Source organism: Polynucleobacter sp. es-MAR-4, assembly GCF_018882055.1.
Classification (GTDB): Bacteria; Pseudomonadota; Gammaproteobacteria; order Burkholderiales; family Burkholderiaceae; genus Polynucleobacter.
The window spans coordinates 171,090-228,760 of record NZ_JACVPF010000002.1 but is presented as its reverse complement, the minus strand read 5'-3'; the positions used below and the strand labels follow the sequence as shown (position 1 = coordinate 228,760).

48 protein-coding genes, 1 other RNA gene, 1 pseudogene and 1 riboswitch (2 of these 51 cut by a window edge) are annotated in these 57,671 nt (G+C 47.0%); of the genes and pseudogenes, 25 read left to right on the top strand and 25 right to left on the bottom strand.

The features are described from left to right. The 4 genes from ICN16_RS07215 to lptF all read right to left on the bottom strand — a co-directional run. A protein-coding gene (locus tag ICN16_RS07215; protein WP_216136122.1) for a tripartite tricarboxylate transporter substrate binding protein crosses the window boundary here: on the bottom strand, positions 1–773 show its 5' portion. 157 nt of this gene lie to the left of the window's left edge; 773 of the gene's 930 nt are visible here — the first part of the coding sequence; it begins with the start codon at positions 771–773; the stop codon falls past the left edge of the window. A 126-nt stretch (positions 774–899) separates the two neighbouring features. Further along, positions 900–1,841: a CysB family HTH-type transcriptional regulator gene (locus ICN16_RS07210; RefSeq protein ID WP_216136120.1), complete on the bottom strand. Its 942-nt coding sequence runs from the start codon at positions 1,839–1,841 to the stop codon at positions 900–902. Between the two features lie 62 nt (positions 1,842–1,903). Next, positions 1,904–3,058: an LPS export ABC transporter permease LptG gene (gene lptG, locus ICN16_RS07205; protein ID WP_216136117.1), complete on the bottom strand. Its 1,155-nt coding sequence runs from the start codon at positions 3,056–3,058 to the stop codon at positions 1,904–1,906. Next, positions 3,055–4,170, bottom strand: coding sequence for an LPS export ABC transporter permease LptF (lptF, locus tag ICN16_RS07200; RefSeq protein ID WP_216136114.1), 1,116 nt, complete (start codon positions 4,168–4,170; stop codon positions 3,055–3,057). The genes lptG and lptF overlap by 4 nt, the downstream gene beginning before the upstream one ends. A gap of 124 nt (positions 4,171–4,294) precedes the next feature. Between lptF and ICN16_RS07195 the strand changes: the two genes are divergently transcribed. From ICN16_RS07195 to ICN16_RS07170, 6 genes are all read left to right on the top strand, one after another. Then, positions 4,295–5,890 (top strand): leucyl aminopeptidase, encoded by a 1,596-nt coding sequence (locus ICN16_RS07195; protein WP_370625632.1) that lies wholly within the window; start codon positions 4,295–4,297, stop codon positions 5,888–5,890. A 16-nt stretch (positions 5,891–5,906) separates the two neighbouring features. Then, positions 5,907–6,371 (top strand): DNA polymerase III subunit chi, encoded by a 465-nt coding sequence (locus tag ICN16_RS07190; protein WP_216136108.1) that lies wholly within the window; start codon positions 5,907–5,909, stop codon positions 6,369–6,371. Positions 6,372–6,390: 19 nt separating this feature from the next. Next, entirely contained in the window at positions 6,391–7,188 is a 798-nt protein-coding gene (gene lgt / locus ICN16_RS07185) for a prolipoprotein diacylglyceryl transferase (RefSeq protein ID WP_216136105.1), read from the top strand. A gap of 129 nt (positions 7,189–7,317) precedes the next feature. Next, positions 7,318–8,622, top strand: coding sequence for a malonyl-CoA decarboxylase (locus ICN16_RS07180; RefSeq protein WP_216136103.1), 1,305 nt, complete (start codon positions 7,318–7,320; stop codon positions 8,620–8,622). A 106-nt stretch (positions 8,623–8,728) separates the two neighbouring features. Beyond that, positions 8,729–9,727: a tripartite tricarboxylate transporter substrate binding protein gene (locus ICN16_RS07175; protein WP_216136101.1), complete on the top strand. Its 999-nt coding sequence runs from the start codon at positions 8,729–8,731 to the stop codon at positions 9,725–9,727. 34 nt (positions 9,728–9,761) lie between these two features. Then, the gene (locus ICN16_RS07170) at positions 9,762–11,285 is read left to right on the top strand and encodes a malonyl-CoA synthase (protein WP_216136098.1); all 1,524 of its coding nucleotides are present in this window, start codon (positions 9,762–9,764) and stop codon (positions 11,283–11,285) included. A gap of 18 nt (positions 11,286–11,303) precedes the next feature. Here the strand turns inward: ICN16_RS07170 and ICN16_RS07165 are convergent, their stop codons facing one another. The 8 genes and pseudogenes from ICN16_RS07165 to ICN16_RS07130 all read right to left on the bottom strand — a co-directional run bounded on the left by ICN16_RS07165 (position 11,304) and on the right by ICN16_RS07130 (position 17,736). Next, entirely contained in the window at positions 11,304–12,122 is an 819-nt protein-coding gene (locus ICN16_RS07165) for a sulfite exporter TauE/SafE family protein (RefSeq protein WP_216136095.1), read from the bottom strand. After that, a non-coding RNA gene (ssrS, locus tag ICN16_RS07160) (6S RNA) lies at positions 12,123–12,341 on the bottom strand. Between the two features lie 99 nt (positions 12,342–12,440). Further along, positions 12,441–12,665, bottom strand: a pseudogene (locus tag ICN16_RS09935) (cell division protein ZapA); the annotation flags it as partial. Then, the gene (locus ICN16_RS07150) at positions 12,646–12,930 is read right to left on the bottom strand and encodes a hypothetical protein (RefSeq protein ID WP_216136092.1); all 285 of its coding nucleotides are present in this window, start codon (positions 12,928–12,930) and stop codon (positions 12,646–12,648) included. The gene ICN16_RS07150 and the pseudogene ICN16_RS09935, both read right to left, overlap by 20 nt. 51 nt (positions 12,931–12,981) lie before the next feature. Continuing rightward, a complete protein-coding gene (locus ICN16_RS07145; protein ID WP_216136089.1) occupies positions 12,982–13,743 on the bottom strand; it encodes an ABC transporter ATP-binding protein in 762 nt (253 codons plus the stop codon). Further along, on the bottom strand, positions 13,740–14,750 hold the full coding sequence (locus tag ICN16_RS07140; protein WP_255533675.1) for an iron ABC transporter permease: 1,011 nt from the start codon (positions 14,748–14,750) through the stop codon (positions 13,740–13,742). Before ICN16_RS07140 ends, ICN16_RS07145 begins: the two co-directional genes overlap by 4 nt. Then, the gene (locus ICN16_RS07135; protein ID WP_255533674.1) at positions 14,717–15,544 is read right to left on the bottom strand and encodes an ABC transporter substrate-binding protein; all 828 of its coding nucleotides are present in this window, start codon (positions 15,542–15,544) and stop codon (positions 14,717–14,719) included. Before ICN16_RS07135 ends, ICN16_RS07140 begins: the two co-directional genes overlap by 34 nt. 80 nt (positions 15,545–15,624) lie before the next feature. Continuing rightward, a complete protein-coding gene (locus ICN16_RS07130; protein ID WP_216136085.1) occupies positions 15,625–17,736 on the bottom strand; it encodes a TonB-dependent receptor in 2,112 nt (703 codons plus the stop codon). Between the two features lie 147 nt (positions 17,737–17,883). Next, positions 17,884–18,099: riboswitch (cobalamin riboswitch) on the bottom strand. Between the two features lie 70 nt (positions 18,100–18,169). On the opposite strand from ICN16_RS07130, the gene ICN16_RS07125 reads away from it, so the two are divergent. The 6 genes from ICN16_RS07125 (at position 18,170) to ICN16_RS07100 (ending at position 24,870) form a co-directional block, all read left to right on the top strand. Beyond that, entirely contained in the window at positions 18,170–18,787 is a 618-nt protein-coding gene (locus ICN16_RS07125; RefSeq protein ID WP_216136082.1) for a Crp/Fnr family transcriptional regulator, read from the top strand. A gap of 211 nt (positions 18,788–18,998) precedes the next feature. Next, complete coding sequence (gene oxc / locus ICN16_RS07120) at positions 18,999–20,708, top strand: oxalyl-CoA decarboxylase (protein ID WP_216136080.1); 1,710 nt, start codon at positions 18,999–19,001, stop codon at positions 20,706–20,708. A gap of 76 nt (positions 20,709–20,784) precedes the next feature. Next, on the top strand, positions 20,785–22,035 hold the full coding sequence (gene frc, locus ICN16_RS07115; RefSeq protein ID WP_216136079.1) for a formyl-CoA transferase: 1,251 nt from the start codon (positions 20,785–20,787) through the stop codon (positions 22,033–22,035). Between the two features lie 95 nt (positions 22,036–22,130). Continuing rightward, on the top strand, positions 22,131–22,553 hold the full coding sequence (locus ICN16_RS07110; RefSeq protein ID WP_216136076.1) for a PAS domain S-box protein: 423 nt from the start codon (positions 22,131–22,133) through the stop codon (positions 22,551–22,553). A gap of 135 nt (positions 22,554–22,688) precedes the next feature. Continuing rightward, positions 22,689–23,936, top strand: coding sequence for a formyl-CoA transferase (frc, locus tag ICN16_RS07105; RefSeq protein WP_216136074.1), 1,248 nt, complete (start codon positions 22,689–22,691; stop codon positions 23,934–23,936). Position 23,937: 1 nt separating this feature from the next. Beyond that, positions 23,938–24,870: a methionyl-tRNA formyltransferase gene (locus ICN16_RS07100; RefSeq protein ID WP_216136071.1), complete on the top strand. Its 933-nt coding sequence runs from the start codon at positions 23,938–23,940 to the stop codon at positions 24,868–24,870. A 17-nt stretch (positions 24,871–24,887) separates the two neighbouring features. Here the strand turns inward: ICN16_RS07100 and panC are convergent, their stop codons facing one another. The 4 genes from panC to metG form a co-directional block, all read right to left on the bottom strand. Continuing rightward, a complete protein-coding gene (gene panC, locus ICN16_RS07095; protein ID WP_216136068.1) occupies positions 24,888–25,739 on the bottom strand; it encodes a pantoate--beta-alanine ligase in 852 nt (283 codons plus the stop codon). Next, complete coding sequence (locus tag ICN16_RS07090; RefSeq protein WP_216136066.1) at positions 25,736–26,617, bottom strand: ScpA family protein; 882 nt, start codon at positions 26,615–26,617, stop codon at positions 25,736–25,738. Before ICN16_RS07090 ends, panC begins: the two co-directional genes overlap by 4 nt. Beyond that, the gene (locus tag ICN16_RS07085) at positions 26,610–26,798 is read right to left on the bottom strand and encodes a DUF3460 family protein (protein ID WP_215299638.1); all 189 of its coding nucleotides are present in this window, start codon (positions 26,796–26,798) and stop codon (positions 26,610–26,612) included. Before ICN16_RS07085 ends, ICN16_RS07090 begins: the two co-directional genes overlap by 8 nt. 150 nt (positions 26,799–26,948) lie before the next feature. Beyond that, positions 26,949–28,619 carry a methionine--tRNA ligase gene (gene metG, locus ICN16_RS07080; protein WP_216136064.1) on the bottom strand — a complete coding sequence of 557 codons (1,671 nt, stop codon included), beginning with the start codon at positions 28,617–28,619 and terminating at the stop codon, positions 26,949–26,951. Positions 28,620–28,754: 135 nt separating this feature from the next. Here metG and ICN16_RS07075 point away from each other — a divergent pair, with 135 nt between their 5' ends. From ICN16_RS07075 to ICN16_RS07065, 3 genes are read left to right on the top strand one after another with little or no spacing between them, the layout of a single operon-like run. Beyond that, a complete protein-coding gene (locus ICN16_RS07075; RefSeq protein WP_216136850.1) occupies positions 28,755–29,597 on the top strand; it encodes a formate dehydrogenase accessory sulfurtransferase FdhD in 843 nt (280 codons plus the stop codon). 41 nt (positions 29,598–29,638) lie between these two features. Next, on the top strand, positions 29,639–30,205 hold the full coding sequence (gene dcd, locus ICN16_RS07070) for a dCTP deaminase (protein WP_041484826.1): 567 nt from the start codon (positions 29,639–29,641) through the stop codon (positions 30,203–30,205). A gap of 39 nt (positions 30,206–30,244) precedes the next feature. Beyond that, on the top strand, positions 30,245–32,512 hold the full coding sequence (locus ICN16_RS07065; protein WP_216136062.1) for an arginine/lysine/ornithine decarboxylase: 2,268 nt from the start codon (positions 30,245–30,247) through the stop codon (positions 32,510–32,512). 40 nt (positions 32,513–32,552) lie between these two features. Here ICN16_RS07065 and ICN16_RS07060 read toward each other — a convergent pair whose 3' ends face one another. From ICN16_RS07060 to argH, 3 genes are read right to left on the bottom strand one after another with little or no spacing between them, the layout of a single operon-like run. Beyond that, positions 32,553–34,085: a TRAP transporter large permease subunit gene (locus tag ICN16_RS07060; RefSeq protein WP_216136061.1), complete on the bottom strand. Its 1,533-nt coding sequence runs from the start codon at positions 34,083–34,085 to the stop codon at positions 32,553–32,555. After that, positions 34,082–34,633, bottom strand: a complete 552-nt coding sequence (locus ICN16_RS07055; protein WP_216136060.1) for a TRAP transporter small permease subunit — start codon at positions 34,631–34,633, stop codon at positions 34,082–34,084. The genes ICN16_RS07060 and ICN16_RS07055 overlap by 4 nt, the downstream gene beginning before the upstream one ends. Before the next feature lie 5 nt (positions 34,634–34,638). Then, on the bottom strand, positions 34,639–36,057 hold the full coding sequence (gene argH, locus ICN16_RS07050) for an argininosuccinate lyase (RefSeq protein WP_216136058.1): 1,419 nt from the start codon (positions 36,055–36,057) through the stop codon (positions 34,639–34,641). 43 nt (positions 36,058–36,100) lie between these two features. On the opposite strand from argH, the gene hemC reads away from it, so the two are divergent. Beyond that, positions 36,101–37,081 (top strand): hydroxymethylbilane synthase, encoded by a 981-nt coding sequence (hemC, locus tag ICN16_RS07045; RefSeq protein WP_216136056.1) that lies wholly within the window; start codon positions 36,101–36,103, stop codon positions 37,079–37,081. Between the two features lie 22 nt (positions 37,082–37,103). Then, entirely contained in the window at positions 37,104–37,913 is an 810-nt protein-coding gene (locus ICN16_RS07040) for a uroporphyrinogen-III synthase (protein WP_216136055.1), read from the top strand. On the opposite strand, the gene ICN16_RS07035 is transcribed toward ICN16_RS07040, so the two are convergent. The 3 genes from ICN16_RS07035 to ICN16_RS07025 form a co-directional block, all read right to left on the bottom strand. Further along, a complete protein-coding gene (locus tag ICN16_RS07035) occupies positions 37,910–38,482 on the bottom strand; it encodes a chorismate lyase (RefSeq protein WP_216136054.1) in 573 nt (190 codons plus the stop codon). The genes ICN16_RS07040 and ICN16_RS07035 overlap by 4 nt on opposite strands. A gap of 2 nt (positions 38,483–38,484) precedes the next feature. After that, positions 38,485–40,029: a DEAD/DEAH box helicase gene (locus tag ICN16_RS07030; protein ID WP_216136053.1), complete on the bottom strand. Its 1,545-nt coding sequence runs from the start codon at positions 40,027–40,029 to the stop codon at positions 38,485–38,487. 251 nt (positions 40,030–40,280) lie between these two features. Continuing rightward, complete coding sequence (locus ICN16_RS07025) at positions 40,281–41,681, bottom strand: coniferyl aldehyde dehydrogenase (RefSeq protein ID WP_216861905.1); 1,401 nt, start codon at positions 41,679–41,681, stop codon at positions 40,281–40,283. 51 nt (positions 41,682–41,732) lie between these two features. Here ICN16_RS07025 and msrA point away from each other — a divergent pair, with 51 nt between their 5' ends. Next, positions 41,733–42,305 (top strand): peptide-methionine (S)-S-oxide reductase MsrA, encoded by a 573-nt coding sequence (gene msrA / locus ICN16_RS07020; protein WP_216136052.1) that lies wholly within the window; start codon positions 41,733–41,735, stop codon positions 42,303–42,305. A gap of 2 nt (positions 42,306–42,307) precedes the next feature. Here the strand turns inward: msrA and pdxH are convergent, their stop codons facing one another. Further along, positions 42,308–42,943, bottom strand: a complete 636-nt coding sequence (gene pdxH / locus ICN16_RS07015) for a pyridoxamine 5'-phosphate oxidase (RefSeq protein ID WP_216136051.1) — start codon at positions 42,941–42,943, stop codon at positions 42,308–42,310. Between the two features lie 22 nt (positions 42,944–42,965). Here pdxH and ICN16_RS07010 point away from each other — a divergent pair, with 22 nt between their 5' ends. From ICN16_RS07010 to ICN16_RS06985, 6 genes are all read left to right on the top strand, one after another. Then, a complete protein-coding gene (locus tag ICN16_RS07010) occupies positions 42,966–43,715 on the top strand; it encodes a ThiF family adenylyltransferase (RefSeq protein ID WP_216136050.1) in 750 nt (249 codons plus the stop codon). 302 nt (positions 43,716–44,017) lie between these two features. Beyond that, positions 44,018–45,343, top strand: a complete 1,326-nt coding sequence (locus ICN16_RS07005; protein ID WP_304608906.1) for an amino acid permease — start codon at positions 44,018–44,020, stop codon at positions 45,341–45,343. 10 nt (positions 45,344–45,353) lie between these two features. Next, positions 45,354–46,472 carry an alanine dehydrogenase gene (gene ald / locus ICN16_RS07000; protein WP_216136046.1) on the top strand — a complete coding sequence of 373 codons (1,119 nt, stop codon included), beginning with the start codon at positions 45,354–45,356 and terminating at the stop codon, positions 46,470–46,472. A 73-nt stretch (positions 46,473–46,545) separates the two neighbouring features. Next, entirely contained in the window at positions 46,546–47,121 is a 576-nt protein-coding gene (locus tag ICN16_RS06995) for a TMEM165/GDT1 family protein (RefSeq protein ID WP_216136044.1), read from the top strand. A 33-nt stretch (positions 47,122–47,154) separates the two neighbouring features. After that, positions 47,155–49,773 (top strand): aminopeptidase N, encoded by a 2,619-nt coding sequence (gene pepN, locus ICN16_RS06990; protein ID WP_216136041.1) that lies wholly within the window; start codon positions 47,155–47,157, stop codon positions 49,771–49,773. 54 nt (positions 49,774–49,827) lie between these two features. Then, the gene (locus tag ICN16_RS06985) at positions 49,828–50,838 is read left to right on the top strand and encodes a class 1 fructose-bisphosphatase (protein WP_216136036.1); all 1,011 of its coding nucleotides are present in this window, start codon (positions 49,828–49,830) and stop codon (positions 50,836–50,838) included. Between the two features lie 99 nt (positions 50,839–50,937). Here the strand turns inward: ICN16_RS06985 and cphA (ICN16_RS06980) are convergent, their stop codons facing one another. Together cphA (ICN16_RS06980) and cphA (ICN16_RS06975) are read right to left on the bottom strand one after the other, a co-directional pair. Further along, positions 50,938–53,508: a cyanophycin synthetase gene (gene cphA, locus ICN16_RS06980; RefSeq protein WP_216136035.1), complete on the bottom strand. Its 2,571-nt coding sequence runs from the start codon at positions 53,506–53,508 to the stop codon at positions 50,938–50,940. Continuing rightward, positions 53,509–55,701 (bottom strand): cyanophycin synthetase, encoded by a 2,193-nt coding sequence (gene cphA / locus ICN16_RS06975; protein ID WP_216136032.1) that lies wholly within the window; start codon positions 55,699–55,701, stop codon positions 53,509–53,511. It abuts the gene before it with no gap. A gap of 210 nt (positions 55,702–55,911) precedes the next feature. On the opposite strand from cphA (ICN16_RS06975), the gene ICN16_RS06970 reads away from it, so the two are divergent. Beyond that, positions 55,912–57,671, top strand: the 5' portion of a protein-coding gene (locus ICN16_RS06970) for an ABC transporter ATP-binding protein (protein ID WP_216136029.1). The gene runs 583 nt beyond the window's last position; only the first 1,760 of its 2,343 coding nucleotides appear in the window; the start codon lies at positions 55,912–55,914; its stop codon lies beyond the right edge, outside the window.

The following is a 57,671-nucleotide window of genomic DNA, read 5'->3' as shown; positions in this document are numbered from 1 at the left end:
ATACTATTCTGCAATTTCATAGCAATATCTGCTGGCAAACCTTTTGGTGCAGCGATTCCAAAGTAAGCTGAAACCTGAAAGTTAGGAAAGCCTGCTTCTTGCATTGTTGGAACCTGTGGAAGTGCAGGATTTCTGGTGGTGCTGGTTACGGCAAGCGCTTTCAACTTGCCACTTTTAATCAAGCCAAGTGCAGGCGGAAGATTGTCAAACATAAAGTCTATGTCTTTGGATACTAGAGCCACATTCGCTAAGGATGAGCCTCTGTATGGGATGTGAACTACAAAAATACCGGCTTGGCTTTTCAGCATCTCGGCACTCAGGTTCAGTGAGGTGCCATTGCCATTGGAGCCATAGTTCATCTTGCCTGGTGACTCTTTTGCACGTTTTACTAATTCGGCTACTGAATTAATCCCAGAGTCGGGATTTACTAACAGTACATTCGGTAGCTGCCCAAAAATAGCAATTGGCTCAATGTTGCTGGGATTGTAAGGAAGTGTTTTATAGATTGCTGGGCTAATAGAGAGGGGCGGGGAGGCCATGAGAAGTGTGTATCCATCTGGATTTGCTTTTGCAACTTCTGCTGCACCTAAATTACCGCCTGCGCCGGGCTTGTTGTCTACAACAATAGCCTGCCCAAGATCGGTTGACAGTGCTGGAGTAATGAGGCGGGCCACGTTATCGATTAGGCCACCGGGGGGGAATGGCACCACTAACTTAATAGGCTTATTTGGATAAGGGGTTTGCGCAAATCCAATGCCTGAGCTCGCAAGCATCAGAAAAACTGCACATTTTTTAAATATGGATATCAGGTGATTTTTCATAAAAACTCGATCAATTGTTTAAGGGTGCACATATGTCAAGCCAAAGGTTAGCACGAAGTTGGGAGCTCGGTTTGTGGCTTAAATCTCGTAAGTCTCCGATTCGCTATTCATTGCTTGCTCAACAATTTTCTTGGTGAGGGTTGGTGAGAATAGCTCAATGAAGGTATACACAAAAGAGCGCAAATAAGCTCCTTGCTTCACGCCTAAATGCGTCACGTTGTTACCAAATAAGTGGCCAACTGGGATCACTCGAAGATTGCGATCTCGCTCAGCGTCGTATGCTAATCCAGCCACAATTCCCACCCCCATCCCTGTTTCGACATAGGTCTTGATCACGTCCGCATCAATCGCCTCCAAAATGATATCGGGGCTCAGATTGCGTTGTGCAAATGCGGCGTCAATCTTGCTGCGACCCGCAAATGCCCTGTCATAAGTAATGAGCGGGTACTTGGCAATTTCTTCTAAGGTGATGGTTGACTGATTCAGGAGTGGGTGGCTCAGCGGAACCATCACGACGTGCTGCCATTGGTAGCCTGGCAGTGCCAGTACGCCAGGGGTGTTGGCAATACCTTCGGTTGCAATCGCGATATCCGCCCGATCATGAATGAGTAGCTCTGCAATTTGACCTGGGCTCCCCTGTTGAATACTGACTCGAACCTTTGGAAAGCGCTTAGTAAATTCGGTAAGCACTTTAGGTAAGGCGTAGCGGGCTTGCGTGTGTGTGGTGGCAATTACAAAATTACCCTGATCTTGGCTGGCAAAGTCTTTGCCTACTCTTCTCAATGTCTCCACTTCATCCAGAATGCGCTCAATCGAGGCGAGGATACGCTTGCCTGGTTCAGTCAGTGAACGAATTCGTTTGCCATGGCGACGAAAGATTTCTACGCCTAGCTCATCCTCCAACTCAATGATGGCTTTGGATACTCCAGGTTGAGAGGTAAAAAGTGCTTTCGCTGCAGAAGTCAGATTGAAGTTCTGTCTTACAGCTTCACGAACAAAACGAAATTGGTGCAAATTCATATGGATTCCATTCTTTATATCAACTGCGATATATGAATGTAATTTTATATGATTTTTAGGTATTAAGCTCTAGATACCCAGCGCAAGCCCACGATCGCCAATATGAAATAGAGCAAGGGCGGAATGAGGGCGGTAAGAAGTGCAGGCCACGATCCTAGAAGCCCCACATTCGAGAAGAGGGAGTTAAAGAGTTGAAAGCTCATGCCTAGCATGATGCCGCCGAATACTTTAATGCCGACGCTGCCTGCTCGAACCTTGAGATAGGCAAATGGTAGTGCCAATGTCAGCATGACAAAGATCGTAAATGGGTAGATTACTTTTTTCCAGAACGCGATGGAATGCCGCTGTGCATCTTGTTTGTTATCCCTCAAATGGGAGATAAATCGGCCCAAACTAAAGATCGACATTTTTTCTGGGCTCACTAAAAGTACGCTCAAAATTTGGGGCGTGACTTCGGAGTTCAGACTGACAATTGGATGTACAAAAGTTTGCGCCGAATAGACTGGGTTGAGTGGATCAGTCTGTTTGGTTTCTTTGAAGCGAGTTTCGGTAACGTCATCCAGGATCCATGTACCCGTCTGATCAAAGCGTCCAGAGACAGCGCTTCGAATAGAGAGTAAGCGGTATGCATCGTCAAACTCATACATACGGATATTTTTAATCTCGTTGTCTTGCTCAATTTTGCCAACGTTGACATAACGAACCCCTGGCCTAATTGGCCCACTGCCATCATCATCGCGCAAACGATCTTTTACCCACACCCCAGTTTTGAATTGTGAGCTATAGGATGAACCCAAAGCTTTCATGCGAATTTGGTCGGATAGGTTTTCGGTGTAAGGCCCGAGCCATTCGCTCATCACAAGCGTAACAATCACTAAGGGTAGTGAAATTTTGGCCAGGGTAGTTAAGCCTCTGCGCATATCTAATCCGGCGATGCGTAAGATTGTGAACTCGGATTGACTGGCCAACATTGCAAATACATAAATGCTTCCAATCAAACCAGCGATTGGAATGATCTCGGAAATGCGACTTGGTGCTTTCAATAAAACATGCAAGAGGGCTAAAGGTAGGGTGTACTGACCTTTTACAGAGCCCAGCTCGCTCAGGATGTCAAAAAATAAAAATAGTGCCACCAAAGCAAACAGAATGAAGCCAAAGGCAGCATATATCTGCCTAGCTAAATAGCGCTCAAATATATACGGGAATAGATATTTCATCTATTAGCCAAGAACGAGGGGAGTTGACGGCGCCACCATTTCAACGATGGGTTAATACGGTTACGAATCAGTAAAAAAGCAATGCCAAATGCTAGGGCATGTATAGGCCAAGCCGCTACATAAACATTCACCTTTCCTTGGGAAACAAAGTTTTGAGTGAGGTTCAGGAGGTTGCTGTAAATCAAGTAAATCAGCACGGCATAAAACATGGCAGTGTAGTTGCCCAGTCTGGGATTGACATAAGCCAAAGGGATGGCAATGAGTACCAAGCCTAAAGCCATTAATGGCAAGCCAATACGCCAAAGTAATTCGGCGTAATTCGGATTCATTGCAATTGGATCGGGATCGTTTAGTAGTTCAAAGACTGTTTTTTCACGATCGCGCGGTGCTGGATCAAGTGCACTTTTGCTGTGAATTTGGGTGCTGTACTCAGCAAATTCCAAAATTCTGAAATCCGGTTGCGTTGGCAATCCTTCGTAACGCCGACCATTATTCAGAACAATCGATTTGCTGCCTCCTGCGGCATTCTCAATGAATCCGGTGGCGGCAACCGCGACACTCAGACGCCCATTTTTTGTTTCAGCGGCAAAGATATTCTTCACCTCGCTTTTATCGACATCCAACTCTTCGATAAAAAATACCCGCTCCGCTTTAGCTGATTCTCTAAACTGACCTGCAGCAACCATAGAAACATCGCTGCGTTGTTGAAACCGCTGACTAATGATGGTGGATTCACGATTAGCCCAAGGCCAAACAAAGAGGGCTAAGAGGGCGATGATGACAATCAGTGGCGCTGCAAAACGCAGGATTGGTCGAATGAGGCTGGCAATGCTCAGGCCGCTGGCAAACCAAACAATCATTTCCGAATCTTTGTACCAGCGAACCAGCACTATTAAGACCGCCACAAAGAGCGAGACCGTCAGAAGCACGGCCATATAACCCAGAGTGGCAAGTGCTATTAAAACGAGGGCATCCTCTGGATTGACGGCGCCATTTGCCGCAAAGCCCAGAATTCGGATAACTAGGGTCGTAATCATGATGGTGACCAAGACCAAAAAAACGCCACCAGTCGTAAAACTGAGTTCTCGGCGAAGGGCTTGATGAAAAATCATGAATAGATAATGAGTTGGCGGTTATTGGCTCACTCAAGATGTGAACCTGCATCTCGGAGGATAATGGATAAACACCCATTTTTTCCCTTGAATTGACTTAAAAATACCTTAAGACATCATGACCATTCAATTTAGCACTAAGAATTTCGCGCAAGCCGATCTGAATAACCCCAAGCAGCTCAAGGCGAGCTTGGCCACGCTACTGGCTCAAAGCTCAGATTGCTTGGTTTTAGCCTATTCAAAAGCAGATTTAGATGCCTTAGCGGCTGCCAAATCCAAGTCTGGAATTTTGGTTGAATTGGATCGCCTGCTAGGCGGTTCAGTGACCCATGCAAATCTGGTGGGCGATCTCGATGCTCAGTCAGCTTCTACTTGTGTGATTCGTGCGGAAAAATCCTGGGCTACTTCTGGGGTTAAGGTGAAGCGCATCCTCTTAGTATCTTTAGGTGATATTGCTCCGGCTAGTGCGCGCAGCCTTAGCTCGTATTCCAAAATTGCTCGGGCTGCATTAAAGCAATTAAGCGGCGGTTCAATTCAAAACGCTTTGTGGTTTATTCCGAGCTTTGCCTTGGGACATCGCGCTGACTTCATTGCTGAGGAAGTGCGTTTGACGATTCAGTATGCTGGCGATCAGGCATACCGATTCGGTGTGAGACAGCCAGCCATGAAATTCAAAGCTAAAGATAAGGCTGATACTTTTACTCACTTGGTCTTTGCTGGCAATGACACCTGTGCCAAAGAGCTCAAGGCTGCCGTACCGGAAGGTGCGGCCATGGTTGAGGGTATGAACTTAGCCAAAGACTTAGGTAATTTGCCGCCAAATATTTGTACGCCAACCTATTTGGGTAAAGCGGCACAGGGCTTAAGCAAAAAAACTAGCCTCAAGGTTGAAGTCTTGGGCCGCAAGCAAATTGAAGCATTGGGTATGGGCTCATTTTTATCCGTTGCCAAGGGCTCGGATACTCCGCCACAATTTATTGTGATGCGTCATCAAGGCGGTAAGGCCGGCGAGGCTCCTATTGTGTTGGTGGGCAAGGGTATTACCTTTGATACGGGTGGCATTTCTTTAAAGCCTGGCGAAGCCATGGACGAGATGAAATACGACATGTGTGGTGCCGCCTCGGTGATTGGCACGATGTATGCCACAGCTTTAATGAAGCTGAAAAAGAATGTCATCGGCGTGATTCCGACTTGTGAAAACATGCCTTCTGGTAATGCAACTCGCCCTGGCGATATTGTGAAGAGTATGTCGGGGCAAACGATTGAGATTCTGAATACGGATGCTGAAGGCCGTTTAATCTTGTGTGATGCCTTAACTTATGTTGAACGCTTCAAGCCTAAAGCCGTGATTGATGTAGCTACTTTGACTGGCGCCTGCATCATTGCATTGGGTCATGTACATAGTGGTGTGTTCTCCGATGATGAGGGCTTGGTTCAGTCCCTCACTAAAGCTGGCCATGCTTCTTTGGATACCGTATGGCGTTTGCCTTTAGATGCGGCTTACCATGAACAGCTCAAATCGAATTTTGCAGATGTAGCCAATATTGGTGGGCGCCCAGCAGGTAGCGTTACTGCAGCTTGTTTCTTATCCCGTTTCACTGAGAAATATAAATGGGCTCACTTAGATATCGCTGGAACAGCCTGGAAGAGTGGCGCCGCTAAAGGTTCAACTGGACGTCCTGTGCCTTTGCTTGTGAATTACTTGCTTGAGCAAAAGTAAGCGCAGAAAGTAATTTATGGCTCGCATTGATTTTCATAGCAACGTCGGTGATAAGTTGGAATACGCCTGTCGCTTAACCCGTAAGATCTGGAGTGCCACGCCAGCGGGTGAGCCTGTGCGCAATATCGTGATGGTTGGCGACAAAGCAGATCTTAAAAAGTTGGATGAACTTTTGTGGACCTTTAGCGCAACAGACTTCTTGCCGCATTGCTTTATTGAAGATGAGGCAGCAGCAGAGACTCCTATTTTGCTGACAGAGCATTTCTTATCGCCTGCCTTATCGCAGCTTCCGCATGCGGACGTTCTCATTCATCTTGGAATGCGTATGCCTGCTGATGTGCCGGGATTGCTTGCGCGCTTCCCTCGCATTGTTGAGGTTGTCACGATCAATGAAGCGGAGCGTCTCGCAGGGCGCGAGCGATATAAGGCCTATCGTGACTTAGGTCATGAGCTACACAACTTCGATCAATCTAAAGCGTGATCATTAACCAACCCCGAGTATGTTGATTCATCCAGAATTTGATCCTGCCGCAATTCGGATTGGTGCATTTGCCATTCATTGGTATGGCTTGATGTACCTCCTAGCCTTTGCCCAATTTTTGCTATTAGGTCGTCTGCGTATACGTGCTCCGCAATATCAATCTCTGGGTTGGTCATATAAAGATCTTGAGGATCTTTTATTTGCTGGCGTTTTAGGCGTGGTACTTGGTGGGCGTTTGGGCTACACCTTGTTTTATATGCCTGGCTATTACCTCGCAAACCCCCTGAGTATTCTCAAGATATGGGAGGGCGGTATGTCCTTTCATGGTGGCTTACTCGGTGTTTTGCTGGCGCTGCTTTGGTTTGCGCATCGTCGCAAGGTTTCATTTTTTGTAGTTAGTGATTTGGTTGCACCACTTGTCCCGTTTGGTTTGGCATTTGGCCGCTTGGGCAATTTCATCAATGGCGAGTTGTGGGGCAGGCCGACAGATTTACCTTGGGCCATGATCTTCCCAATGGTTGACTCCTTACCTCGTCACCCTTCCCAGATCTATCAGTTTTTTGGCGAGGGAATTTGCTTGGGCATCATCCTTTGGATCTACTCCAGTAGGCCACGCAGGGTCGGACAGATTTCTGGATTATTTTTGCTGGGCTATGGTGTTTGTCGTTTCTTAGCGGAATTCGCACGCGAGCCTGATGCCTTCCTGGGTCTCTTAGGTCTTGGTCTATCCATGGGGCAGTGGCTTTCTGTGCCCATGATTATTTTCGGAATTTACCTTATAGTAAGAGTGAATACGAAAAACGGCACTCATCAGTAGCTAAAAATCGGTTTTCTTGGGGTATTTGTAGGTAATTTCATGAAATTGCCTTAATTCCCCTGGATGGCATCAGATTTTTGCTGAATTTGCCCAATTTCTGACCATATTTACTTTAATTGAAAGATATCCATGCTGGAGAAGCTCACTAAAGCGCGTAATTTATCTAAGGCAAATAACGCTATCAAACGCTTGATATCTGAGCGGGGAGAATCAAATGCGCTGAGCATGGCTGATGATGTGGTCAACAACTACCGCAAATTAGCAAAAGATCAGCACGTCTCATTCTTTACCTTTCTGTTTGAGAAGTTGAATCCTCAAGCGGATGCGGTGCTGAAGGCAGCGCAAAATTTTGTGGCCGACTCTAGTGCGCGAAATTACATCCAGCTACAAAAAGTTTCTGAATCCCCTCGGCAGGAGTTTTTTCGTCGCCTCAACCGCGCCAGCCAAGGTACTGCAGCCGTAGTGCAAATGCGTCGTGATTTATTGCAGTTGCTGGATAAAAAACCAGAATTGGCTGCGGTGGATTTTGATATGCGCCACTTACTCTCGTCTTGGTTTAATCCGGGCTTTCTCAAAATGCACCAGGTGGACTGGAAATCACCGGCAGAAGTCCTGGAGAAATTGATTCAGCATGAAGCAGTTCATGCAATTGATGGTTGGGATGACTTACGTCGTCGCCTGCAGCCTGATCGTCGTTGTTTTGCTTTCTTTCATCCGCAACTCCCAAGTGAGCCCTTGATCTTTGTTGAAGTGGCACTCTTACCTGAGATCCCAACGGTCATTACGCCATTGGTTGATAAAAAAGCAGAGACAGTCGATCAGGCCTCTCAATATAAGGTCGCTGTTTTTTATTCCATCAGTAACTGCGAGCCTGGTCTTCGTGGTGTATCCATGGGCAACTTTTTGATTAAGCGAGTAGCTGAGCAGTTGCATGCCGAGTTCCCCGGAATCAAAACCTTTGTCACTTTGTCACCTATTCCAGGGTTTATGGATTGGGTTGCTGCAGGCGCTCATTTAGGTGAGGGTGTGCCAGCTGATAGATTGAAACCCAATCTCAAGGTAGCGAGAGACAGCGCTCTGGCCGTATTAAAGCTTGAGAATCAATCTTGGACTGAGCGATTGACGGGTGGTTGGCATCCAGACTTGGCCTCTGAGAAGGAAAAAGCAGCTTTATTGAGTTTGGCAAGTATGTATTTAGGGCTTGCCTCTACCGGGCGTGATGGCAATCCAGTAGCCAAGTTTCATTTGGGTAATGGTGCAAAGCTGCATCTCGTTAATTGGGCGGGTGATTTATCGCGCAAGGGCTTGCGCCAATCTGCTGGCTTGATGGTGAACTATCTTTATGATTTGGGCAGCGTGGAGGATAACCATGAGCGCTTTGCTAATGGGGAAATTGTCTATTCCAGGGCTGTAGGCCGCTTAATGGCTCCCTAGTGTTTTCCCTTGTACGGACTTTTGCAGCAAGTGTTAAGTGCCCTTAGAATGGTGCAGTATTTATAAAAACGACGTCAATCACAGATTGATAAAAAAGGAGACGAAGATGTTTAATCAAAAACTAAAGGCATCACTTTTTTCTGTCAGCACGTTGAAGAAATCATTATTTCTTCTCTGTGCCGCACCTTTGACTGTTATGGCGCAGGAGTGGCCAGTTAAGCCGGTTACCTTCCTGAATCCATTCCCTGCAGGCGGTGGAACAGATGCATTCGCTAGACCATTGGCAGCACAGTTAACTGAGCAGATGGGTAAGCAATTCATTATTGATAATCGCGGTGGTGCTGGCGGTACTGTAGGTGCTTCAGTTGCTGCAAAGGCAGCTCCAGATGGTTACACCTGGTTTATTGGCGCTACTCATCACACTATCGCCCCTTCGATGTACAAAAATCTTGATTACGATATTGAGAAAAGCTTTATTCCTGTAGCTATGTTGGCAAACGTTCCTCAGGTTCTGGTGGTTAATCCACAAAGAGTGAGTGCGCGTAATGCCAAAGAGTTTATTGATCTCATGAAGAAAAATCCTGGCAAATACAACTTTGCTAGCGCGGGTAGCGGCACTGTTCATCACTTAGCTGGTGAGCTCTTCAAGATTCAGACTGGCACCTTCATTACTCACATTCCATACCGTGGCGCTGGCCCAGCAATGAATGACTTGTTGGCTGGTCAGATCGACCTAGAGTTTGATGGCTTGGCTACTTCAGCTCCACAGATCAATGCTGGTAAGTTGGTGGCAATTGCTGTGGCATCAAATAAGCGTTCAACTGCTATTCCTAACGTACCTACTTTTAAAGAAGCTGGCTTGCCTGACTATGAGGTATCTACTTGGTACTCCATGTTTGCTCCAGCAGGTACACCAAAGCCAATCGTAGACAAGATGATTGTTGAGGTACAGAAGGCATTGAATACGCCAAAGCTCAAAGCAATTTGGGAGAAGAATGGATCCGATACACCTAATCTCTATGGTGAGGCTTTTGGTAAGCAGGTTCGTGCTGACGTAGCACGTTGGTCTAGCGTAGTGAAGAAATCTGGCGCTTCGTTAGATTAATTTAGTAATTAATGAATTGGTATTTGAGGCTCGAATGAATTTATATTCCTTATTGGAAAAAGGTTTTCCAAAAGATAAGCAAGCATGTGCACTTGAAACGCATGATGGACTTTATTACTCCTGGAGTGATCTGGAGCGTGCGACTGCCAAGATGGCAAATTTGCTTAAGAGCCTCAAATTACCCGCTGGATCAAGGGTTGCGGTACAGGTTGAAAAATCCCCTGAAGCACTCTTTTTATACCTCGCTACTATTAAGGCGGGTTACGTTTATTTACCCCTGAACACTGCTTATCAAGCGGCGGAGATCCAATACTTTCTTGAGAATGCTGAACCTGCGGTTGTAGTTTGCAGCAGCAAGAATTTCTCTTGGGTATCTAAAGTTGCTTTTAAGGCTGGCACTAAACATGTCTTTACCTTGGATGAAGATCGCAAAGGCACTTTATTAGAGCGCTCTGCTGGTCAAAGCGATAAGTTCAAAACAGTTGCAGTCAAAGATGATGATTTAGCGGCAATCTTGTACACGTCTGGCACAACTGGTCGCAGCAAAGGCGCAATGCTCACCCATAAAAACTTGGGAAGTAATGCTCAAGTGCTGCAGAAGTTTTGGGGTTGGAAGAAGGGCGATGTCTTGTTGCATGCCCTCCCGATCTTCCATGTGCATGGACTGTTTGTGGCGGCCCATGGCGCTTTGATTAACGGCAGCAAAATGATTTGGTTGCCGCGTTTAGATACTGCGCAGTTAATTCATCACATGCCTAATTCCACTGTCATGATGGGTGTGCCAACGTTCTATGTTCGCCTGCTTGCAGATAAAAACTTTAATAAGAACGTCACGCGCAATATGCGCTTGTTTGTTTCTGGCTCTGCACCCTTGCTCACCGAAACGTTTAATACCTTCAAAGAGCTTATTGGACAACCGATTCTTGAGCGTTATGGAATGAGTGAGACGGTGATGTTAGTTTCCAATCCGTACAAGGGCAATCGCGTCGGTGGATCTGTTGGCTTGCCGTTGCCAGGCGTGAAGGTTCGCGTGGTCAATGAAGCTAATAAGCCTTGTGGTGTTGATGAAATCGGTAGCATCCAGGTAAAAGGTCCAAATATATTCAAGGGTTACTGGCGTATGCCGGAAAAAACCGCTGAAGAATTTACTAAAGACGGCTGGTTTAAGACTGGTGATGTAGGGCGTTGGGGTGGTGATGCCAACGGTGGTAAAGCCCCTAAGGACTACCTCTGCATTGTTGGTCGCAGTAAGGATTTGATTATTTCTGGTGGCTATAACGTCTATCCAAAAGAAATCGAAAGCTTTATCGATGACATGGATGGCGTTGATGAGAGTGCTGTGATTGGTATTCCGCACCCAGATTTTGGTGAGGCGGTAATGGCGGTTGTGGTGCCAAAAGCGGGAGCCAAACTAGATGCGCAAGCGATGATCGCAACACTCAAAACGCAAATAGCGAACTTTAAGATTCCAAAACGTTTGGAGATTGTTTCTGACTTACCTCGCAATGCGATGGGTAAAGTCCAGAAGAATATTCTGCGTCAGCAATACACAAGCTAACAGCGTAAAAATACCGACTTAGAAACCGAATGCCTTGCGGCTTTCATTAAACATGAAGGCTGCAAGCATGAAGAGCATTACACCAAAGATGCGCTTCAGTTGAGCGACATTGAGTTTCCTAGCCATTTTTGCGCCAAGCGGGGCTGTGAATATGCTGACCGCCACAATACAAAGCACTGCCGGAAGATACACAAAACCCAATGATCCTTGTGGAAGGTTGGGGTTGCCCCAACTTCCATACATGTAGCCAATCGTTGCTGCAGCTGCAATCGGAAACCCTAAACCTGAAGAACTTGCCATGGCAGTGTGCGGTTTGACGTTGCACCAAAGCATAAATGGCACAGTAATAAATGCTCCGCCCGCACCAACAAGGCTGGCGATTACGCCTGTGAATGCCCCGAAAGAGAAAAGACCAACAGCGCCTGGTAATTCTCGTCCAGCCGAAGGCTTCTTGTTGATGATCATTTGGATCGATGTGTAGACAATAAAAATGGCAAAGAATAGTGACAGCCACGAGGTATTGATAGCCTCGAAGATTTCGCTACCACCGACAAGGCTCCCGATAACCAGTCCAGGGCTAAGCGCCGCTACTAATTTCCAATCAATTGAGCCGTGCTTGTGGTGCGCCCAGATAGCTGAAGTAGTTGTAAATAGAATGGTTGCCATACCGGTAGCAATTGCCATATGCACGATGACGTTTTGGCCGAATCCCAAGTGGTTGAAAACCACAATCATGAAGGGGACCAAAATCATCCCGCCACCAATTCCAAGTAATCCCGCTAGGAAGCCAGATATGCTCCCGCAAAGCATGAGCATCAGAATATCGGTTATTGACATGAATTCCCCGCCTTAGCCGCTAGGCCGTCATCCTGAACCCTAAGGTTCAAGGTGGAACGGCTACTTTGTTTCGGGTGCATTAAGAAACTCAGGGAGTGAACAGCGCGAAGCTGCCACTGTGAAGATTCGAAACGCTCACGCCCACAATGTAAAGATCGTTCCGGATGCTTGCGCATCGGTTCAAGGAACTATTGGCCTTGGCGAACCAGGCAGGGAAAGGGTTTGCATTAGAGCGTCCACTTGATCTTCCAGCGTATGAATTTCATTCTGGAGTCGGGCAATCTCTTCTGGATTGGAGTGGGATGAGGCGCTCTGCGCAGGAGCATGTTGAGATGCGGTTTGCAGTTTAATCAGGTCGCCTGCAATTTTTAGTGCAGCCATCATGCTGGCGCGTTCAATGCTGCGGTTGCCGCCATTGATGGCCAGCTGAATCTGTTCGTCTACCAAGGTGCAGGCTGCACGCAGTAATGGCTCATGTTCAGCACTCGTGGCTAAGGTAATTTTTTGACCGGCGAGGGTTACTTCAATGCGTTGTTGGCTCATTGTCATCCTCTGGATTGGTTGGCGTTACAGGATCGCCGAGCAAGTTCAATTGACGTGCGTCACTTTGCTCCGGAAGGCGACTCAAAATATGTTGAATCCGTTTTTGCGCATCCTCAATTTTGGTCTCAAGCTGGCTACGCTCTTGGTGCAGCGTCTTGACGGCATCGGAGATCAGCTGAATTTTTTTAGACAGCCTTTGCAATGACTCGGCTATTGAATCGGATTCAGTAGAGTCGCTTGGGATATGAGGGGTGTACTCAGTCATATTGGCATTGTAGCCCCAGGGAAATGCTTTTTCATACTCCTGATTTTGGGTTTAGTTGGGTAAGGCTACCCAATCGCTTCCGAGCTTTTCTAGGCGTATACGGCCATTGAATAGGGCTATCAGGGCTTGATGAGTTCCAGGATCTTGGCTGGACCCCTGGAAATGCAGTTTCCCTTTGTTGAGCATGACTACATAGTCTGCCCGGAGGGCAAAGTGAATTTCATGCAAAACGGTCACCAAGGTTTTGCCTTGGGCCAATAAGTCTTCTTGCCATTTCAAAAAATCAGCCTGATGGGGTGGGTCTAAATTGGCTAGTGGTTCGTCCATGAGGAGGATATCGGAGTCCACAGCAAGAAGTCGCGCCAATAGAACTCGCTGACGCTCTCCTCCGGATAATTGCTGCAAGGGGCGATGACGAAGATGCCAGGCATCAGTATGTTGCAAGGCTTTTTGAACCAGCGCATGATCTGTCTCTGAAGGAAGGTGTAGCCATCCTTGGTGAGGTAGCCGTCCCAACATGGCAGTGTCATACACGCTAAGAGAGTCGCTTAACTCATCAGGTGTACTTAAGGTCTGGTCTAGCCAGGCAATTTTCTTAGCAAGATCTTTATTGCTGAATGTCGATACATCCACGCTGTCGATTGTGATTGACCCATCCCATTTGAGTAATCCGACCATTGCTTGCAAGAGCGAGGATTTTCCTGCCCCATTGGGCCCAATAATGCTGGTCCATTTTCCTTGTGGAATATCGACATTGAGGTCGGAGAGAATAGCGCAAGAACCCCTGTATACATTCAGTTGGCGGGTTTTCATGGGCGTACCCCAAAAGAGGTTTGCCTCAGCAGAACCAGGAGATAGAGGCCGCCTAAGACTGCTGTCACAACACCAACTGGAATTTCAATTGGGGCAAATAAAGTACGTGCAATCAGATCCGAGCTGAGTAATAAGATTCCGCCACCTAGGCAGGAGAATAAAAGTTGCACTCGTTGTTGCCCACCCGAGAACTTTCTCACTAAGTGTGGGGCTGCAAGCCCAACAAAAGCGACTAAGCCAGTTTGTGCAACAGCGCATCCAGTTGCAAGAGCAAGAATGCCAATCAATATCAAACGTAGTTGATCTAGCGGCAAGCCTAAAGTACGGGCGGTATTTTCACCAAGAGATAAAGCATCTAGTACGGGGCTAATCATGAGAGTGATCAGTAGGCAGATCAACAAAACGCTAGCCATTATTTCGACACCTGGCCAATTTAGTAAGGTAGTGTTGCCCAGCATAAAAGATTGAATGCTTTGAAATAGATCGGGGCGGATAAATGTGAATAAAGAGTTAGCTGCTCCTAAGATCACGCTGATAACGACCCCGGATAATAAAAGGCGTAAAGAGCTACGGTAGCCACCTGCTAAAAGTAGGGAGGCCAGCACGCCAATCAAGGCCCCTAGAAAAGCGCCACCATTCAGGCCAATAATTTCCAGCCAAGAGTTACCCAGATAGGCAAAACAAAGAATGCTTCCAACACCAAGTAGTGCGCCTGATGCACTGCCTAGTAAGTAGGGGTCAGCCAGGGGATTGCGAAATAGGCTTTGTGCAATGCCGCCAGCAAGTCCTAATAGGGCGCCGGCAAGGTAGGCCCCTAATGATCGCGGCAGTCGAATCTCAAGCAAGACTATTTGGTCTACTCCTGACATATTCCAGCTGGCACCCATACTTCCAAGTAAAGTGCCCATGAGCACTAAGGCCGCGCTGAGAATGAGTAGGGCGAACAGCTTGCCCAGAAAATAGTTTTTCTGCATTACCGAGATGATGACATCTTCTCTTGTACGCATTGAGAAATAATGAGTGCAGCTTCACCCATACGTGGCCCAGGACGCACTAAGACGTCATTTTGATTACCTGTAAATACGCAAATTTGATTCTTAGAAACCGCTGGAATGGAGCTCCAGCCTGGACGTTTTTGAATATCGGCTATCGTTGATTCAGTCAGAAGAATGACTTCGGGCTTGGCCTGTACTACAAACTCAGGATTAATTTTCGGAAATGGGCCGAGTGATTTTGGAATGATGTTGACCAAATCTAATCGAGACAAAATTTCACCGATAAAAGAAATGCTGCCGGCTGCAAAGGGTGCGGGATTTACCTCAAAGTACACGCTGATATTTTTTTCTCTTGTTGGAAGCTGCTTGCTAGCGCGCATGATTTCTTGTTGAATCTGATTCCATACACGTGTGCTCTCGGAGGTGCCCAGTACAAGATCTAGCTTTTGAAGAGCGCGCTCTTCATCCCCCATTGATTTGATATCCAATGCAAACGTTTTGATGCCTAAGCCATTTAGTCGTGCGATCACAGGAGAGGATTTTTCCAGCAGTACAACATCCGGCTTGAGTTGTACGATGCGCTCAATATTGATATCACCCATTCCACCAAGCTTAGGCAAGCCTTGAATTGATTTTGGCCAATTCGAGAATCGATCAACACCAACCAAGGCACTGCATTTTCCTAGAGCACAAACAGACTCAGTAATTGATGGTAGAAGACTCACAACGCGCTGCGGTGGCTTATCAAAAGCTACCGTAACACCTCGGTCATCCGCAACTGAAACCGGTGCGGCAAAAATAGCCAAGGAAAATCCCAAAAGAAATAAAGCAACCCCTACCGCCAAGTATCGGAAGCAGGTCAAGGGGTTCCCAAGATCTCTAAGCATTAATTAAGGGTGTATTTCAGGGTTAGATAAACCGACCTTGGTTCGCTTGGATAATAAAAGTGAGTTCCGCTAAATGAGCTAACTCCTCCATAGCTTGAGTATTGGGCATTCCCAATATTTTTAACTGTTAGTCGAGCCTCGATTGCCTGGAGCTTATAAGAGGTAAACACATCACCAATAACGTATGAAGGCATAGTTGGGGCATCGCTGTAACTATTGGGTCCGGCATCGTAATACTGGTTGCTCACGTAATTGACTACACCACCCAAAGTCCATTTACTTGAAATGAGGTAGTTGGCTCTGGCATTGAGTATGGTGTCCGGGACAATGGGGATGGAGTTTCCGGCATAGGGCCCATTTGCATAGTAGGACTTCTGATATTTTCCTCCGGCGCCAATATTGAGGGATGGAAGAACGTTCGAGCTCACATCAAGCAAAACCCCGGCTCTATTTGTCTGGTAGATAGAGTTGTAGTTATAGCCTGTTGTTGGGTTATAGCTAATCTCATTTTGAGTCATGGATTTAAAAATAGAGGAGGTAATTTTTGAGCTCAAGGCTGTCCAATTTCCTCCCATCTCATAAGTCTGAGTAGTTTGAGGTTGCAAGATTCCGTTGAATACGGTGCTACCCACTCCATTTGCGTCATATGCAAATCCCCAATATTCATCGATGTTAGGAAATCTAAAGGATTGGTTCCACTTCGCATATATTCGCTGTCCTGGCAGGTAATTAGCATTCAAAGCAATATCTCCTGCATTTGCAGCAAATTGTTGTGTATTGCTAACCGTGCCATTGGCTGCGCTGATTGAAGTGTTGTTGGTAGAGGCCTGCTGCACTTGACGACGAAAACCTCCGCTGGCCTCAAGAATATTCCCGAGCGGCACTCTTTGCATTACATAAACAGAATTATTAATTTGCGATGCACTCTGAGAATCGCTAGTCAGGTTGTTGTAGTACTGACCATATACATTAGCATTAATAATTCCTTGCGATAGTGGGCTATAGCTATTGCTACCCGCTTGATTTGCTTTGGAGAAGTCGTACCCAACAATCGTAGTGCCGAATCCAGCGAAATTTGCTTTCATTCGAGGGGAGGCAGCGAATTGCCAGCCTTGCAACTTATTATTCATTGCGCTTCCAGCATATCCATAGTTAGCGTTATTTGGATCTAAGGATGTAAAAAAGTCAGCTTGTGGTGAATAAAAGAAGGATGTCTTATTGTTGTAAGAGGTATCGAGCTCTACTACATAAGCTTCACTTAAAGTTTTTGTAAGCCCTTGGCGAAATCCAGAATTATTAACAGTGGAATTGTTACCGGCATTTTGTGGTCTTACTGATAAAGGGTTTCCAGACCCAACCAATCCTACTACCGGGCTAGCGATCTGTGAGTTTGTATAGCCATAGTAGCCATCAATAAAAACTCGGTCATTTCCACCAAGATCTTGCAATATTTTTGCATCCACTGAATAAGCATTTGCTGCAGTATTTGGTCTCCAGCCATTTGTGTTGGAAGTATTTGCAGTAAGTTGATATGTAGTTTTTTCAATGGTGTTCTTGAAAATTGCATTATTAATTAGCGTTCCCCATGTTCCATAGGTCGAAGAGGCTTGGTTAATATTTTTCTTGCCTCCATTGGTGATAATGTTGATAACACCACCAACCGCACCATTACCGTATTGAACGCCGGCACCGCCTTGTAGTATTTCTATACGCTCAACCGAATCAATTGGAATGGATTGCCAGTCAATACTTCCCGAGTCAATAGGATTGACTCGTATCCCATCCACCAACACCACTGTTGTACTGTTGCCGGATGGACCAAATCCTCCCATGTCAACTGAGGCATCTAAATTTAGTGAGCTGGAATTGACTCCCCTTACTAGCAGTCCACCAATTTGAGACAGTACCTGTGGAATCGTATTCGAGCTAGACTCATCAATCTCATCGCGTGTAATTACTTTGACGTTCGCAGGAACCTCGTTGAGGTTTTCTTGAAAACGTGAGCCGGAGACAATAACTGTTGATTGCGAGTTTTGAGCTGCTGCGTTAAATATGATTGCTGCGCCGCAAAGTAGGGCGACTAGCGTTTTGCTGCTGAACTGCTGTTTCATGATGAACCTTCTGCCTTCGAATCACCTAGCTAACTTCCCCGTAAGCTGGGTCGAACAGAATTTCACTTTGTGAGAGCTCAAGCGTCAATTGGGCGTCCTGCCGGTTTGGCTTTGGATGCTTCATCGGCGCGCGAAGATCCCCGTCCGCAAAATTCCACCTGTCTTGGCCGGTATCCGGGCTAGTAAATCTCAGAATCTGGCCTTCCCATGCAATTGACGCGCACAGTGGCTACTTCAGACTCCTGACACCTTTTACTAATAGTTAGGGTGTATTTACTTACCGTTGCGGGGGCAGCACACGTTTTGTGTTTCCCGTTTAACTTTATTGCACTGCAATAAAGCACCACGACCCGGTAATTCTATCCCAGGCTGGCCTAGGGTCGGCTGAAAAAGCCAAAAAAGCCTACAATAGAGCCTCTAGGATTAAGGATTCATGACAGCATTAGACAAGCACCCCGAAAAAAACCTGATTCGTTTACAGCTTAGCCAAAACTCGGTTTTAAAAAGCTTGGATCCTGAAGCAATGGCAGATTTAGAGCGCCATTTAGTTATCTCAGACCTCAGAAAATCAGAAATCTTGCTTCATCAAGGTGATCACCAGATGGAGCAATACTTTGTGCTGGACGGAATCCTGAAGCGCATCGTCTCAAGTGCTGATGCAAAAGAGATGATTCTGCGCTTTGCCATCGAAAAAGATATTGAGACAAGCTACGCAGCTTGGCGCCTTAAAACGGCTGCTCCCTACAGCATTGCCTCGGTTACCAAGGCTCGTGTTGCCCGCATGCCCCTCAAAAAGTGGGCTGAGTTTTTGGATGCTCACAAGCCCCTCAAGGAAAGTTTTGAGTTTGAGGTTATGCGCTTAATGAGCGAGATCATGGCCCATACAATTACCCTGCACATGCTTGATGCGCCGGGCCGAGTTGAGCGTTTTTTACGCAAATATGAAGACTTATTTGAGTTGCTCCCTAAAAAAGAGCTGGCAGCCTATCTCAACCTCTCCCCTGAGACTTTGAGTCGCCTTAAAACAAAGCATAAAGAGCTCTTTGTCTAATTAGAAACCCCAGTTGGTTCTGGATTTCAGGGGAAATTGACCGAAGTCAATGATGAACCCCATCCCCAAGCCTAAGATTCATCTCAGCCTCAACGGGAATGTCAATAGTTACCCGTGGCACTACTAATAACTTAATTGGAGACAGTTGGCGAAAGCTGAATTGCACTGAACATGTTGTGCGTTCGGGCGGTGTAATTAACTATAAATTTCTATGACAACAGACAATCAAAATACACAAGTTACTGATGGCTTTCATCTCGTCATTGATGCCTTAAAAGCAAATGACCTAGATACTATTTTTGGTCTCGTTGGTATTCCAATTACCGACTTATGCCGCTTGGCTCAAGCAGAAGGAATGCGCTTTATTGGCTTCCGTCATGAGCAGCACGCAGGTAATGCTGCGGCGATTGCCGGTTACATGACGCAAAAGCCTGGTATCTGTATGACTGTTTCAGCACCAGGTTTCTTGAATGGTTTGACAGCGTTGGCCAATGCCACTGTGAACTGCTTCCCAATGATTTTGATTTCTGGTTCGAGTGAGCGTGAAATCGTTGACTTGCAACAGGGCGATTACGAAGAGATGGATCAGCTCAATGCAGCTAAGCCATATTGCAAAGCTGCATATCGTATTAATCACATTGAAGATATCGGCATCGGTTTTGCGCGCGCTATTCGTGCAGCCGTTTCAGGTCGTCCAGGCGGCGTTTATTTGGACTTGCCTGCACAGTTGCTTTCCCAAACGATGCCGGTTGAAGAAGCTAAGAAATCAATCTTCAAAGTTATTGATCCAATTCCACGCCAAATCCCTGCGGCTGATGCTGTAGAGCGTGCCTTGAATGTATTGAAGGGTGCTAAGCGCCCATTGATTCTCTTGGGCAAGGGCGCTGCTTATGCTCAAGCTGATAAAGAAATTCGTGATTTGATTGAAAAGTCAGGCATCCCGTACTTGCCAATGTCGATGGCTAAAGGTTTGTTGCCAGACAATCACCCGCAATCTGCTTCTGCAGCGCGTTCATTTGTGTTGGCTGAAGCTGATGCGGTGATGTTGGTTGGTGCGCGCTTGAACTGGTTGCTGGCACACGGTAAAGGTAAAACATGGGGCAAAGATCCTAAGAAATTTATCCAAATCGATATTCAAGCAAATGAAGTTGATAGCAACGTACAAATTGATGCACCTTTGATTGGTGATGTTGGATCTGTTGTTGGTGAGCTCTTAAAAGGTATTGCCTCAGTTCCAAAGACATCTGCCGAGTGGATCAATGCGATCAACGAGAAAAAAGATAAGAACATGGCGAAGATGGCAGAAACACTTGCCAAAGAAGCTTCACCAATGAACTTCCATGGCGCTCTGCGTGCTATTCGTGATGTGATCAAGAAGAACCCAGATGTGAACTTGGTTAACGAAGGCGCAAATACGCTCGACTATTGCCGCGCAATTGTGGATATGTACAAGCCGCGTAAACGCTTTGACTCCGGCACTTGGGGAATCATGGGTATCGGTATGGGTTATGCGATCGGTGCTGCTGTAACTAGCGGTTTGCCAACAGTTGCGGTTGAGGGTGATAGTGCCTTTGGCTTCAGCGGTATGGAATTGGAAACAATTTGTCGTTACAACCTACCAATTACTACAGTTGTTTTCAATAACAACGGCGTATATCGCGGTACTGACGTAAATCCAACTGGTGGTGCAGATGTTGCCCCAACGGTATTCGTTAAGAATGCGCGTTACGACAAGATGATTGAGGCGTTTGGCGGTGTTGGTTATTACGTAACTACTCCAGCTGAATTAGAAGCGGCTTTGACTAAGGCGATTGCCGAAGGTAAGCCAGCCTTAATTAATGCGGTAATTGATGAGACAGCTGGTACAGAGAGTGGACGTTTAACCAATTTGAATCCATCAACTGCAGCAGGTAAGAAGTAATCCAAAAGCATTTGATACGTAATTTTTTAAGAACAAATTTAGCAACACACAAGAAAGACTTTAAGGAGAATCAAACATGACTAAACCATTAGACGGCATTCGTATCATCGACTTCACACACGTACAGGCAGGTCCTGCATGTACTCAGCTATTGGCTTGGTACGGTGCGGACGTTATTAAAGTAGAGCGTCCAGGCTCAGGTGACGTAACTCGAAGCCAGTTGCGCGATATACCAGGTGCAGATGCTTTGTACTTCACTATGTTGAACGGTAATAAGCGTTCTTTGACTTTGGATACCAAGACTCAAGAAGGTAAAGAAGTTTTAGAGAAGATGATCAAGACTTCCGACGTCATGGTCGAGAACTTTGGTCCAGGCGCTTTGGATCGTATGGGTTTTAGCTGGGCGCGTATTCAAGAACTGAATCCAAAAATGATTATGGCTTCTGTAAAAGGCTTTAGCGATGGTCACTCATACGAAGACTTAAAGGTATACGAGAACGTTGCTCAGTGTGCTGGCGGTGCCGCATCCACAACTGGTTTCTGGGATGGTCCTCCTACAGTTTCTGCTGCTGCCTTGGGCGATAGCAACACTGGTATGCATTTGGCTATTGGTATCTTGACTGCATTGATGCAGCGTCAGAAAACTGGCAAAGGTCAAAAAGTATCCTGCTCAATGCAAGATGCTGTATTGAACTTGTGCCGCGTTAAATTGCGCGATCAACAGCGTTTGGATAAAGTTGGTTACCTCGAAGAGTACCCACAGTATCCACACGGCACATTCTCTGACGTAGTTCCACGTGGCGGTAACGCTGGTGGTGGTGGTCAGCCAGGATGGGTATTGAAGTGTAAGGGCTGGGAAACAGATCCAAACGCATACATCTACTTCACTATCCAAGGTCATGCTTGGGAGCCAATTACTAAAGCTTTGGGCAAGCCAGAGTGGGCAACTGATCCAGCGTACATGACTGCAGAAGCACGTCAAGATAAGATTTTTGACATCTTCGCAACGATTGAAGATTGGCTCAAGGACAAGACTAAGTACGAAGCTGTGGATATCCTCCGCAAGTTCGACATTCCTTGCGCACCAGTTCTCTCAATGAAAGAATTGGCTGCATCACCTGACTTGCGTAAGAGTGGCTCTATCGTTGAAGTTGACCACAAAGTTCGTGGCAAGTACTTAACAATCGGTAGCCCAATCAAGTTCTCTGATTTGAAGATCGACGTTGGTCCATCACCAGTTTTGGGTGAGCACACTGATGAAGTATTGAAAGATCTTGGCTATAACGCTGATGACATTGCTAAGTTGCATGCAGCAAAAGCGGTTTAATAACAATAAGTAATTTTTTTGCGATCTTAAAGGCGCTCCTCGTGAGCGCCTTTTTTTATTTACCCGAACAGAATGAAAGTCTTTAGACTGACGGGATGAAAACAACTGTCGATTTACTTCAACTGATTGACTGTGTCGGTGATGCAGTCATCGTGGCCGATGCTCATGAAAAGATTGTGCTTTGGAATGCAGCTGCCACCAGGATTTTTGGGTACTCGGAAGCGGAGGCACTTGGAAATACACTGGATTTGATTGTTCCTGAGCGTCAGCGCCAGAAACATAATGAGGGTTACAGCAAGTCTATGGAGACCGGCACTACCCGCTATGGCACTTCATTATTAAAGGTTCCGGCAAAACACAAGGATGGACGCACCTTATCTATTGCGTTTACAGTGGGCATGTTGTTTGACGAGAAACATCAGGCTAATGGTGTTGCAGCGGTGATTCGTGATGAGACTGAGCGTTTTGCCGAAGAAAGGGCGCTTAAAAAGCGACTTTCTGATCTTGAAAATCAATAAATTTGCCTCCAAATAACCAATATGGGGCATCCCTTGCTGGATGTGCCTAATAAATAGGCACGCCATGTTGCACCGCAATCCGTCGCTGGTAAAATTGGCTTAATTCAAAATTTCAATCTTATTAGGACTTTAATCATGGCAAAAGCATTAGAAGGGGTCAAAATTCTTGACTTCACCCACGTTCAATCCGGCCCTACCTGTACTCAGTTACTTGCATGGTTTGGCGCAGACGTAATCAAAGTAGAAAAATCAGGTGAGGGTGATGCCACTCGCGGTCAATTGCGTGACATCCCTGATGCAGATAGTTTGTATTTCACGATGTTGAACCATAACAAGCGTTCAATTACTGTGAATACGAAGACTCCAAAAGGCAAAGAAATCTTGGAGCGTTTGATTAAAGAGTGTGATGTTCTCGTTGAGAACTTTGCCCCTGGTGCATTAGATCGCATGGGCTTTTCTTGGGAGCGTATTCAAGAACTCAACCCAATGATGATTATGGCTTCAGTTAAAGGTTTTGGCCCTGGTCCTTACGAAGACTGCAAAGTTTATGAAAACGTTGCTCAGTGCGCTGGTGGTTCGGCATCGACAACCGGTTTTGATGATGGCCCTCCAATGGTGACTGGTGCTCAGATCGGCGATAGCGGTACTGGTTTGCATTTGGCATTGGGTATTGTGACGGCGCTATATCAACGCACCCACTCTGGTCGCGGTCAAAAAGTATTAGCAGCGATGCAGGATGCTGTTTTGAACTTGTGCCGTGTGAAGTTGCGCGATCAACAGCGCTTAGAGCGTGTAGGTCTAATGCAGGAGTATCCACAGTTTCCTAATGGTGAATTTGGCGACTCTGTACCTCGTGCTGGTAATGCCTCTGGTGGTGGTCAGCCTGGCTGGATTGTGAAATGCAAAGGTTGGGAAACCGATCCAAACGCCTATATGTACGTCATTGTTCAGGCTCCAGTTTGGGAGGCAATTTGCAAAGTAATCGGTCGCGAAGATTGGATCACAGATGTTCGCTTTGCATCCCCAATGGCCCGTTTGCCGCACCTCATGGAAATTTTCGGTGAAATTGAAAAATGGACAATGACTAAGACCAAATTCGAAGTCATGGATATTTTGAATAAATATGACATTCCATGCGGTCCAATTTTGTCGATGAAAGAAATCGCAGAAGAGCCAGCATTGCGTGCCACCGGCACTGTTGTTGAAGTGGATCATCCAATTCGTGGCAAGTATCTCACTGTGGGTAATCCAATCAAGATGTCTGATAGCCCAACAGATGTGACGCGTTCACCATTGTTAGGCGAGCATACTGATGAGATCTTGAGTGAGTTAGGTTACTCAACAGATGAGTTAATCAGTCTTCGTCACGATAAGGTGATCTAAGATGCGTGTTGCGCTGATTGGGAGTGCAGATTTTGGTAAGGCGGCATTAGAAGCTTTTTTAGATCGTGGTGATGAGGTCGTTGCTGTTTTTTGTCCGCCAGATAATCCTAAATCTAGCAAGCCTGAGGTGCTGAAAGAGGCGGCGATTGCAAGAGGCTTAACCCCCTTGCAATTTGCCTCACTCAAAGGCTCCGAAGCAGCGCAAGCGATGATTGATAGTAAGGCTGATATTTGCGTCATGGCCTACGTCATCCAGTTTGTACCGCAAGAACTTTGCAAAATTCCAAAGCATGGAACCATTCAATATCACCCATCCTTATTGCCGAAGTACCGTGGCCCTAGCGCCATTAATTGGGCGATCGCTTTGGGTGAAGAGAAAACAGGTCTAACTATCTTCCGCCCATCCGATGGTTTGGATGAGGGCGAAGTCATTTTGCAAAAAGAAGTTGCTATTGGCCCTGACGATACTTTGGGTAAGGTGTATTTCGATCACTTATTCCCGGTTGGTGTGAAAGCGCTATTAGAGGCTGCGGATCTCGTGGTTGCTAACAAGCATCAGGAGATAGTTCAAGATGAGTCACAGGCGAATTATGAAGGTTGGTTTGATGCGAATGCCGCTCAAATTCACTGGGCTACTCACATTACTCAAATCTATAACCTAATACGCGCATGCAATCCTGCGCCTGGTGCTTGGACTAAGTTTGGTGAGCAAAAGGTACAAATTTACGATTGCCACAAGCATGTAGCAGCTACCTTCGGATCGGTTAAGGGTAAGCCTGGCGAAATCACGCAAATTACTTTGGATTCATTCTTCGTTGCTTGCCATGGTGGGCAGATTGAAGTCCTCAAGGCAAAAGGTGCCGCAGGGAAAGTTACCGGTGCTGAATTGGCTAAAGAGTTGAGCTTGGAAGTCGGTCAGTTCTTTGCGCTGTAAAGCCATAAACCTAGAAACTAGATTTCTAGGTTATCAATCAAACGCGTTTTACCGAGCTTGGCAGCTGTCAAAATGACTAACGGCTCGCCAGCTTTTAGGCTTTCGTTGGAGGCTGGCGCTAAATCGCATTGCTGACGTATGGCAATGTAATCCGGTTGCCAGCCGCGGCTAGTTAGAAGATCTACTGCAATCTTTTCAATCTCAATGAGTGAATGCGTATTGCGCTCATTCAAATCAAGAACGCGTGCGCGAACATCCCTCAAAGCTTTCTGCAATTCAGGTGCCTCTGCACGCTCTTCAGTGGAGAGGTAGCCATTACGAGACGATAGAGCAAGCCCATCTTCTGCGCGCACTGTTTCGCCCGGGATAATTTCAACTGGGAGAGCGAATTGCTTTGCCATCTGACGAATGATCATCAGTTGTTGATAATCTTTTTTTCCAAAAACAGCCACTTTGGGTTGCACACAGGACAGAAGCTTCAGTACAACAGTACAAACACCCTTAAAGAATCCTGGGCGGAACTCACCCTCTAGGATGTCACCTAGTTGCTGTGGTGGATCTACTCTGTACTCTTGTGGCTGTGGGTATAAGTCGCGCTCAGTTGGCGCAAACAAGATATACACACCTTCTTTTTCTAGCTTGTCGATATCTGCCTGCATGGTGCGAGGGTAGCTATCAAAATCTTCGTTTGGGCCAAACTGGAGGCGGTTAACAAAGATACTGGCTACTACTGGATCCCCGTGCTGTCTGGCTAGGCGCATGAGTGATAGGTGACCTTCGTGGAGGTTACCCATCGTTGGCACAAAGGAAGCACGATTTTGGCCACGTAAGTGGTCGCGCAACTCTTGTATATCGCTAATTATTTTCATGCAACAGGGGTGTAGGCGAGGCGCACATAAATTGGTGCGTATGGCTCGGCCTGGGTAATTTCAACCAAAGCTTCGCGAGAGAGCTCTAACATCGCAATGAAGTTGACGATCACTACTGGAATGCCTTTACCGGATTTAATGGCTTCTTCAAATAACTCACTGAATTCTACGAATTTAGTGCTTTGTAAGCGACGCAAAATACGTGTCATGAAGTCACGAACGGACAGCTCTTCGCGAGTAATGGTGTGGTGTTGGTTCAGTTTTGCGCGATGCAGTACATCACGCCAAGCCATTTGTAAGTCATCTTGATTAACGTCTGGCCAAGTAACGGCAACAGTCGTATCAACATAGCCATGAGCGATTTGAAAATCACGCCCTTGCTGTGGAATCTGATCTAGCTCTTGAGCGGCCAACTTCATGCGCTCATATTCTAAGAGGCGGCGAACCAGTTCTGCGCGCGGATCTTCAACCTCTTCATCACTATCAGCCTTCTTCATTGGTAGCAGCATGCGAGATTTAATCTCAATCAACATGGCTGCCATCAATAGATACTCTGCAGCAAGTTCTAAGTTGTGATGGCGGATCTGGTCGATGTAGCTCAGGTACTGTTGAGTTACCTGCGCCATTGGAATATCAAGGACGTTGAAATTCTGCTTACGAATCAAATAAAGCAGGAGATCAAGAGGGCCTTCAAATGCTTCTAGAAAAACTTCTAGTGCATCAGGTGGAATATAGAGGTCTGTTGGAAGTTTAAATAATGGCTCACCATATAACTTCGCAAATGCTGAAGACATTCCATCGGTAACCGACGGAGTGCTATCAAGCAACTCGGTTTGAACGCTTGGTTCAGATCCCAAGGAAATGCCTGAGTTAGTCATTCGAATACACGTAAGCGCGCTGCTTTAACTTGGCTGCCTTAGCGCGACGTTGATCTTCAGTTGTTAAAGGCTCTTTATCCCAAAGAAGGGCGCGACCAGCTTGCTGACCTGCTTCGAGCTCTGGTTTCTCGGATTTGAGCTCATTTAAGAACTGGGTGAATTCGGATGTATATCTAGCCATCATATTTCCTAAAATTCTTAATTAATTCAATAACTTGCAAAAATTACTGCGTAGCAATGATCTGCCTAGCCCATCATTATTAACGATTTTTCCTACAAACCTGCCGACTTTTTGGCTAATTCCTAGAAATTCGCCTTTTTGAGGTCTTTTTTACAGGTTTGCTGCCAATAAAGCCTCGATTTGAGGCGCCTCGACACGGGTCATGAGGTGTTTATAGGCTTTGATCGGATTTTGGCTGGAGAGCGGCGTTTTAACGTCATTCCAGGTCATGGCTGGAACCGACAGGAAGTCCTCAACTCCAGCGGTAACTTGAGGCAAGACTGGCTTGAGATAGAGGCTTAATAGACGGAATGCCTCTAAGGTGACGCTGCACACTTGTTGCAAGTCAGCTTCACGCTCCGGATCTTTAGCGATCTCCCAAGGTTTGTTTTCATCAACGAAAGCATTGACCTTATCTGCCAGCTCCATAATCGTACGCAATGCTTTTGCGTATTCACGTGCTTCATACAACTCGGCAATTTTTTCACTTGCGGATGCAATGTCAGCAAGCAGTGGGTTTTGCATTGCTGCATCAGAAACAACGCCGCCAAAACGTTTCACCAAGAAGCCAGCACTTCGACTTGCGATATTGATGTACTTACCCAATAGATCACTGTTGACTCGTGCAACAAAGTCTTGAAGATTTAAATCTAAATCCTCCATGCTGTCATTGAGTTTGGTTGCAAAGTAGTAGCGGAACCATTCTGGATTGAATCCAGACTCAATCACGCTATGTGCGGAAATGAGAGTGCCACGTGACTTGCTCATCTTCTCACCATCTACCGTGAGGAAGCCGTGAGCAAATACATTGGTTGGTGTGCGGTAACCTGCAAAGTGCAGAGTTGCTGGCCAAAAGAGTGTATGGAAATACAGAATATCTTTACCGATAAAGTGATATTGCTCGGTGGTTGTATCGGGCTTAACCCATTCCTCAAAGTCCAAGCCTTTGCTCTGGCAGTAGTTGAGGAAGCTGGCGTAGTAGCCAATCGGTGCATCAAGCCACACATAGAAATATTTGCCAGGTGCGTCTGGGATTTCAAAGCCAAAGTAGGGTGCATCACGGGAGATATCCCAGTCACCAAGCTTGCTATCTCCTGGCTGTCCAACCCACTCCTTCATCTTGTTACGAGCTTCAGGTTGTAGTGGCGTTTTTACTTGAGTCCACTCGCGCAAGAAAGTCTCACAGCGAGGATCGGATAACTTAAAGAAGTAATGGTCGGAAACTTTTTTAATGGGTGTTGCACCACTCACTACGGAGAATGGGTTTTTTAAGTCAGTTGGGGAGTAGGTTGCTCCGCACTTTTCGCAAGAGTCGCCATACTGATCTTTAGCGCCGCACTTAGGACATTCGCCTTTAATAAAACGATCTGGCAAGAACATCTCTTTAACGGGATCGTATGCTTGCTCAATAGAGCGCATTTCAATTAAGCCAGCATCGCGCAATTTGAGATAGATGCTTTGAGAGAGCTTTTCGTTTTCAGGGCTATCTGTGGTGTAGTAGTTATCGAAAGAGATTAAGAAATCATCAAAGTCGCGCTTGTGCTCTTTCCAAACGTTCGCGATGAGTTCTTTGGGAGTGAGTCCCTCTTTTTCAGCGCGCAACATAATCGGAGTGCCATGGGTGTCATCAGCGCCAACATAATGCACTTCGTGACCACGCATTCTTTGGAAGCGCACCCAAATATCAGTCTGGACGTATTCCACCAAATGCCCAATATGAATCTGGCCATTGGCGTAAGGCAAGGCGGAGGTAACTAGCAGGCGACGTTTGGGGCTACTCATGCGGTCTTAAATAGAAATAATTTCAACAAATGGGAATACAGGATTATGGGCCTTAGGCCTCAACTTCAGCACCAATTTTAGTCTGCGGTTAAAGTTAACACCGATTTGAACCTATTTAAGAGGCGTTTTATGGCTTTGCCCCACCACATTCAGATGTCTCACGCTTCCGTGCCCCTAGTGCACGAGGTACAGGTCATGGATGAGGCAGGACGCATCAAAACAACTCATATCCCCGGGGAGCGCCCTTTAACGATTTACCTGGATAAGCGTGAGGTGGTTACCTTGATGACCTTGGGGAGTGCTCCTGAGGCTTTGGTGCTGGGCTATTTGCGTAATCAGCGGCTAGTAGAGTCTCCAGACGATATTGCGAGTATCCAGGTGGACTGGGAGACGGATTCTGCAGCTGTGAAGACCCATCGCAGCACAGTAGATATCGATGCTCTCACCAGTAAGCGGGTAGTGACTACAGGTTGCGGGCAGGGCACGATGTTTGGTGGCTTGATTGAGGAGATGGCGGAGATCAGATTGCCAGATGGCCCTCCATTAACCCAAGAGGCAATAGTGGCCCTCATCGACAGCATTCGAGTTCACGACACTATCTATAAGAAATCAGGCTCCGTTCATGCCTGCGCTGTTTTTGAGCGGGATGGCAATAACAATGTCCGTCTACTGCATTTTATTGAGGATGTTGGCCGTCACAATGCCGTTGACTCCATTTCTGGTCTGATGTGGCTGGCTGATAAGCCGGGCAAAGACCTGATCTTCTTTACTACTGGGCGTCTCACCTCTGAGATGGTGATTAAAGGTGCTCAGATGGGCATCCCTTTCTTGATGACTCGCTCCGGTATGACCTTAATGGGCCTCGAGCTTGCCCGCAAAACCAATCTCACCCTGCTATCCCGCTGTTCCGGAAAGCATTTTGAGATCTTCAATGCCCCTGAGAGGGTGATTTTTACCTCCCCTCCTGTTACCTCTTAAATTCGTGGGCATATGGCCTGCGATGGTTTTACAATTCGGCCATGACTATTAAATCTGACCACTGGATCCGCCGCATGGGCGAGCAAGGCATGATCAGCCCATTTGAACCTGGGCAGGTCCGCCAAGATGCCGCCGGGCAAAAAATTGTGAGCTATGGCACTTCAAGCTATGGCTATGACATTCGTTGCGCTGATGAGTTCAAGATTTTTACGAACATCAATAGCACTATCGTTGATCCTAAGAATTTCGATGAACAATCATTCGTTGATTTCAAGGGTCCGGTTTGCATCATTCCTCCAAACTCTTTTGCCTTAGCAAGAACAGTTGAGTACTTCAAGATTCCTCGTAGCGTATTAACAGTGTGCGTCGGTAAGAGTACCTATGCTCGCTGTGGAATTATTGTGAACGTCACCCCATTCGAGCCTGAGTGGGAAGGTTACGTCACACTCGAGTTTTCTAATACAACTCCACTGCCTGCAAAGATTTATGCTGGCGAAGGATGTGCACAAGTTCTGTTCTTTGAAAGCGATGAAGTATGCGGTACATCGTACAAAGATCGTGGCGGCAAGTATCAAGGCCAAGTCGGCGTCACTCTGCCAAAGACTTAATCTGTTTAATCGCCGTATTGGCGAATTTAAAGGCTACTCATGAAATTTCGTTTTCCAATCATCATTATTGATGAGGACTTTCGCTCTGAAAATATTTCAGGTTCGGGTATTCGCGACTTAGCGGAAGCCATTGAAAACGAAGGCATGGAGGTTATTGGCTTAACTAGCTACGGCGACCTCACATCCTTTGCGCAACAGGCCTCCCGCGCTTCCAGCTTTATTGTGTCCATCGATGACGAAGAGTTTGTTTCCGACTCTGAAGACCATGATTTGCCAGCATTAAATAACTTGCGCGCCTTTATCACTGAAGTACGTAAGCGTAATGAAGATATTCCAATCTTCTTGTATGGTGAGACCCGTACTTCACGTCATATGCCAAATGACATCTTGCGTGAGTTGCACGGCTTCATTCATATGAATGAAGATACGCCGGAGTTTGTGGCACGTCACATTATTCGTGAAGCAAAGGTGTACCTGGATTCATTAGCTCCACCATTCTTCCGCGCTTTAACTAATTACGCCTCTGAAGGCTCTTACTCTTGGCATTGCCCGGGCCACTCTGGCGGTGTCGCTTTTTTGAAGAGCCCAGTGGGCCGCATGTTCCATCAATTCTTTGGCGAGAACATGCTTCGTGCTGACGTTTGCAATGCAGTGGAAGAGTTGGGTCAACTACTGGATCACACTGGCCCCGTATTGCAAAGTGAGCGCAATGCTGCGCGCATCTTTAATACTGACCATTTGTTCTTCGTAACCAATGGCACCTCTACATCAAACAAAATTGTTTGGCACTCGACTGTTGCCCCTGGTGACGTCGTCTTAGTGGATCGTAATTGCCATAAGTCTGTGATTCATTCGATCACGATGATGGGTGCGATCCCCATCTTCTTGATGCCAACTCGTAATCATCTGGGCATTATTGGTCCGATTCCTAAGGAAGAGTTTGAGTGGAAAAACATCAAGAAGAAAATTGATGCTAACCCCTTCATTAAGGACAAGAACGTAGTACCTCGCGTAATGACGCTCACCCAAAGCACCTATGATGGGATCATCTATAACGTCGAGATGATTAAAGATATGCTCGACGGCAAAGTAGATTCACTGCATTTCGATGAGGCTTGGTTGCCGCACGCTGCATTCCATCCTTTCTACAAAGATATGCATGCGATTGGTGCAGATCGTAAGCGTACCAAAAAGAGTTTGATGTTTGCTACCCAATCAACCCATAAGTTATTGGCTGGACTCTCTCAAGCTTCGCAGGTATTGGTGCAGGATGCGGAGGAGCACAAGCTTGACCGCGACTGCTTCAATGAAGCCTATTTGATGCATACCTCCACCAGTCCGCAGTACGCCATCATTGCTTCATGCGATGTATCTGCTGCCATGATGGAGGCTCCTGGCGGCACTACGCTAGTTGAAGAATCTATTGCCGAGGCGATGGATTTCCGTCGGGCGATGCGTGAAGTTGATGATAAGTTTGGCGCAGATTGGTGGTTCAAGGTTTGGGGTCCAGATCATTTGACCGAAGAGGGTATTGGCGAGCGTTCAGATTGGATACTTGAGCCCAATGCTAGCTGGCATGATTTCGGTAAAGTCGCCAAAGACTTCAATATGCTCGATCCAATCAAAGCGACAGTAGTAACGCCTGGTTTAGATATTGAAGGCAACTTCGGCTCTATGGGTATCCCAGCAAGTATCGTTACTAAGTACTTAGCTGAGCATGGCGTGATCGTAGAGAAGTGCGGTCTTTACTCTTTCTTCATCATGTTCACGATTGGCATTACTAAGGGACGTTGGAATACCTTAGTGACCGAGCTTCAACAGTTCAAGGATCACTTTGATAAAAATGCTCCGCTCTGGAAAGTATTGCCAGAGTTCGTTGCTAAGCATCCTCGTTATGAGCGCGTTGGCCTGAAAGATATCTGCCAGCAGATCCATGAGTTCTATAAGAGTCGTAACGTTGCCCGTATGACTACTGAGATGTATACCTCAGACATGGTGCCTGCAATGATGCCTTCAGAAGCTTGGGCCAAGATGGCGCATAAGAAAGTAGATCGTGTTCCATTGGATCAACTGGAAGACCGCATTACCGCAATGCTAGTAACTCCATATCCTCCCGGCATTCCGCTTCTCATCCCGGGTGAACGCTTCAATAAACGCATCATTGACTACCTCTACTTTGCGCGTGATTTCAATGATCAATTCCCAGGCTTTGAAACTGATATTCACGGCCTAGTTAAAGCCGATATTGATGGGCGCAGTCAGTACTACGTTGATTGTGTAAGGCAAGAGCCGGATATCACTTTGTAATTAATAGCTACTTAATAAAAAACCACCTGCGGGTGGTTTTTTATTTACCTGGTTTATCAAGCTGAAAGACTACTGGTGCATCTTCATCCACCTTGCTTACAGGTGCTTCCGATTTAGTCTCATCACCGCTGGTGAAATTAAAGTCTTGGCTCTGAATTACTGCAGCAGGCTTATCTAAGAAAGTGGTAACTAGTGCCGGGAATGCCGCTACCACCACCACCATGATGAGTTGCAGGGCTACCCAAGGTAGTGCACCCCAATAGATATCGCTACTCTTCACCTCTTTGGGCGCGACTCCACGGAGATAAAACAGTGCAAATCCGAATGGCGGATGCATAAATGAGGTTTGCATATTCACACAAAGCATCACGCCAAACCAGACTAGCGCCGCGCTGGCTGCAGCTTGAGGATTGCCATTCATGGAGGCGAGCAGTACTGGTGCAAGTAATTTGACTGCGACAGGTGCCAACATAGGTACAACGATGAAGGCGATTTCAAAAAAGTCTAAGAAGAATGCCAGGAAAAATACAAACAGATTTACGACCACTAGGAATCCAACCCATCCTCCTGGAAGATTGGAAAATAATTCTTCTACCCAGTGACCGCCGTCAACGCCCTGAAAGACAACCGAGAAGCAGGTGGAGCCAATGAGGATGAAGACTACCATCGCAGTAATGCGCATCGTGTTTTGATAAGCCTCTTGTATCAATCCCTTGAGATTGGGAATACTTGCTCTACGAATCCATGCCAAGATCAATGCGCCCATCGCACCCATGGCGCCAGACTCAGTCGGGGTCGCAATACCCGTCATGATGGTTCCTAGCACCAAGAAAATTAGCACCGCTGAAGGAATGATCCCTAGGAGACATTTTTTCCAGAGTGCCCAGCCTTTTAAAGTAAGTTCGTTTTCTGGTGTGGCTGGTAGGTAGTCGGGTCTAAAACGGGAGAGGAAGAATGTGTAAAGGGCAAAAAGCGCAATTTGAAGGAGGGAGGGGCCCCAGGCCCCTAGGTACATACTCCCCACATCGGCGCTGCCGCTCTGGGTTTTCAGTTGGTCAGCCAGCACAATCAGCACTAACGAAGGTGGTACTAGCTGGGTAATGGTCCCAGAAGCTGCTAAAACGCCCGTAGCGTAGCGCATGTTGTAACCGTAGCGCATCATTACGGGTAGGGAGATCATCGCCATAGCGATCACCTGAGCGGCTACTGTGCCAGTGATCGCCCCCAGAATAAATCCCACAATAATGACTGAGTAACCAAGGCCGCCCCGAATGCGTCCAAAGAGCTGGCCCATGGAGTCCAGCATTTCTTCTGCAAGACCGCAGCGCTCCAGGATGGCGCCCATGAAGGTGAAGAAGGGGATTGCTAGAAGTAAGTCATTTGCGAGGACGCTGCCAAAGATGCGTTGCGGGATAGCTTGCAAAAACGGCATGCCAAAGAAATTCTCAGCAATTGCAATGCCTGCAAAAAATAATCCTGCAGCCATCAAGGAGAACGCTACCGGAAAGCCGATCAACATAAAGACAATGAGTCCGCCAAACATCAGCGGTGGCATCCATTCAAGTGGAATCATTGCATGGGCTTTTCATAATGGAGATCGGCAGCTGGCAATGTTGCTTTGCCTTTAAGTGCACCAATGCGTTTAATAATTTCAGATAGACCTTGAAGGCTCAGCATAAAGAAGCCAAAAGGCACAACAAATTTAATGGGGTAACGCGACAAACCGCCTGCGTTGAGTGAATGCTCTGAGACTAACCATGAGGGATAAAACAAAGTAGTCCAAGATAGCCAGGCAAATAAGATGCAGGCTGGCATTAAAAAGACAATCAAGCCAAAGAGATCAACATAAAGACGTCCGCGATCAGAAAGCTGCGAGTAAATTAAATCGACTCGTACATGTTCATTACGCTTGAGGGTGTATGCAGCGCCCAGCATCACTGCGGCCGCAAAGAGGTACCACTGCAATTCCAGCGGCCAATTGTTACTGATGTCTAAGCTATAGCGGAGTACGGCATTGACGGCTGACACTACACAAGATAGCAAGATCATGATGCTAGCCATCTTGCCTAGGAATTGATTTAGTCGGTCAATTCCCGTTGAAAGTGTTCCCCAAAAGCCCATGCAGTTCAGAGATCTGCACGACCCCGTTTAATTGCAGCAAGCACTTGTGCTGGGGCGGTGCCACCAGCATGTTGACGAGAATTTACGGAGCCATCGACAGTCAGTAGGGCAAAGACATCGTCACCCATGAGTTCAGGGCGATTATCTAAGCCACAAGCAAAGCGTAACTCGGGAAGGGTAAGGTCGGTAAGCATGCAGTTGCGACCAACGCAGGCCTTCACCGCATGAGCCACGGCTTCATGGGCATCACGGAAAGCTAAACCTTTTTTAACCAAGTAATCAGCCAAGTCAGTTGCGGTTGCAAAACCTTCTTCAGCGGCAGCCTTCATCACATCTGCTTTTACTTGAATATGCGGAACCATATCAGCGAAGATGCGCAAAGTATCTTGTACGGTATCAACAGCATCAAACAAAGGCTCTTTATCTTCCTGATTATCTTTGTTGTATGCCAATGGCTGACTCTTCATTAAAGTTAATAAAGAGATTAAGTCGCCATATACGCGGCCAGTTTTGCCGCGAGCTAATTCAGGTACATCGGGATTCTTTTTCTGCGGCATGATGGAGCTACCAGTGCAGAAGCGATCTGGCAAATCAATGAAGCCAAAGCGTGGGCTAAGCCAGAGTACAAGCTCTTCGGATAAGCGCGACACGTGCATCATCAAGATAGATGCAAAGGCACAGAATTCAATCGCAAAGTCACGATCAGATACGGCATCAAGAGAGTTATTGCAAATGCCATCAAAACCTAGGGTCTTGGCAACTTGCTCGCGATCGATTGGGTAGGTCGTTCCAGCTAAAGCAGCTGCACCTAGCGGCAGACGATTAAAGCGGGCGCGTAAATCAGCCAAGCGACTCGCATCACGACTAAACATTTCGTAATAAGCCATTAAGTGATGGCCAAATGTAATTGGCTGAGCTACTTGCAAGTGAGTGTGACCAGGCATGATTGTGGCAGAGTGAGTTTCTGCAAGATCCAGCAAGGCAATTCGTAAAGTTTTGAGGGTGGCTGCAATTTGATCCACGCTGCCACGTAACCAAAGACGTAAATCCGTAGCGACTTGGTCGTTACGTGAACGACCGGTATGAAGACGCTTTCCAGCATCGCCGACCAATTCAGTGAGGCGGGCTTCGATATTGAGGTGCACATCTTCCAGTGCAAGTTGCCAGTTAAATTCACCGGCCTCGATTTCGCCTTTAATCTGAGCCATACCCTTTTGGATATCTGCTAAATCTTGCGCGCTAATAATCTTTTGAGAAGCCAGCATCTCAGCGTGGGCTAAGGATCCAGCGATATCGACTAAGGCAAAGCGTTGATCAAAGCCAATGGAAGCGGTATAACGCTGTACCAGTTCGTCAACGGGTTCGTTAAAACGGGCCGACCAAGCTTGGGCTTTGTTGGCAAGGGAATTTTTTGATGAGCTCATAAACGCAGTATATTGGTGTAGGTCTTTGATTATTTTAAATGTTATGTCCCAAACCCCCATTTCTAGCTCTACCTCCCCTATATCCGCTACCCCTCAGCGCCTAGTAATCGCCTCCCGTGAGAGCCGGCTCGCTATGTGGCAGGCTGAACACGTCCGGGATTGCCTCAAAAAGCTCTATCCAGCTTGTGATGTACAGATCTTGGGAATGACTACCCGGGGCGATCAAATACTCGATAAAGCCCTATCCAAAGTAGGCGGCAAGGGCTTATTTGTAAAAGAGCTTGAAACGGCCCTGGAAGACGGCCGGGCGGATTTGGCGGTGCATTCCCTAAAAGATGTCCCTATGGTCATGCCAGAGGGCTTTGATTTGTCCTGCGTCATGGCGCGGGAAGATGCTCATGATGCATTTGTTTCTAATGACTTCGCTAGCCTCGAAGATTTGCCAAAGGGTGCAGTAGTTGGTACTTCGAGCTTGCGACGCGAGTCAGTACTCAGATCCAAGTTCCCACATTTAGTGATCCAACCCCTGCGGGGCAATTTAGATACCCGCATGGGTAAGCTTGATCGCGGTGAGTATCAAGCCATTATTTTGGCTGCTGCAGGTCTCAAGCGACTTGGTTTAGAGAGTCGTATCCGTGCGCTGTTACCGATTGACCCATACACTCCAGCCGCAGGGCAGGGTGCTTTAGGTATCGAAACCCTCAGCAAACATCCCAATATTAAAGAGTGGCTTGCCCCCTTGAATGATTTGCCAACTCTCTACGCAGTTACTGCCGAGCGTATGGTGTCACGTCAATTGGGTGGTTCTTGCGAAGTTCCTTTAGCAGCCTATGCTACTTGGGATAAAGACCACATGAACATCCGCTCTTTTGTTGCTAGCGTAGACGGTACTGCAAGTTGCTTGGCTAGCGCTCAAGGCTCAGTAAAAAGTTTGGAAGATGCCGAGGCACTTGGTTTGTCAGTTGCACGCGATCTGATTTCTCAAGGTGCTGAGCATTTATTGCCTAACGGTTTGCCGAAGTAAGCGGTAATAAGGTAATTCTCTAATGAGCAATAAAACAATTGTCGTTACCCGTCCTAGCGGACAGGCACGTCAATTGTCGGAGGCGCTTCAGGTAAGTCTCCTCAAGAGTGGTTTTACTTCAGAAACTTCGCCTCAGATTATTTCTTTACCTTTGCTGACGATTGCCCCGAGGGGTGATGATGTTTTGCTAGGGCAGATTTCCGTAGCACTCAAGACTGCGGACTTAGCCATTTTCGTTAGTCCAAATGCGATTGAATGCACGATGCGTTTATTGGAGAGGTCTTGGCAGGATGTGTCGGATCGGGCTCTATCAATAGGGGTTATGGGTGGCAGTAGCATGGCAGCCCTTAAAAATCACGGTATTGGTATTGAAAGTAACCCTACAAAAATCATTCTTCCTCAGAGCAACGCACAATGGGATTCTGAAGGCTTATGGGCCGAATTGCAGTCCCTAAATTGGGATTGGTCCACCAAGAAAGTCATCATCTTTAAAGGTGAGGGTGGGCGCGATTGGCTGGCCGATACTTTGAAGCATGCTGGCGCACAACTCGATGCATTCTCGGTTTATGCTCGCGTGCCTTTAGATCTCAATAGTCCCTTGTGGACCGACATTCATGAGATGGATTTTGCTAAGTCACTTTGGCTACTCACCTCATCTGAAGCGGTACGCTATTTGGGTCAAGCAAAATTGCCGCTAGATCTAGCAACAGCCATTTGCCCGCATCACAATATTGCTGATGCTGCTGAGCAAATTGGTTTTGGTGAGGTGTTTACTTGCGAGCCCGGTGATGAGGCTTTGATTGCCGCGTCGCAAGCCTGGATATCTATTTAAATACTTGGGTAATTGAGTAGAGCAGGTAGAAATACTTCACTTACTAGAAGTGGTCGACCCTTCAATTCATACAGGGTGCGCCTACCCCATGCTACAGAAGGCAATTGCGGATATTGTTTGAAACACTTTCTCCATAATGCATTTTGTTTATCCAGTCGAGAAATTTCACGCATCGGTTTTTTCTTGGAGTGCATCCGTGTTTTAGCAAATAGCACTGCACCTAATGGTTTTTTACCTAAGCGCAATACCTCGTGGTTGCTTCCACTTGAACTAGTGCTCGGAATAATGCTATGCGCCATTACAAGTGGGGTGCCATTGGCACATAACAGCACTTCTCGAATCCGACAACGTTGGATCTTGAAATGAAAATAGCGACTCTCGTCGCTATTTAGGTTTTGTCGACAATCTCGCAGAACTAGAACCTCTAGTTTTTTTCCGATTGCGCGTTCAATTTTTTGGGTTAATGAACCGGTGTCGCTGAGCCAAGACTGCCACTTGCGTGGCGCTTGATGCAATTCACCGGAATCGACTCGATTCCATGCAGAACGGAGGCGACGACGGTGAACCATTTTTAGCTACCGTTAAAGTTTCTACGTTGACCGCCAGATTTTGGTTTAGCAAAACGTGGGCCAGCGGACGGGCGTGAATCTCCAGAACGTGCTGGACGTGAGTCAGCAGAACGTGCAGGGCGTGAATCAGCAAAACGATTGCCACCAGCAGGGCGTGAGTCGCCAGACGGACGGGAATCACCAGAGCGAGATTCGAAATGATTGCCTGAGCGATTACCACCGCCTCCGCCACCAGAACGAGACTCTGAACGAGCACCAGAACCATAACGACCGCCACCGCCACCAGAACGGTTACCACCACCGAAGCCGCCGCCAGAGCGACCGCCACCTGGGCGACCACCGCCACCGCCAAAGCTAGGCTTAGCTTGTGGCTCAAGGCCAGCGATGACTGAAGCAACGATGTCTTGCTGTGTAAAGCGTTCGATATTGCGAATCTTGGCGCGATCACGATGTTCAACCAAAGTGATAGCCACACCATTGCGACCTGCGCGACCAGTACGACCGATGCGATGCGTATAGTCCTCAGGTTTCATTGGCAAGCCAAAGTTAATTACGTGACTAATACGTGGCACATCAATACCGCGAGCAGCTACGTCAGTTGCAACCAAAATCTTGGTATGACCTTTACGCAAAGACTCAAGACGGCGCATACGAACAGCTTGAGGCATTGCACCGTGTAAGGCGCTAGCTTCATAACCATTAGCACGTAATGTGTCAGCAATTTTTTCACTTTCAACTTGAGTGCTTGCAAACACCACTGCTTGATCCAAAGAGGCGTCAGCCAAAATGTGCTCGAGCAATTTATGCTTGTGTGACATGCTGTCAGCCCAGTGAAGCTTTTGCTCAATGTTCGCGTGCTTTTCGCCAGCATGAGCAAGCTCAATACGTTTAGCGTTAGTAGTCAACTCATTAGCCAAAGACATAATCTTTGGTGCAAAAGTTGCAGAGAACATCAAGGTTTGAGTGCGTCCAGCACAACGCTTGTCAATTGCCTCGAGATCATCAGCAAATCCCATGTCGAGCATGCGATCGGCTTCGTCAATAACGAGTTGTTTGACATCGTCCAAACGAATTGCTTTGCTGTCAGTCAGATCGAGCAAACGACCAGGAGTTGCGACAACTAACAATGCACCTTTAAGTGCCTGGATTTGCTTGCCATAAGGCATGCCACCCATGACGGTTGCAATACGGATACCTTTCATGCCGCGAACTAAATTCACTGCATCTGCGGCAACCTGTTGAGCTAATTCACGAGTAGGGCAGAGCACCAATACTTTAGGTTGTGCGCGGCCTGGTACAGGTGAGCCGTTTGGGTTGTCTTCGATAAGCTGATTAATCAAAGGCAATAAAAAGGCTGCGGTTTTACCGCTACCAGTTTGGCTGCTGACCAATAAGTCACCACCAGCGAGAGCAGCAGGAATAACCTGAGCTTGCACTGAGGTAGCTTGGGTGTAACCCAGCTCAGCAACGTTTTTAAGAAGTGGCGCCGCGAGGGCGAAATTCTGGAACTCAGTTCCAGTAGGATTAGTTTCTTTAGAAAAAGTCATGCTATTACACATCCCGTTTAAGGGATGTCTCCGTGTATACACTCTTTGTTTTTTTGAGTGTGATGGTCAAAGGCATCGACCATCAGACAGGCGGCAGCGCGTTTTTTGAACTTCGGTGTTTATGACTTCTAAACGGTACGCTGAAATATAGCTGGGGGGCGATGAATCAAATTGCTTTAAAAAGCCTCCCATTATGGCATTTTAAGAAGGTAATTACAAGGGTTTTCCCGAATTAATTACAAGTCATGCGATTAACGTAGCCAGCGCAATAAGCGCTCAACGCCTTTGCCGTAGGGCGGTCTTGCCAATTTAGTGCCGCGTAAGAAATTCAGACCGAAGAAGCCTCGAACTTCTAAAACGGATTTGCGATGACTAAATGCCTCAAAACCCGCTTTGCCATGATAGGCACCCATACCGCTTGCGCCAATGCCGCCAAACGGTAAGTCTTCTACTGCAGCATGCAATAGGGTGTCGTTGATTGTTACGCCACCAGAGCGAGTCTCAGTCAGAATGCGTTGCATTACTTTTTTATCTTTGCCAAACCAATATAGAGCCAATGGTTTTGGACGGTTATTGATATAGCGAATGATTGAATCGATGTCGTTGATTGCTACGATTGGCAGAATGGGTCCAAATATCTCTTCTTGCATGATGAGTGCATCTTCAGAAACATTGAAGAGTGCTACTGGTGTGAACGGCAATTCAGCATTAGCAGTAGAGGTGAGTGGGATTGCTTGCGCTCCACGATCTACTGCATCTTGAACTAGCTGATCCCAGCGTGTCAGTTGTTGTTCATCAATTGCACCAGTGAAATCTTCTGGATTTGAAAACTGCTCTTGGGCTGCATTTTGTATAGCTTGAATAAATGTATCGCAATCATTTGCGTGAACTATTGCGTAGTCTGGGGCAATACAGGTTTGACCACCATTCGCTAGTTTGCCGTAAATGATGCTTGCGGCAGCATCTTTCAGTTTGGCTGAGGGGTCGATAATCGCTGGTGATTTACCGCCTAACTCAAGGGTAATTGGTGTTAAGTGATCTGCAGCTGCACGCATCACCTTTTTGCCAATGTCGCCTGATCCAGTAAAGAAGAGATGATCAAAAGGTAGGGCTGCAAAAGATTCTGCAACGTCAGTGCCACCAACGGTGACGCAAAACTCGCTCGGGTGAAAATATTCCTGAATCAGTGCTGCTAAAAATCCAGAGGTACGAGAACTTCTTTCTGAGGGCTTTAGCCAAACGCGGTTGCCTGCTGCAAAAGCAGCGATGGCTGGAACTAGTGCGAGCTGGACTGGGTAATTCCAAGGGCTCATGATGCCCACGACACCCATAGATTGCATTTGCGTCCAAGCATGAGATGAACCCAGGAATCCAGGTGTTGGCACTAGCTGTGGTTTCATCCACTCTTTCAGATTCTTGCGAACATGCTTACAAGCTTGATAAATCATCTGAAACTCGAGCAGTCGACTCTCAATTGGGTTGCGAATGCCGAAATCCGCCATCAAGACTTTGCAGATCTTTTCTTCATTGGCGGAAATCATTTGCTCAATGCGGCCAATTCGTTCAAGACGAACCTCTAAGCTAGGGTTGGGTTCTGCGGCATAGGCTGCCTTGATTTCATCTAATTGGAGTGTGAAGCGATTTATCGACATGGGTTTTATGTGGGGCAAGCAAACGATTGAATAAGGTATTAGGATAAAGGCATGAACGAATCCATCCTCAAAAACCACCCCAGCCTTGAACGCGCCACTTTAGGAGGCGGCTGTTTCTGGTGTCTGGAGGCGGTTTACCAGCAAATCTCCGGCGTCAGTGCAGTAGTTTCAGGGTACGCAGGAGGAGCGATGCCAAATCCTGACTATGAGTCTGTTTGCTCAGGCCAAACAGGACATGCTGAAATCGTTGACGTCTATTTTGATCCGTCAGTAGTGTCTTATCGTGATTTATTGGAAATCTTTTTTGTTATTCATGATCCAACTACCTTGAACTACCAGGGCAATGATCATGGTACCCAATATCGCTCAGTAATCTTTACTCATAGCGAGAGTCAAAATACGGTAGCACATGAGGTAGTCAAAGAGCTGGAGGATGCGAAGATCTACTCTAAGCCAGTCGTGACTCAAATTGATATTGCGCCAGTTATTTATCCAGCTGAGGACTATCACCAGAATTATTTTCGTCAGCACCCAGGGCAGGGCTACTGTATGGCAGTCGTTGCCCCTAAATTAGCAAAATTCAGATCAAAGTTTCAATCTCTGATCGCGCCAGAATTTAAATAACTCTAGGGCGCTAGACGAGCAATTCGCCAGCTAGATCCGTCTAGTTGATAGTGAATGCGATCGTGTAGGCGTGAAGGACGTCCTTGCCAGAATTCAATTTCAGTAGGGTGTAGACGATAGCCGCCCCAATGCTCTGGTCTTGGTGCCTTATCTCCAAAGTCGGCTGCGAAGCGTTTTTCAGCCTCTTCAAGATATTCTCGGTTGGGGATCTCTGCGCTTTGTGGCGAAGCCCAGGCCCCAATTCTGGAAGCGGCTGGGCGGGATTGGAAGTATTCATCGCTCTCGGTGGGGCTAACACGCTCAACCACCCCTTTAATGCGAACCTGACGTTCTAGCTCATGCCAATGAAATAATAAAGCGGCTTGCGGGCGAACGGCCAAGTCTTTGCCTTTTTGGCTTTCGTAATTGGTAAAGAAGGTGAAGCCGGCTTCATCGGCGCCTTTTAGTAAGACAATACGGGCTGATGGATTGCCTGCCGCATCTGCAGTTGCCAAAGTCATCGAGTTGGGTTCTGGACACTCCGCTTTGACGGCCTGATCAAACCAAAGCTGAAATAAGCTTAGTGGATTCGATGAAACTTCGGTCTCTGATAGTTGGCCGAAGGTATAGTTTTTGCGGAGTTGAGCGATGGAGTCCATTTTTTCAGTATAAAGAGAAGCTATGGCAGAAGACAAGTTAGAAGACAGCGCAGGGGATCGTCGTTTTGGGGGTGTAGCTCGGCTATACGGACCCGATCTACGTGAGCGTTTTCGTAATGCCACGGTCGTTGTTGCTGGATTGGGTGGAGTAGGCTCTTGGGCTGCTGAAGCTCTAGCCCGCACTGCCATCGGACATCTTGTCTTAATTGATTTTGATCATATAGCTGAAAGTAATACGAATCGTCAGTTGCACGCTCTTGAGGGTGAGTATGGCAAGGCTAAGGTACAAGCGATGACTGATCGAATCAGACTCATTAATCCTGAGATCAAACTCACTACTCATGACGCATTTTTGGAGCCAGAAAATCTGGATGCATTGATTCCAGAAGATGCAATTGTGTTGGATGCAACTGACTCAGTGCAAACCAAAATTGCTTTAGCAGTTTGGGCAAACAAAAATCAGCGCGCTCTAGTGATGTGTGGTGCAGCTGGTGGAAAGTCAGATCCTACTTCTGTACGTTGTGATGATCTTTCTCGAACCGAGCAAGATGCTTTGCTTGCAAAGGTCCGCCAAGGTCTCCGACAGGATCATGGCTTCTCCAGAAATCTGAAGAGAAAAATTGGTATTCGTGCGATCTACTCTCATGAGCCTCGCGCAGGTGTTGCCAATGGTGGCCTTGCTTGTTCTGGTTATGGATCAACTGTGATGGTGACTGCAGCCTGTGGTTTAGCTGCTGCTGCTGAAGTTCTTAATCTCATTGCTGCTCAGTAGGTTTTTTCAAATCTATCCATAAATCTTTAAGGGGAATCCCTGTAGGAAATTACGGATTCTGTTGTCATCCCAAATTAATTAATTCCCTATAGAGCTCGTACATTCGTAGAGCAGTCATTTCTATCGAATCACATTTATTTGTTTAAGTACTTTGCACATATTTCTCCCCTAGTGTAGAAGCGCAGTCCTCCCTAGACTTTGCCACGTTGGTGATTTACCAACGACAAATCGAAAGGAGGTCTCTTTTGCAGACTGAACAAACTGGTTTACAGCGCCACCTCAAAGTACGACACATTCGTCTTATGGCTTTGGGGTCCACTATCGGTGTTGGATTATTTCTGGGCTCAGCTAGCGCAATTCAAATCGCGGGACCTTCCATCTTGTTGGGATATCTCTTAGCTGGCATCGTCGCCTTCATCGTACTTCGTACCTTAGGTGAGATGGCAGTGCATGAGCCGGTTGCTGGCTCATTTGCGGCCTATGCCAATACCTACGTAGGACCGCTTGCGGGATACATGGTGGGGTGGGGCTATTGGACTTATTGGATCGTTGTCGGTATAGCTGAAGTCACTGCAGTTGGTATCTACATGGGTATCTGGTTTCCAGAAACACCTCAGTGGATCTGGGCTTTATCTTCCATCCTGATGATGGGTCTAATCAATCTGATTGCCGTAAAAGTATTTGGTGAGTTTGAGTTTTGGTTTGCCCTCATCAAAGTGGTTGCCATTGTTGCCATGATTGCCTTGGGCGGCTCAGTCATTTTCTTTGGCTTTACCAATGACTGGAATCCTATTGGTTTTGGTAACTTATGGCAGCACGGCGGATTCTTCCCAAACGGCATTAGCGGCATGCTGCTTTCCTTGCAAATGGTTTTATTTGCCTACGTTGGTATTGAGATGATTGGTTTGTCTGCTGGTGAAGCAGAGAACCCACGCAAAACTATTCCGATGGCAATTGACTCGTTGGCATGGCGTATCTTGATTTTTTACATGGGCGCGATCCTTGTTATCTTGGCGATCTTCCCTTGGAATGAAGTTGGTCAACAAGGTAGCCCATTTGTTGTGATGTTTGAGCGCATTGGTCTGCGTGAAGCTGCTGGAATTATTAACTTTGTTGTCATTACAGCCGCTTTGTCATCCTGTAATGCCGGCATCTTTAGCGGTGGACGACTTTTGTATGCGCTCTCTGTGAATGGTTACGCACCCTCGCCATTTGCCAAGCTTTCCAAGTATGGCGTTCCACATCGCGCAGTAATGGCGACGGTAGTGGTTTGCATGACCGGAGTAGTGCTTAACTACTTTGTTCCAGATAAAGCGTTTCAGTACGTTATGGCTGCGGTTACCTTTGTTGGATTGATGGTGTGGATTGCAATCTTGCTCACCCAAATTCAATTTCGTCGCTCACTTACTAAAGCCCAGGTTGCCGAGTTGGCATATCGCACGCCTTGGTGGCCTTATTCCTCGTGGTTCGCATTGGCATTTATTGCCTTGGTAGTGGTGTTGATGGGCTTTCATGAGGATGCACGGATTGCATTGATCTTAGGTCCGTGTTTATTGGGTGTGTATCTCGCCATGTTCTACATCGTTGGCTTGCATCGCAAAACAAAACTGAGTCGTGAATTCAAATAAGGAGACATAAATGATTGTTGGCGTACCTCAAGAAGTAAAAAATAATGAATTTCGTGTTGGCTTAACCCCAGGCAATGTCAGAGGCTTGTGCAAGCAGGGCCATTCTGTCTTGGTGCAGCGTGGAGCGGGTGAGCAAATAGGTTTGAGCGATGAATCCTATCGCTTAGCTGGTGCCACTTTAATTAACAGTGCTGCTGAAGTTTTTGCAAAAGCAGAGATGGTAGTAAAGGTGAAAGAACCTCAGCCACAAGAGTGTGCGATGTTGCGTGAAGACCAAATCCTTTTCACTTATTTGCATCTCGCGCCAGATCCACAGCAGACCAAGGCTTTACTCGCTTCAGGGGCAAGTTGTATTGCCTATGAGACAGTGACTTCATGCAATGGGGCTCTACCTTTGTTGGCCCCTATGAGTGAAGTTGCGGGCAGGATGTCTATTCAGGCGGCAGCTACGCATCTGGAAAAAACAAACGGAGGCTTGGGCATCTTGATGGCAGGTGTACCTGGGGTGGCGCCAGCAAAGGTCGTCATATTAGGCGCTGGTGTAGTGGGGCGCAATGCTTTGCAAATGGCAGTTGGTATGGGTGCAGATGTATGCATCTTTGATCGTAATATTGATTGCTTAAGGCAGATTGACATGCTGTACGGTAATCGTGTGAGAACCTTTTACGCTGACCCGCTTTTGGTGGAGCTGGAGGTGTGTGAGGCAGATGTCGTGATTGGCGCTGTCTTATTGCCTGGTGCGGCAGCCCCGAAGCTAGTAACTCGCGAGATGGTGCGCAAAATGAAGTCGGGGGCAGTAGTGGTAGATGTGGCGATTGATCAAGGCGGCTGTTTTGAGACATCGAAACCTACTACGCATACTGATCCCACCTTTATCGTAGACGGTGTGCTGCATTACTGTGTTGCAAATATGCCAGGTGCGGTTGCGAGAACCTCCACCTTTGCCTTAACCAATGCAACCTATCCATTTATTGAAGCCTTAGCAAACCGTGGAATGGTAAAGGCGCTCTCACAGGATCATCATCTGCGTAATGGCTTGAGTGTGCACCGGGGTAATCTCACCTCTGAGCCAGTGGCCAAAGCTCAGAAAGTTGATTTTGTCTCTGCGGAAGAGCTGTTGGTCGCCTAGTAATTTCCATGCAGTATCAAGATTGAATGTCTTGGGGGCTCAGGCTCCCAAGCTTTCCTCTATCATTCCAGGAATGGACTTATCTGCTTTAGCACTTTCTACTGGCGTAGTCGCTCTCGCTGAGATGGGCGACAAAACCCAACTGCTTTCCTTGATGTTGGCTGCCCGCTATCCAAAACAGGCTCTTGCCATTATTGGTGGGATATTGATTGCGACAATTGCTAACCATGCTTGCGCAGCCCTTCTGGGACATTGGCTCACCACGTTTATGAGTCCGGATTTACTCAAGTGGATTTTAGGTTTGAGCTTTTTAGGAATCGGTCTCTGGCTCTTGGTTCCTGATCACATTGACGATGCCGCAGGATCAAAGGTCGCCGACAAGGCGTTTCAGGTGTTTATGTTGACGGTTGGACTCTTTTTCTTGGCAGAGATGGGGGATAAGACCCAAATCGCTACGATTGCACTGAGCGCCAAATATTCCGATGTCTTCTCTGTAACAGTCGGCACCACTTTGGGGATGATGCTTGCTAATGCCCCGGCGGTTTGGATTGGTCAGAAATTCACCAAACGCATGCCTATTAAGTGGGTGCACGCCGTGGCTGCAGTAACCTTCATCGCTATTGGTATTGCTACCCTCATCTGGGGTTAGGTCAAATTTTTGCATGGGGCTTAAAATTGCCCTATGAAAACTGATCTGCCACAAAGCTTTCGCAGGCTCGAATACCGCGCTCCCAATTACACCTTTTCTCAGGTTGAGTTAGATATTGCTTTAGATCCCGCCAGGACGATTGTGAAGAGTCGCCTAGAGGTGCTGCCTGGTGCTGGTCATGAGTCTGGCGCACCTTTGGTCTTGCAGGGTCATGAACTCGAGTTTGTGAGTTTGCGTATTAATGGCGAAGCCCATCGTCAATTTGAACTGACGCCAGAAACATTAACGATTCATGCGCTGCCCAATGAAGGCAAGCAAGCTTTCGTTGTTGAGATCATCTGCGTTTGTGTGCCCGAGAAAAATACCTCACTGATGGGCTTGTATGTCTCGAATGGAAATTTCTTTACTCAGTGCGAAGCTGAGGGATTTAGAAAAATCACTTACTTCCTAGATAGACCGGATGTGATGGCGCGCTATCGTGTAACGCTCCGAGCTCGTGAGGCAGATTACCCTGTGTTGCTATCCAACGGCAATCTCATTAGTACTGAAAAATTACCGAATGGCTGGCATAGCGCAGTTTGGGAAGACCCATTTCCAAAGCCGTCTTATTTGTTTGCTTTGGTAGCCGGTAAGCTCGAATGCATTGAAGAAACCATCACCACTAGTAGTGGCGCTAAGAAGTTATTGCAAATCTGGGTTGAGCCACATGACTTAAAGAAGACCCGTCATGCGATGGATTCTTTGATTGCCTCGATACATTGGGATGAAAAACGCTATGGTCTCGAGCTCGATCTCGAACGCTTCATGATTGTGGCGGTAGGTGATTTCAATATGGGTGCGATGGAAAACAAAGGTCTCAATGTTTTCAATACCAAATTTGTACTCGCACAGCCAGAGACGGCAACAGATGCTGACTTTGCCAATATCGAAAGCGTAGTTGCCCATGAATACTTCCATAACTGGACTGGTAACCGAGTGACTTGCCGTGATTGGTTTCAGCTTTCCCTTAAAGAGGGTTTGACGGTATTCCGTGATCAAGAGTTTTCTGCTGATCAAATGGGTAGTGAGTCTGGGAGGGCGGTAAAGCGTATTGAGGATGTGCGTTTATTGCGTCAACTACAGTTCCCTGAGGACGCGGGTCCGATGGCGCACCCAATTCGTCCAGACGAATATCAAGAGATCAATAACTTCTATACCGTGACCGTGTATGAGAAGGGTGCTGAAGTCGTGCGCATGTATCAAACCCTGCTGGGCATGGATGGCTTCCGTAAGGGCATGGATCTCTACTTCAAGCGTCACGATGGTCAAGCGGTGACCTGTGATGATTTCTTAGCTGCTATGGCAGATGCTAATGGCCGTGATCTTTCTCAGTTTAAGAATTGGTATAGCCAAGCGGGCACTCCGAAGGTTAAGGTGGAAGAGTCCTACGATGCGAATACAAAGCAATATCAAATTACTTTGACTCAAAACCCGGCAGCAAATACAGAGCATAAAGAGAGTAAGCCGTTTCACATTCCATTGAAGATGCGCTTGTTAACTCCTGCAGATGACCAGGTCGAGACATTATTGGAATTGACTCAAGATCAGCAAACTTGGACTTTTGATCAAGTGACGAGTCGCCCAGTGCTGTCGATCAATCGTAATTTTTCAGCCCCGATTAATTTGGATTTTGATCAAAGTGAGGCCGACCTGTTAACTATGTTCTCGAGCGATGACGATGCTTTTAATCGCTGGGAAGCTGGTCAAAAACTTGCAATGCAAATGATTTTGGCTAATCGCTTGCCTGATAAGGAGTTGATTGAGGCTTATCGCACCCTTTTGACCGATCCGGAGTTAGATCCTGCATTCAAAGAGCTGGTACTGACTTTGCCTGCCGAGACTTATCTATATGAACAGTGCGCAAGCGTTGATCCCCAAAGGATTTATGCTGCCCGTCGTGCTTTCCGTCACGCTATTGCAACCGAGTTGCGAATTGAGTGGGCAGCCCTCTACCAGCAGATGCAAACGCCGGGACCATTTAATCCGGATGCAGTAAGTGCTGGTAAGCGTGCGCTGAAGAATCTTGCATTAAGTATGCTGCTTGAAGCGGATCCGCTGATTTGGGCTCCAATGGCAGTGAATCAATATCAGAATGCTGACAACATGACCGATCGTTATGCGGCACTGGCTGGCTTGGTGATTCATGGATGCAAAGCAGCTGCAGCTTGTCTGGAAGATTTTTATACTCGATTTGCTGATGATGCTTTGGTGATTGATAAGTGGTTTGCATTGCAATCGAGTAGGCCGCCAGTCGCTCATGCTGAATCCACCTTGGATGAAGTCAAGCGCTTGCGTGAGCATGATGCGTTCAAGATGAATAATCCAAACCGGGTTCGTAGTGTTATCCATGCTTTTTGTATGAACAACCCTGCCAGCTTTCATCAAGTGGATGGCAGTGGTTATGCATTTTGGGCTGAATCCGTTCTTGCCTTAGATCCAATCAATCCTCAGGTTGCTGCTCGTTTAGCCAGAGGATTGGATCGCTGGCGTCAATTTGCCCCGAGTTATCAGGAGCAGATGCTGTCAGCCCTAAGGCGGGTTGCGGCCTGCGAAACCCTCTCTCCTGATGTAAAAGAGGTGGTTTCTAAGGCTTTAGGCAATTCAGTCGGCTAGAACAAGGCAAAATAGAGTCCATACAGAACTAAACCCATCACGGAGAAACTCCTTTTGAGCGCTTCAAGTACTTTTAATACCAATTTCAAGCAATACCTAGAATCCACCAAGGTTCAGGGTGCAGCCATCCCCGCTGGATTGCAAGAGTTGTTGCTTGCTGTTGCAAACACTTGTTCCACATTAAGTCATGAAGTTGCTCAAGGCGCCTTAATTGGCTTATTGGGCTCTGCGGGAACGGGCAATGTCCAGGGCGAAGTTCAGCAAAAATTGGATGTGATTGCTAACGACCTATTAATCGATGGTGTACAGGGATGTAAATCATTGGCTGGTCTTGCTTCTGAAGAGATGGAGTTACCACTTCCGGTTCAAGGAACTGGCGACTACTTATTGCTATTTGATCCATTAGATGGCTCTTCTAATATCGATGTGAATGTATCCATCGGCACTATTTTTTCTGTACTCAAGAAACAAGATCCTGTGGCACCTTTGCAGACAGAGGATTTCTTATTGTCAGGCCGTCACCAGGTGGCAGCTGGTTACGTTGTGTATGGTCCACAAACCACCATGGCATTAACTCTGGGTGATGGCGTAGTGATGTTCACCCTCAATAAAGTAACTGGTGAATTTGTTTTAATTAAGCATGCAGTAGAGATTGCTCACTCAACCAAAGAGTTTGCTATCAATATGTCGAATATGCGTCATTGGGCTGAGCCTGTGCGTCGCTACGTTGATGAGTGCTTGGCTGGCGTCAGTGGCGAACGCGATAAGGATTTCAATATGCGTTGGATTGCATCCATGGTTGCCGACGTACATCGCGTCTTATCGCGTGGCGGCATCTTTATGTATCCATGGGATCAACGTGAGCCACACAAGCCGGGTAAGCTTCGTTTGATGTATGAGGCAAATCCGATGAGTTTCTTGGTTGAGCAGGCTGGTGGTGCATCGACCAATGGTGATCAGTTGATTATGGATATGGTTCCTACTGAGTTGCATGAGCGCGTTTCTGTCATGCTGGGATCCAAAGAGGAGATTGAGCGTTTGCAACATTACCATTCTCAGGCTTAATGCATCTGCCGTAATCAAAGCCAATAGCACCCAACAAAAAGCCCAATCAGTGATTGGGCTTTTTTATTTAAGGCGATCATCTGAAAATGAATCAAATGACTAGGGCCGAACCTTCTCTTTAAGGTAGGCCAGAGATTCCTCTACTTGGTCAATGAGAATTAGACAGATGTCGCCAGCAGATAAATCATTGAGGGCGGTATCGATTGCAAGGAATTCACCAGTGATTTCTTTAACCTGTTTGGCTTTCTTGGTACCCACCAAACCTTCTTGTAAAAGTTTAAGAACTTCTCCATCTTCTCGACCACGTTGACACTGGTCTTGATAGAGAATGACATTGTCAAAACTATTGCCAAGAATGCGCGTTAAATCACGAATATCTTCATCGCGGCGATCACCTGCGCCACTAATCACAACGTGACTCTTCTTGGGCTTCATGGCTTCGATAGCGCTTGCTAAAGCACGCATGGCATCTGGGTTGTGACCATAGTCAGCAATCACAGTGGCGCCATTGTGCTGGAATTGATTAAAACGTCCTGGTACGGCATTGGCAGAGCTTTCAAAAGAATGCAGTCCGCGCGCAATTTTTTCAGCATCTAGCCCTAAAGCCCAGGCGGCACCAATAGAGGCCATTGCATTTTCAATTTGGAAACCTAAAACACCATTTTGAGTCAGTGGAATCTCGCTCACAGGGAAGCGGAAAAGTACGCGCGCTCCTTTTGAGCAGACGATATAAGTACCATCAAAGAAGATGACTTTTTTATTCTTGGCGCGGTGGGCTGCAATGACAGGGTGGTGTTGATTCTGTGCAAAGAAAATCACGCGACCAGTGCAAACATCACCCATCTTTACAACTATTGGATCGGCAGCGTTAAGAACTGCAGCGCCGGTTGGTGCAACGTTCATCACAATAACGCGTTTCAGAATCGCTAAGTCTTCTACGCTAGTGATGTAATTAAGACCTAGGTGGTCTCCTTCTCCAATGTTTGTCACTACAGCAACTTCGCAACGATCGAAGCCAAGGCCCTCACGTAACATTCCGCCACGGGCTGTTTCTAGTACGGCAGCATCAACATCCGGGTGCATGAGGACATTACGAGCGCTCTTGGGGCCACTGCAGTCACCAGAATCAATTAAGCGATGGTTAATGTACACACCATCAGTAGTCGTCATACCGACGCGCAGGCCAGTCTCATTCAGTAAATGAGAGATAAGTCGAACGGTTGTAGTTTTACCGTTAGTACCAGTCACGGCTACGACTGGAATACGGCCATCTTCACCTAGTGGATACATCATGTTGACGATATCTTCGCCAACAGGGCGGCTCTTGCCATAGGAAGGTTTGAGATGCATGCGTAGGCCTGGTGCAGCATTCACTTCGACAATGCCACCACCTTGAGTCTCTAAAGGCTTGTAAATCGCCTCACACAGTATGTCGACACCAGCAATATCTAAGCCAATCATTTGTGCGGCAGCAATTGCGCTGGCAGCAACATCAGGGTGAACGTCATCAGTCACATCGGTGGCGGTGCCACCAGTGCTGAGATTGGCGTTATTGCGAAGTAAAACACGCTCACCGGTCTTGGGAACATACTGAGGGCTTGAGCCATTGCTGGCTAAATGCGCAAGAGCGATGTCATCAAAACGAATCTTGGTTAATGCAGTGGCATGACCATCGCCGCGCAATGGATTTTTGTTTTCTAGTTCAACCAGTTCGGTGACGGTATGCTTGCCATCACCAACAACTTGGGCGGGTTCGCGACGTGCTGCGGCGGATAGGCGATTACCTACCACCAGCAAGCGATAGTCAGCGCCGGGTAAGTAGCGCTCAACAATGGTTTCGCGTCCGAAGGCTTGAGTAACTACAAAGCCAGCACGTACCTCAGCTTCTGTTTGAATGTTGGCAACAACACCTTTGCCTTGATTACCGTCCTTAGGTTTCAGAACAATGGGGCCGCCAATCTTTTGGGCTGCACGCCACGCATCATCCGCAGTAGTTACTACTTCACCGATTGGAACGGATACGCCTGCTGCTGCTAATAGGTTCTTGGTGAGCTCTTTATCTTGTGCAATAGCTTCTGCGATTGCACTGGTGTCGCTAGTCTCAGCAGCTTGAATACGCTTTTGTTTGCTACCCCAACCAAACTGCACCATGCTGCCTTCAGTCATGCGGCGATAAGGGATATTTCTTTGTACGGCAGCATCAACGATAGATCCAGTGCTTGGTCCAAGGCGGACATCTTCATACAAAGCTTCCAATTCGGAGAGAGCGGCCGCTAAATCAAATGGCACGTCACTGAGGGTTGCTTGGATTAACCCAAAAGCAAAGTCAAAGGCCATGCGACCAACAACTTCTTCGGTGTACTCCACCACGACTTGATAGACACCAGCATCAACAGTTTGCACTGTGCGACTGAAGGTTACTGGGCAGCCTGCTTGGGACTGAAGGCCTAAAGCAGCATGTTCAAGTGCATGTGCTAAAGACAAAATCTCATTGTGTCCGCCACGACGCATGCTGCCTAATTGGGGAAAGCGTTCACGTATTTTGATCTCAAACTGAGGAATGGAATCGATTGAGCGTTCTGTTTCATCGCAAGAAACAATTGCCTCTAAGGCGGTATGGCGGCTCCATAAATTCGGGCCGCGCAACATGCGAATACGGGTGATTTCCAATTAAACCCCTACTGGAACGCTGGCATCAGAAACAAAGGTTTCGGCACCAGCTTCGATAACGTTGAACGGAATATCTAAAGCCCACGCTGCAGCAATCGCAGCACCAAGATTCATGGGTTTCCATGGCTCGCTGGCGGTAGGCTCAGAGTTGCGTGGCACTGGAATACTCTTTTGATCATGCTTGGCAGACTTTAGGATGATTTGTTGATTGCCGATCATTACGACGCGACCACCATTCTTGAGATGCTCTTGCGCAATCGGAGATGCAGAATCTTGGGTAAAGAAGATGACTTCGCCATCAGATAGCTCAGCCATGCTGGCAACCATCGGGTCATCTGCGTTGAGAACAGCCACTCCCGTTGGCAACACCACATCCACTTGAGTTCTCACAATGCTAAATACTTGATCTTCATCGTAAATAGCGTATTGAGGAAAGTTAGCCTTTGGATCAACGTTCAAAACAACGCCTACTTGGCAGCGGTCATAAGCAAGACCTTCTATCAACATAGACAGATTGTTATTTTCGATTACGGCTGCTTCAACTGCACGATTTAATAAAGTGCGACGGGCATTTTCCCAGTTGGCAGCATTACTTTTTTGAATTGAGCGATGGCCGAAAAATAAACCTTTACTGCAAGATAAGCCAACATACAGATTGGTGAGTCGCAAGAAGTGAGCAATCATTTCGGCAACAGGAGTTTTGCCGCGAGCACCGCAGACGCCGACTACTGGAATGCGGAAATCAGCTCCCGGCGGAAAGAGGTGGCTTGCAATTTCTTTGCCAACCGGTTGTGGTTTGCCGCTGGCTGGCTTTAAATGCATCAATAAACCAGGACCAGCATTCACTTCCACAATAGCTGCATTTTGTTCGTCTAATGGCCTGCTAATGTCTTGTGCAACAAGGTCAACGCCGGCAATCTCCAGACCCACAACGCGGGCGGCTAGCGCAACTTGACTAGCTACTTCCGGATGAACTAAGTCGGTGACATCAAACGCTACGTTGCCATTGCTTTGAATGAGCACTTTTTGATCTACGCTTGGAATACTAGCGCCAGTCAATTTTTGACGCGCTAACTCTAGCTCTACTGCAGAGTCAATGCGCACTGGATTGAGAGGGCACTCTTCAGTGGTGCCGCGACGCGGGTCAGAATTGATCTGAATCTGAATCAGCTCAAGTACGGTATGTTTGCCATCGCCAGTAACCCAAACGGTTTCACCCTTGGCGGCTGCAACTACTTTGTTGCCAACTACGAGTAGGCGATGCTCATCACCAATGATGTGACGCTCTACTAGAACTTCGCTACCCTCATCAATTGCGACGGCATAGGCCGCTTCAATTTCTTGCTGGGTATACAGATTAATAAACACGCCGCGACCATGATTTCCATCAATTGGCTTCACTACGACTGGTAGCCCAATATCTTGTGCCGCTTCCCATGCATCATCTGCGCTAGTCACTGTGCGACCTTCAGGAGTAGGGACTCCTGCGCTAGACAGAAGACTTTTGGTGAGATCTTTATCTCGAGAAATCGTTTCAGCGATGGCGCTAGTTTGATCGGTTTCAGCAGTCCAGATGCGACGTTGTTTAGCACCGTAACCAAGTTGAACCAGGTTACCTTCAGATAAACGAATAGAAGGAATGCCGCGCTCTTCAGCTGCATTCACAATGCAAGCAGTGCTTGGCCCAAGCAATAGATCGTCACCAAGCTCACGCAGTTCTTCAATAATGGTGCTCACTAGAGCAACAGGATCCTTTGTATCCTGGGCTAAAGCAAGATAGAGGTCACGAGCGTATTTGAGTGCAGTGAGGGTAACTTCTTCGTTAATTGCACTCACCATGACTTTGTAAACTCCGCGACGATCACCATCACGCGCTTTACCAAAGCCACCGGGGATGCCGGCTAAATTTTGTAATTCCAAGGTCAGGTGCTCGAGAATATGAGCTGGCCATGTGCCTTCTTCTACTCTTTTGAGAAATCCACCAGCTTCGCCATAGCTGCAGCGATGTTCTTGAAGACTTGGTAGCGCTTTGACCAGGCGGTCATAAAAACCAGGAATGAGGTTGGAGGGGAAATCCTCCAATTCGCCAATATCGAGCCAAACCTCAATAACGGGATGGTAAGTCCACATATTGGGGCCGCGGAGATGCTTGACACTCAAGATCTCAATGGTTTTATCTAGTAATTGGGGCATATGTGGAATGGGGAATCTCAGCGCCGCCTCAGAAGGTGAGGGCGGGGATGACTCAGACTATCTCTCTGGTTCTAGTAATTATTCAAAATCCACAAAATTAGCAAAAATACATAAAAAAGCCTACTTCATTAATTTAACGGCTTTCTGCCCCGTAAAGTTGACACAGTTACTAAATCTAAAAAATCTAGCTCCACTATACTTTTAGGACTAATGAAGCCAGAAATTTCCCTATCCGCGCCCCCTTCGCCAAGTCATTGGGCTAGCGTTTTAGAGGCTCCCCAATCCCCGGTAAAAGGCCTTAACTCAATACTGGCATGGGTTGAGCTCGATTTAGATGGTGAAATGCGCTTTGAAAAAAGCCTGCTTTGCTTAATTCCTACCGGTCTATTTTGGACGGACGGTACCCGTTCAGAATTCTGGCCTATTAGCCCTGGGGCTCATCTCTTGCATGGCGATCATGCTGGTGTAGGCCATCTCAAGCTGGAGTCCGAGACTAGTCTTTTGAGGCTTTGGTACTTCACCTTAGCCGTCAACCCCCAAGTCTTGCGCCTGCAAAGTAGCTTTAGGCAGCTAATGAGAGGCGATCAGGTCAGTAATGAGTCTGAAGCTTCTGAATACGATAAGCAGGTTTGCCCAGTCTGCTTGAGCCCTAAACCAGCTAATTCAGACGCTTGTCCGACGTGTGATCCCGAGGTGGATGTACCTCCATCCACTTGGACCTTATTTAAGCTGTGGCGCTTTGCCCGCCCCTACAAAAAAGAGCTTTTGCTCGGTTTTGTCCTAACCCTGCTCTCAACCGGTGCCACCTTAATTCCGCCCTATTTAACGATGCCCCTAATGGATCATGTGCTGATTCCATATGAAAAAGGTAATCCGATTGATTTCCATTTGGCTAGCAAGTACCTCTTGGCTTTATTTGCTGCGGCAATCGTGGCTTGGGGACTCGGTTGGTGGAAAACCTATCTTCTTGCATTGGTAAGTGAGCGCATTGGCGCTGATTTGCGCAATACGACGTTTGAGCATTTACTCAAACTCTCTTTGGAATATTTCGGCGGCAAAAGAACGGGTGACTTGATTGCGCGTATTGGCGCTGAGACAGACCGCATATGCGTATTCCTATCGCTCTACGCTTTGGACTTTGCGACCGACGTCATCATGATCACCATGACGGCAGCAATTTTGGTGTCAATTGATCCTTTGCTTGCATTAGTCACTTTGGCGCCATTGCCATTTATCGTTTGGATGATTCATGTGGTGCGCGACAAACTGCGCTTTGGTTTCGAAAAGATTGATCGTGTGTGGTCTGAGGTAACCAATATTCTGGCCGATACGATTCCAGGCATTCGAGTAGTGAAAGCCTTTGCCCAAGAAGATCGTGAGCTCAAGCGTTTTGTCGACTCCAATAAACACAATTTACAAATCAATGATCGCGTCAATCGCGTCTGGGGATTGTTTTCGCCAACCGTCACACTCTTAACCGAAACTGGCCTCTTAGTTGTGTGGGGTTTTGGTATTTGGCAGGTGGCGCATCAAAAAGTTACCGTCGGTGTATTGATTGCCTTTTTGGCCTACATTGGACGTTTCTATATTCGACTAGATTCCATGAGTCGCATCGTTTCTCATACGCAAAAAGCAGCTGCTGGAGCTAAGCGTATTTTTGATATTTTGGATCACGTTTCCAGCGTGCCTGAGCCAATCAATCCAGCGCCTTTAGGTGAAGTCAAGGGTGGCATCTCTTTACGTGGCTTGGGCTTCCGGTACGGTAACCGTGCGGTTTCTAAAGGCATTGATTTGGATATTGCTCCTGGAGAAATGATCGGTTTAGTTGGTCATAGCGGCTCTGGTAAGAGTACTCTAGTGAACTTGATTTGCCGCTTCTATGATGTGAGCGCGGGTTCTATTACATTGGATGGGCGCGATATTCGTAGTATCGGAATCGCCGACTATCGCAAACGTATAGGTTTGGTTTT

What these genes read in the sequence shown, in the direction of transcription:
- ICN16_RS07150 (WP_216136092.1), bottom strand. Translation starts at nt 12,930, where the DNA reads ATGACTGAGTACACCCCTCATATCCCAAGCGACTCTACTGAATCCGAT.
- ICN16_RS07055 (WP_216136060.1), bottom strand. Translation starts at nt 34,633, where the DNA reads ATGGGCTTTTGGGGAACACTTTCAACGGGAATTGACCGACTAAATCAA.
- ald (WP_216136046.1), top strand. Translation starts at nt 45,354, where the DNA reads ATGATTGTTGGCGTACCTCAAGAAGTAAAAAATAATGAATTTCGTGTT.
- panC (WP_216136068.1), bottom strand. Translation starts at nt 25,739, where the DNA reads ATGAAAATAATTAGCGATATACAAGAGTTGCGCGACCACTTACGTGGC.
- ICN16_RS07100 (WP_216136071.1), top strand. Translation starts at nt 23,938, where the DNA reads ATGCGTGTTGCGCTGATTGGGAGTGCAGATTTTGGTAAGGCGGCATTA.
- ICN16_RS07140 (WP_255533675.1), bottom strand. Translation starts at nt 14,750, where the DNA reads ATGCGTACAAGAGAAGATGTCATCATCTCGGTAATGCAGAAAAACTAT.
- cphA (WP_216136032.1), bottom strand. Translation starts at nt 55,701, where the DNA reads ATGCCCCAATTACTAGATAAAACCATTGAGATCTTGAGTGTCAAGCAT.
- ICN16_RS07170 (WP_216136098.1), top strand. Translation starts at nt 9,762, where the DNA reads ATGAATTTATATTCCTTATTGGAAAAAGGTTTTCCAAAAGATAAGCAA.
- oxc (WP_216136080.1), top strand. Translation starts at nt 18,999, where the DNA reads ATGACAACAGACAATCAAAATACACAAGTTACTGATGGCTTTCATCTC.
- ICN16_RS07110 (WP_216136076.1), top strand. Translation starts at nt 22,131, where the DNA reads ATGAAAACAACTGTCGATTTACTTCAACTGATTGACTGTGTCGGTGAT.
- ICN16_RS07145 (WP_216136089.1), bottom strand. Translation starts at nt 13,743, where the DNA reads ATGAAAACCCGCCAACTGAATGTATACAGGGGTTCTTGCGCTATTCTC.
- ICN16_RS07085 (WP_215299638.1), bottom strand. Translation starts at nt 26,798, where the DNA reads ATGGCTAGATATACATCCGAATTCACCCAGTTCTTAAATGAGCTCAAA.
- ICN16_RS07025 (WP_216861905.1), bottom strand. Translation starts at nt 41,681, where the DNA reads ATGTCGATAAATCGCTTCACACTCCAATTAGATGAAATCAAGGCAGCC.
- pepN (WP_216136041.1), top strand. Translation starts at nt 47,155, where the DNA reads ATGAAAACTGATCTGCCACAAAGCTTTCGCAGGCTCGAATACCGCGCT.
- argH (WP_216136058.1), bottom strand. Translation starts at nt 36,057, where the DNA reads ATGAGCTCATCAAAAAATTCCCTTGCCAACAAAGCCCAAGCTTGGTCG.
- ICN16_RS07190 (WP_216136108.1), top strand. Translation starts at nt 5,907, where the DNA reads ATGGCTCGCATTGATTTTCATAGCAACGTCGGTGATAAGTTGGAATAC.
- ICN16_RS07010 (WP_216136050.1), top strand. Translation starts at nt 42,966, where the DNA reads ATGGCAGAAGACAAGTTAGAAGACAGCGCAGGGGATCGTCGTTTTGGG.
- ICN16_RS07060 (WP_216136061.1), bottom strand. Translation starts at nt 34,085, where the DNA reads ATGATTCCACTTGAATGGATGCCACCGCTGATGTTTGGCGGACTCATT.
- frc (WP_216136074.1), top strand. Translation starts at nt 22,689, where the DNA reads ATGGCAAAAGCATTAGAAGGGGTCAAAATTCTTGACTTCACCCACGTT.
- ICN16_RS07030 (WP_216136053.1), bottom strand. Translation starts at nt 40,029, where the DNA reads ATGACTTTTTCTAAAGAAACTAATCCTACTGGAACTGAGTTCCAGAAT.
- ICN16_RS07175 (WP_216136101.1), top strand. Translation starts at nt 8,729, where the DNA reads ATGTTTAATCAAAAACTAAAGGCATCACTTTTTTCTGTCAGCACGTTG.
- pdxH (WP_216136051.1), bottom strand. Translation starts at nt 42,943, where the DNA reads ATGGACTCCATCGCTCAACTCCGCAAAAACTATACCTTCGGCCAACTA.
- dcd (WP_041484826.1), top strand. Translation starts at nt 29,639, where the DNA reads ATGACTATTAAATCTGACCACTGGATCCGCCGCATGGGCGAGCAAGGC.
- ICN16_RS07005 (WP_304608906.1), top strand. Translation starts at nt 44,018, where the DNA reads ATGGCTTTGGGGTCCACTATCGGTGTTGGATTATTTCTGGGCTCAGCT.
- ICN16_RS07210 (WP_216136120.1), bottom strand. Translation starts at nt 1,841, where the DNA reads ATGAATTTGCACCAATTTCGTTTTGTTCGTGAAGCTGTAAGACAGAAC.
- hemC (WP_216136056.1), top strand. Translation starts at nt 36,101, where the DNA reads ATGTCCCAAACCCCCATTTCTAGCTCTACCTCCCCTATATCCGCTACC.
- metG (WP_216136064.1), bottom strand. Translation starts at nt 28,619, where the DNA reads ATGAGTAGCCCCAAACGTCGCCTGCTAGTTACCTCCGCCTTGCCTTAC.
- msrA (WP_216136052.1), top strand. Translation starts at nt 41,733, where the DNA reads ATGAACGAATCCATCCTCAAAAACCACCCCAGCCTTGAACGCGCCACT.
- ICN16_RS07165 (WP_216136095.1), bottom strand. Translation starts at nt 12,122, where the DNA reads ATGTCAATAACCGATATTCTGATGCTCATGCTTTGCGGGAGCATATCT.
- ICN16_RS07090 (WP_216136066.1), bottom strand. Translation starts at nt 26,617, where the DNA reads ATGACTAACTCAGGCATTTCCTTGGGATCTGAACCAAGCGTTCAAACC.
- lptG (WP_216136117.1), bottom strand. Translation starts at nt 3,058, where the DNA reads ATGAAATATCTATTCCCGTATATATTTGAGCGCTATTTAGCTAGGCAG.
- lgt (WP_216136105.1), top strand. Translation starts at nt 6,391, where the DNA reads ATGTTGATTCATCCAGAATTTGATCCTGCCGCAATTCGGATTGGTGCA.
- ICN16_RS07125 (WP_216136082.1), top strand. Translation starts at nt 18,170, where the DNA reads ATGACAGCATTAGACAAGCACCCCGAAAAAAACCTGATTCGTTTACAG.
- ICN16_RS07130 (WP_216136085.1), bottom strand. Translation starts at nt 17,736, where the DNA reads ATGAAACAGCAGTTCAGCAGCAAAACGCTAGTCGCCCTACTTTGCGGC.
- ICN16_RS07040 (WP_216136055.1), top strand. Translation starts at nt 37,104, where the DNA reads ATGAGCAATAAAACAATTGTCGTTACCCGTCCTAGCGGACAGGCACGT.
- frc (WP_216136079.1), top strand. Translation starts at nt 20,785, where the DNA reads ATGACTAAACCATTAGACGGCATTCGTATCATCGACTTCACACACGTA.
- ICN16_RS07035 (WP_216136054.1), bottom strand. Translation starts at nt 38,482, where the DNA reads ATGGTTCACCGTCGTCGCCTCCGTTCTGCATGGAATCGAGTCGATTCC.
- ICN16_RS07180 (WP_216136103.1), top strand. Translation starts at nt 7,318, where the DNA reads ATGCTGGAGAAGCTCACTAAAGCGCGTAATTTATCTAAGGCAAATAAC.
- lptF (WP_216136114.1), bottom strand. Translation starts at nt 4,170, where the DNA reads ATGATTTTTCATCAAGCCCTTCGCCGAGAACTCAGTTTTACGACTGGT.
- ICN16_RS06995 (WP_216136044.1), top strand. Translation starts at nt 46,546, where the DNA reads ATGGACTTATCTGCTTTAGCACTTTCTACTGGCGTAGTCGCTCTCGCT.
- ICN16_RS07065 (WP_216136062.1), top strand. Translation starts at nt 30,245, where the DNA reads ATGAAATTTCGTTTTCCAATCATCATTATTGATGAGGACTTTCGCTCT.